Raw genomic sequence first — 57671 nt, 5'->3', positions numbered from 1 at the left:
GGCGAACGTGGCGACCTGCTCGTCGATCGACCCGGTCGGCGAGCACCAGTCGTACTTGAGGAAGTCGACCCCCCAGGCCGCGAACTGTCGGGCGTCCTGCGCCTCGTGGCCCAGGCTGCCGGTAGCGCCCGGGTACGAGCCGAAGTACTGGGCGCAGGTCTTGTCCAACGGCACCTGGTAGATGCCGAACTTCAGCCCCTGGCCGTGCAGGTAGTCGCCGAGGGCTTTCATCCCGCTCGGGAAGCGCGTCGGGTCGCCCTGCAGGTTGCCGGCGGAGTCGCGGTTGGGGTTGAACCAGCAGTCGTCGACGACGACGTACCGGTAGCCCAGGTCGCGCATCCCGCTGCTGACGATCGAGTCGGCCATCTGCCGGATCAGCGTCTCGCTGATGTTGCAGCCGAAGGAGTTCCAGGAGTTCCACCCCATCGGGGGTGTGCGGGCCACCCCGTTTTCCAGGGCCTGCGCCGCCGGGGCGTGCACGCCGGTCAGGACACCGGCCAGGAGCAACCCGGCCGCCAGGGCCCGCCCCCAACGACGGGCTCGCACGAATCGCTTCACCAGAGTCTCCCGTCAGTGACGCCGCCCGGGCGCGGCGCAGGGCAAAGTAGGCGGGACGCGGCTATGTGAACGCTCACATCCACCGGTTCCATGCTACGGAACCGGTTCGCCTCATTCAACTGCTTCGATCTCACCACTACCGTCGACCTGCCCTCACGCGGAAGTGGTGACCCGTCTCCCGACGGCCTCATCCCCCTCGACCGCACCTCTCGGCGGAGGGCGGGCAGCGGCATGGCGCCACGCCGCTGTCGGGGGGGGGTCCTCGGCCCGCGCACAGGAAGCCACGCTGCCCGGACCGCCACCGCGGGTCGCCCCGAGGGTGGGACACGCCGCCTGCGGGTTGGCGGAACATCACGACTTGACGAACGGCATGTTATCGCTCACAGTCGATGGCCAGAGACGACGACACCTGCGGCTTACCGGGCGAGCCTGCGTCGTCAACCTCGAATCCGCCGTGCGCCGGGGCATGCAGACGTCCTGTCAACGCCTGCGCCCCGCCACGCGCCGCGGTGCGCCCATTTTCGGGTAGACCGTTCGGCTCTTGGTTATCAGAAGGAGGATCATGTCTGCCTTAAGTAGATCTCCATCGACCGCGCTGCCGTCGCGGCGGCGAGGGTGGTTGCTACGGTTCGCCGCCGTCGGCGTGGCGGCGGTGATGGCCGGCGTTGCCGCGGCGGCGGTGGCGTCGACACCCGCCGCTGCGGCGACAGTGGACACGAACGCTTGGTACGTATTGGTCAACCGCAACAGCGGCAAGGCCCTGGACGTGTACAACCTGGCCACGAATGACGGTGCACGGATCACCCAGTGGGCCCGGAACAACGGCAACCAGCAGCAGTGGCAGTTCGTGGACTCCGGCGGCGGCTACTACCGGCTGAAGTCGCGGCTGTCCGGCAAGGTGCTGGACGTCTACAACTTCTCGACCGCCAACGGTGCCAGCGTCGTGCAGTGGACCGACGGCAACGGCACCAACCAGCAGTTCCGGCTGGCCGACTCCGACGGCGGCCACGTCCGCTTGATCAACCGGAACAGCAACAAGGTGGTGGAGGTGCAGGGCGCGTCAACCGCCGACGGCGGCAACATCGTGCAGTACGACGACTGGAACGGCGCCAACCAGCAGTGGCAACTCGTCCGCGTCGACGGCGGGGGCAACCCGACAACTCCGCCGCCCGGCACCTGCGCTCTGCCGTCGACGTACCGCTGGAACTCGACGGGCCAGCTGGCGAATCCGAAGTCGGGGTGGGTCTCGCTCAAGGACTTCACCCACGCCCCCTACAACGGCAGGCATCTCGTCTACGCGACGACGCACGACACGGGGACGTCGTGGGGCTCGATGAACTTCGGCCTCTTCTCGAACTGGTCTGAGATGGGCTCGGCCAGCCAGAACACGATGCCTTTCGCCGCTGTCGCGCCCAGCCTGTTCTACTTCGCTCCGAGGAACATCTGGGTCCTCGCCTACCAGTGGGGTGGGACCGCCTTCTCCTACCGGACGTCGACCGACCCCACTAATGTGAACTCGTGGTCGTCGCAGCAGACGCTTTTCACCGGCAGCATCTCCGGCTCCGGCACCGGGCCGATCGATCAGGCAATCATCGGTGACGACACGAACATGTACCTGTTCTTCGCCGGAGACAACGGCAAAATCTACCGGGCCAGCATGCCCATCGGGAACTTCCCGGGCAATTTCGGCTCGACCTACACGACCATCATGAGTGACACGACGAACAACCTGTTCGAGGCGGTTCAGGTATACAAGCTCCAGGGCCAGAACCGGTACCTCATGATCGTCGAGGCGATCGGCTCGCAGGGTCGCTACTTCCGCTCGTTCACGGCCACCAGCCTGGGCGGTACGTGGACACCGCAGGCCGCCGCCGAGAGCAACCCCTTCGCTGGGAAGGCCAACAGTGGCGCCACCTGGACCAACGACATCAGTCATGGCGAACTGATCCGCAGCAACGCTGATCAGACCATGACCGTCGATCCCTGCAACCTGCAGCTGCTCTACCAGGGGCGTTCCCCCAACTCCGGCGGCGACTACGGCCTCCTGCCCTACCGGCCGGGTCTACTGACCCTGCAACGTTGAGGGTGTGACACAGGTCCGGCACGAATGTTCCTGAGGGGCGGGCTCGGTGCAAGGCCGAGCCCGCCCCGGTCTCGTGCGGAAACACAGGGTGGTTGATGCCGCCTTGGCATCGGCTGGCACCGTCCTGCTGGCACCGGCCGCGGTGTCGTACGGGCGCTGGAGAGCCAGGTCATGAACACCGCGCGCTACACAGGCCGCACCGGACGTCGACGTCCGACCTCGGCCACAGGCGTATCTACGAGCAACGCTGACCCCGGTGGTGGGCTCGAAGGCCCGCACTCAGGATCTTCGCCACGTCGATCCGGGCGGGAACGGCGCCCGCCCCCGGAATGCGGGAGCAGGCGCCGCCGCCTGAGATCGCCATGGCACCGACCATCATCACGAGAACTGCGCGAAGAACCTCCAGATCTCACCCTTGGTCCAGGTCGTGATGCCGCTCTCGGCGTAGGTTCCGTCCACCGGCCCGGGCAGGTGACCGTTGTCGAACGCAGCCCACTGGACCGGGTAGCCGGCCCGGCATCCCGAGTAGGTGGTCGTGATGTGCGTGCGGCTGCCCGCCCCCGGCTCGGGCGGGCTCTGGGCTGCGCAACCGTTGTTCCGGACGAACGTGTCGCGCAGTGACCGCCCCTGGGAGATGTTGAGGACGTTGTCGGAGATGCCGTGCAGCCCGAAGTACGCGATGGGCTGCGTACCACCGCTGCACCCGCTGATCTGCCCCCCGGCGATCACCGCGACGGCCCGGAAGACGTCGGCCCGCGCGCAGGCGAGGGCATAGCTCATGCCGCCGCCCCAGCTGAAGCCGAGGGCGAACCGCTGCCTCGGGTTGACACAGAGGTCGCTCTCGACCCGCTTGATCATGTCGTCGACGAGGGTGACGTCCTCACCGCCGGCATTGCCCCAGCCGTTGCCGAGCCCTTGCGGTGCGACCAGGATCGCGCTGTTGTTCGACTGCTCCTGCTGCCCGTAGTAGGACCAGGCGGCCCCGCTGGTGCCGCCCGAGGAGATCTCCTGCATGGTGCCGCCCCGCCAGTGGAACGCGAAGATCAGCCGGTAGGGGTTGTTGTAGTTGTAGTTGGCGGGCACCCGCAGGATGAAGGAGCGGCTCTTGCCGTTGCTCTGAATCGTGTGCGTGCCGCTGGACAGCGTCGGCACCCTGCCGCACCCGGCGCCACCTGACGGCGGGTTGCCGCTGTCCGCGCGGACAAGCTGCCACTGCTGGTTGGCACCGTTCCAGTCGGAGTACTGCACGATGTTCCCGCCGTCGGCCGTCGAGGCGCCCTGCACCTCCACGGCCTTGCCGCTGTGCCGGCTGATCAACCGGACGTGGCCGCCGTCCGAGTCGGCCAGCCGGAACTGCTGGTTCGTCCCGTTGAGGTCGGACCACTGCACGATCGCACCGCCGTCGGCGGTCGACCAGTTGTGTACGTCGAGGACCTTGCCCGAGTGCCGGGACTTCAGCCGGTAGTAGCCGCCACCCGAGTCCACGAACTGCCACTGCTGCTGGTTACCGTTGTTCCGGGACCACTGGGTGATCCGGGCACCGTCATTGGTCGCGAGGTTGTACAGGTCCAACGCCTTGCCGCTGTTCCGGTTCACCAGGACGTACCAGGCGTTGGTGTCCACGGTCGCAGCCGCTGCGGGCGCCGCGTTCACAGCGACGAACGTGCCGGCCGCCATGACCACGGCCGCCGCCGCGGCCAGCCCTGACCGCCAGCGACGCCTGCGTGGAGAGGCGAGACGAGCCTCACCGATGGCCTTCATGGTCCACTCCTTCGATCGGGGTCACCCACGAGCAGAACGCACGCGCGTGCCCTGGCGTGTGTGCCGGCATCTGGTGGTGGCGTCGGCACATCGAGGTGTTTGTGCGGGTGGAGATGCGGCCACCGGCCCACGTCCCGGCCGCAGCCCGGACCGGCCGAGGAGCAGGACCGCGCCGACCGCGGCGGTGCATGGCCTGGCTCCCGACAGCCACGCGTCCCGCAATTCTGTGCCGACGGAACGGTCGGCCTAACCGATGCGGATCAGTTGCCACTGCTGGTTGTTGCCACCCCAGTCGGCGTACTGGACGATGTTCGCCCCGTCAGCGGTGGACGCACCCTGCACCTCCACGGCCTTGCCGCTGTTGCGGTTGATCACACGCACGTAACCCCCGGCTGATTCGGCGAGGCGGAACTGCTGGTTCGTGCCGTTGCCATCGCTCCACTGCACGATCGCCGCGGCGTCGGAGGTGGAGAAGTTGTAAACGTCCAGCACCTTGCCGGAGAGCCTGGACTTCAACCGGTAGTAGCCACCACCCGAGTCCACGAACTGCCACTGCTGCTGGTTACCGTTGTTCCGGGACCACTGGGTGATCCGGGCACCGTCATTGGTCGCGAGGTTGTACACGTCCAACGCCTTTCCACTGTTCCGATTCACCAGCAGGTACCAGGCACTGGTATCCACCGGGGAGCCCGGCGGAGGCGTGGAGGGCGGGTTGGCGCCGGCGTTGAGGGCGTTGAGAACGGAGGTGTACGCCGCCTTCTTGTTGCCTGACCGATCGAACAACAGGGCGTCGTCGGTGCCGCGCCAGGAGTCGCTGTCCCGCACACCCCAGACCGTGATGCCGTTGCAGCGCGAGACAGCCAGGCAGGCGCGGGTGACCGTGGCGTAGATGTTGGCCTGGTTGGAGCCCGTCATGACGTCGAGTTCGGTGATCTGCACGTCGACGCCGAGGTCGGCGAAGCGCTGCAGATTGGCCTGGTAGTCCCCCGGGACCGAGGTGCCCAGGTGGGACTGGAAACCGACACAGTCGATCGGTACGCCACGGGCCTTGAAGTCCCGCACCATGTTGTAGACACCGGTCGACTTCGCATTGACGCCGTCGGTGTTGTAGTCGTTGTAGCACAACTTCGCACCGGGATCGGCCGCCCTGGCTGCGCGGAATGCCGCCTCGATCCAGTCATTGCCCGTACGCTGCAGGTTCGAGTCACGCCGACCGCCGCTGCCGCCGTCGGCGAATGCCTCGTTGACCACGTCCCAGGAATGGATCTTCCCTCGGAAATGGGTGGCCACCTGGGTGACATGGTTGATCGCGGCGTTGCGCAAGGTGGTGCCGGACAGACCCTGCGCCCAGCCCGGTTGCTGCGCGTGCCACAGCAGGGCGTGACCGCGCACGCTCATGCCGTTGGCCTGGGCGTGACTGACGAGACGATCGCCGCCCGTGTAGCTGAACCGACCCTGTTGCGGCTCGGTGGCGTCCCACTTCATTTCGTTCTCGGCGACAACACTGTTGAATTCGCGGTTGAGGATGCCAACGTACTGACTGTCGGAGAGCTTGCCCGTCGCGACGGCCACGCCAAAGTAGCGGCCCTTCTCGGCGGCGGACGCTTTCAGGGTCGTGCCGGCACTGGCCGTCGAGGCCAGCGCCACCGTCATACCCGCGGTCAGTGCGACGGCGATAGTCGCCGCCGACAGCAGAGTTCTCTTGGTTCTCATGTCGTTCCTTCTCGTTGTCTTGCACCGGTGGTGGTGTGGTGGTGCCCTTTCGCTCAGGGAAGCCGGTCCGGGACGGCAGACCGGTTCGCTGACGGTCAGATGGGTGAGTGGCGGCGCCTCCAGGTGCGCTCCGCCGGTCATCGTCGGCCGGTCCGCGCTGGCTCGGGCGTTCCGACCGGCTGTCGCAGACAGCTGCTGATGGTCCTGAAGCGACATCCCTGTGCCCTGGGGGATGCCCTGGACGCGAGGTTCGGCCAGCTCGGCTCGCCCGGTGAGCCACAGATGCCGTCATCCTCGACATCGAGAGTGAGCGATAACATTTCGTTCGTCAAGACGTGATCGGGCATCCATGCCCGTGCCCTCCGGAACACCGTTCCATCCGAACGAATCTTGGCCGCGCCCCTCGCCGTCGCCACGGAACGGGCTGTCGGGGGCGTCGGCTCGGTGTCACGGGCGCATGGGACGATCACCCTGTTATCGCTCACATCAAGCAGACGAGAAAGACACCAGCGCGACCAGGGCCTGCGCGCCACCGCCCTGCCACACCCGATGCCATCGCCGTGAACCTGCTCGCCCTGCGCGACGCCACCTGCGTACGCCGGCCCGCCTACCTCCGTCGGCCCACCTACACCTGAAGCTGACGTTGGAGATTGTGCGCAACCCCCTCGGTTCCGTGCACGCCCGCGCGCGGAATGCGCTCCAGGAACTCCGGAAGAGTTTTCGATCCCGTACAGGCAGCGGGGCCGGGAACGTTCCGGTGGCCACCGGAGCTCTGCCGCCGACCGTGCGCGTTCGTGGTTGAAGCTTGCCCGAGGGGCAGTGAACGCAAGTACGGATACGAGCGCGAGGTCGGTCGGCTATGCGCTTGCGCCCGGGTGGCGATGGGGCAGGATGGCGTCGTGCCGCTGTTCGAGATCCAGCCCGAGGCGATCGTTGCCGTGCCCTCGACCACGTTCGCGGTGGAGCAGGTGCTGGAGCGGGCGGACCTGCAACGGTTGCTGCGTGCCCACATTGGTGTGATCGCCGACGAGGTGCTGGTGGTGTCGGAGGAGTTCGGGGCGTTCACTGAGGCGCGGCGTCGTATTGACCTACTGGGCGTGGATCGGCAGGGGCGCTTGGTGGTCATCGAGCTCAAGCGGACGATCGACGGTGGGCATCTGGAGTTGCAGGCGTTGCGGTACGCCGCGATGGTGTCGGCGATGACCTTCCCGGACTTGGTGGACCATTACGAGCATTACTTAGCCCGGGTAGAGCCGGATGCGGTGGACGAGGCACGTGGCCGGCTGGCCGACTGGCTGGACGACGGCGAGGACACCACGTTGAGTCGCGAGGTGCGCATCGTTCTGGTCGCGGCCGGGTTCGACCGGGAGATCACCACGACCGTGTTGTGGCTCAACGACATCTACGGACTGGATATCCGATGTGTGCGGCTCAGCCCGTACAGGGTCGGCGATCGTCTGCTGGTGGATGTGCAGCAGGTGATCCCGTTGCCGGAGGCCAACGAGCTGACCGTCCAACTGCGACGCCGGGAAACTCAGGCCCGCGCGACACGGTCGGACAATCGGGACTGGACCACGTACGTGATCACGACCCCACACGGTGCGAGCGAGCCGTTACGCAAGCGTTGGGCCGTGCTGGAGATGGTCACGGCCCTGCACCGCGCCGGCGTTCCGGGTGACGCACTCGCGCGGGTGCTGCCCCGTTCTCGGTTCCTCGACCTGGACGGCGTCCTGTCCGGCCAGGCACTCGCCGACGCGTTCATCGCTATATATCCGGGCGCAGACGGTCGCATCGGTCGGTGGTTCATCGAACGTCCCCTCCATGATGCGGACCGCACGTGGGTGCTGTCGAAGATGTGGGGAACAAAGACACAGCCCACCCTCGATCGCCTTGTCCGGCTGGCACCGGCGGGCGGCTTCGAGTACGAGGCGATCAACACGGCATAGGACATCCTGCACGGCCGGCGGTTGACCATGCAGCCGTCATCCGGCCGCACTGCGGTATGCGCGCCTCCAACCAGCGCCAAGCTGTCCTATGCCTCCGTGTCCAGACCCCCACGCCTCAGCCCCCGGTCATACCGATTACAGTGCGTGAAGACTTCACGGACGTGAGGTGAGAGTGCTTGCGCCGACCGTGAAGATCGTCCGGCCGTTCTCATCCTCGACGCTGAAGTGCAAACGGATTACTGCCAACCGGTTCCCGACCTGGTCCCGGGCCCATTCGAGCACATCACACGGGAATTCAAGCCCTACTGGAAACTCGACCCCAGGTGCCAGCCGATCGGCGTCATCGAAGACCGGGACCTTGTCGATAAGCGACACGACGGTGCCGTCTGCCTCGTTCAGGTGCACCTCCACCCAGCCTGGCCAGTCTTCATCGATCCACCGGACTGCTTCGACGTGGACATAGTGCATGGCAAAGATGGTCCTCCCCCGGAGCGACCGGCAGGACTCAACCTGCCGCGTGCTACACGCTATGCGCATCCGGATCTGCCGCCGATCGGGCGTCACGTTGAGTAACAGGCGACGCTCGAGGCACGACCTTACCGATGACAGTGCGGGTTAACCGCCAGTTGCGCATTCGTGCGAGTGTCGATGCAAAGGTGCCCCCGCTGCGAGGGGGTGGTTCCGCTATCGACGAGGACAGAACTGAAACCGCAGCGTCAAGACCGCCGATATCAGCCAGGCCGTCAGCGCTGGAGGCTGCGTGTTAACTGCCTTCGACGGCAGTCCACAAGCACCGCAAGCGTCAACAGCGCCAAGCATGCAACGAGGGCCACGATTCCTGTCATCGGGCCGAAGTCGTGACTGAAAGGCGTGTATAGAAAGATCGTTATCCACATAGCGGAGGAAAGGAGCAGCCTTGCCGCACCCGTCATCATCAGCCGCTTCTGGTGCTCGCCCCGCCGCTTGGCACGCCAAACGACGACCACCTGCCAGAGCGCGTAAACGCTCAAGACTGCATTCAATACTACGCAAACGACGAACAGAGAATCATCAGCCACGTCAGCTCCCACGCCGCCCGGGAAGTCCGCCCACGGGCGCCACGGTACGCGACGATCAAAACCCTAGCGGTCCCCGGCACCGCCGGACGACAGGCGGGTGCCTGCCAGGCGAGGACAGCGGCGAAGGTACGCGCGCCATCGTCTCCCTCGAGAAGGGCACAGAAGCCTTTGCGCTCTTTACCCAGCGGTGCACTGATCCGCCGCGATCCGCGCGAACGCCGATGCCGACGAGGTCTGCCTGCGGTGGCGTGAGCCCTACAGCCAAAGGTGGTCGCTTTCATGGTCAACTGCCGGTACGGAGCCAACCGCCATCGCGCGGCGGACTGCTGAAGGGGGCGGGCATAGGTGCGAAGACCTCGCTGCTTGCGTTTACTGACGGGGACCTGCCTCTCTGGCATTGCGCGGCGCGACGCCCTGCGACCCGGCCGAGGCTGAGCGAGCCTGAGGCGACGATCGCGAAGGAGGCCGTGGAGGCGGAGATGGCGACCTTGGAAGGCGTTGAAGCGGTCGGTGGCCGAGCGGATGGGCCGGAGTAGCCGGACTTGCCGTCATCGGATCGGTGCGATAGAAGGAACACCTGTCAGGCCCGGCTTCGGAGGCGGCGTGTTCGTCGATCAGGACCAGTTTTCGTTTTTAGAGGACCTCCGCCGCAACTGGCGCGAGATCCGCGGCGAGTGCCTCGCGCTGGCCGAGGATTCCTTCGAGCCGTGGGTGCAGCGTCACATGTACGGCGAAGGCTGGAGCGTGTACGGACTGATCGCGTTCGGCACCCGCATCGAAGCAGCCCTGTCCGCCTGCCCACGCACCGCCGACGCGCTGCAACACATACCCGGTCTGACCACCGCCGGATTCTCCCGCATGACCACAGGCACCAGGATCAAGCCCCACGAAGGCTGGGTGACCACCGTCTACCGCGCCCACCTGGGCCTGGTCGTACCCGAGGGCGACTGCGCACTGAGGGCGGGCGGCCAGACCCGCCGCTGGCACGAGGGCAGGACATTCGTGTTCGACGACACGGTCGAGCATGAAGCATGGATCCACACTGGCGAGACCCGCACCGTCCTGCTGTTCGATTTCCTGCGCCCGGGCCAATCCATGGACCAGCTCGACGACCTCCCGCCCGAGGTCGCGGCGCACCTACGACGCCGGACAAAGCCTCCCGAGTAGCAGTATGAAGGCCCACCAGCCGGCAAGCCGTTGAGCCGTATGTCCGGAAGCGTAAAGGCAGGGACGTCCAGGCTCCCCGCTCGAGATCCGCCAGGGGCTGTCTCGGCTAACTGCTCTGGCTCGCTTTCGGTGGTAGCAGAAAGCAGTTCCGGTGACGGCAGTACGACATCGCAGGTCGGGGGCTGCGAGCGTGTCCAGCCACTCGGCGAACTGCAGTTGCAGCTCCTTCCCCGAGGCTGGCCATCTCAGAGAAACGCCAGCATATGAGGGAAATCCCGGGGCGTCTCTGCCTACTACCGAATGTCACCACCGAAAGTTAGCCAGAGCCGAAATCAACGCAGTCCCCCATGAGACGGCGAAGCTCCTGCTACCGCCAACCACGCACGAGGTCGTTAGCCCCAGGGGCCCGCAAAGTCGTGGCGTGTGTCCGGCTTGGGTCTGTCGACATAGACGCGCCCGGGTGGGGAGATGCAGGGCGGGCATGGGCCTTTTCATGAGATCATCGAGGTTCTCGAGGCCTAGTGACCCATCTGAAGTGAGTCATGCCCGCGCTGCCATCACCTTCGTGAAGGGGCGAGGTTAACGTCGGCTACGGAACTGGCGAAACAGGTCCCTGTCCTCCCAATCAGGATCGAACGATTCGTATACGCCTTCCAGTATGCGCCCCCTCCTGGCATCGTCGCATTCATCCAACGCTTTCCGAGTGGCGCGTTTCACGGATTCCCAACGCAGGATATGCATCGAGAATTGCAAGATCTCGGCAGCGCCAAAGTTCCGCAACAAAAGAAGTTCCTCGAATTCCCTCTCGAACTTGTCATTCAGATTAGGATTGTCTAGCACAAGGGCAACGAGGCTACTTAACGCAGGCTCAATCTCAATATAATCGACTCCAGGAAACTGCCGCTCCAGCACTTTACCCACGTGGTCTGCAAGCGTTTTAAATGCGCCGACAGCACCATCACCACTTCTCCTTGCAGAGCCCCGTGATATCGATTCCATTATTCGCGAACGCTCCCTCTGCGGCACTCTGCGCCGCAGCGCCGCGCGGCCGGTAGCGCCCAGACTTATTGTCCACGCTGCGCACCCTGCCGCCGTGTACCTTGAACTCCCCGTCTGCGCGAACCAGTGCGCCTTGAGCTAGGTCGATGTGAACTTGCGTGCTTGTGAGTCGGCCTACAACGAGCTGCATCGGCGGTTACGACATAACCCATAGCGCCGCTCTGTGAGAGTATTTCGCTATTTTCGATGGTGCGCGCGGGCCTGACAACATCATCTGGGAACTTATTATCGAATAGAGCATCCCCGCAGTTATGTACGAGGACCGGCGTGTTGCCGGCTATCACATAGTACGTGTGAACGTTGGCGACCGTAAGGTCGCGCATCAATCTCGTAGGGCGGATGAGAACAGGCCATGAAGCGCCTCGGCTGGACGTCGAACGGGTTGCGATCCCTCGTAGGGCGGATGAGGACACACCCAGGGCGGGGGCGACTGGTCGCCGACCGGCGTCACATAGCGCTCCTCGGCATGCCGCTGCAGATGCATCATGAGCGTCGGTGACACCGGCTGCCACCGCACCGTGTGTCACCCTTTTCCCGCAACAGAATGAGGCACTGATCCGGATCCAGATCCACCGGGCACAGCGCCAGCGCACCACCCCGGCGGCACGCCGTCTCCGTGTGCAGCCGCAACAACAGGCTGTCCGACGCCGGATCGTCACCGGTGCTGGCCGCGACGGCGTTGATCTCCGCCAGCCTCGTGTCGGCCACCGCCCGCCTGGTACTCGGCAACCGCCGCGGCTTGGCCACCTTCAAAGCAGGATTGTCCGCCGCCGCGATGAACCCATCAGCGACCGCCCGCTTGTACAGACACCGCAACGCTGCAATCAGATGCTCCGCCGCACTACGCCCACCGCGCGTTCCGCCGGGCCACCACATGCGTCTTGACGTACTCCGCCAACCGCTCGATCTCCGACGGCGTCGGCTCGTCAAGCCGCTGCTGTCCCCAGTGCTCCAACACCCGCTTCCAGTACGCGCCATACGCCCGACGCGTACCTTCGCTCACCGCCGCCGGCACGACCGGCACGTACTCGGCGAACGTCGGCGCCGGCGGACGCGCCAACGCCGCCTCAACAAGATCAGCCGGTGAGATCCCCATCCGCGCCAGCAACAACCGGGCAGCATCCAACTCGGCCCGACCCGCCGCAGTCCCGCTCACGGCAGATCACCGCCGAGAACAGCAGCGTGGAGCTGGAAGATCATCGCGTCCAGGGCGGCGGGAGGATGCACCACGAGCAGCCGGTCAGCAGGGTTGGCCGCCAGCAGCACCCGATCACCGGCCGTCAGCCCACACCAGTGCCGCACCGTCGCCGGCAGAAGGAGATGGCCTTGGCCCGTAACGGTGAAGACACCCTGCCCGTCCTCGCGGACGACGATCAGTCCTGCGCCCTCGTGGATGTGCAGCCGAGTGCCAGATCTCCGGCCGAGAGCGCGGACGATGGTGCGGTCGGCGATCCGACCGCTGGCATCAAGGGCCGCCAGCCCGTAGACCATCGCGCCCACCCGCGGCGTCGAAAGAACCGGCAGCGGGAGAGGTGGTCGACGCAGTCGCTCGTCAGGTCGACGACCTTCCGGACCCCCGGTTCGACAACATGACCGGGGGGGGATCACGGGAGCCACAGCGGCATCACCACGACGACAGCCCCCACCCGAAGCGGGGGCCACCGAAGGCGTCGCTCAGATCAGATCGGCGTGGTCAAGCGCGCTTGACCACCAGTACGTGAAACACAGCAGGGATGCTGCAAAATTGTGTCCGAGGGGCAACACAAACCAAAACCCAACAGGGTCCGGCGCTGGCGACGGTGATCCCGTTGATCTAGCGAACGGGTCGCGACACGTCCGAGTCTCTGCCCCGGGCACCAGAAGGCCCGCCGATGTCTAGTGACGTCGGCGGGTCTCTCGTCCGCTGCGCCGGTGGCGATATCTGAACGCCACCGGCGCCGCATTGACCTTCGCTATGCGCCGCTGTTCAGCCTCTGCCAGGACCGGGCGATCACCGGTTCCGGCACCCATCGCCCGTCGACGTCGCTCTGGTCGATCACGTCCAGCATCTGAAGTATGCGGGCGGTCCGGTCCGGCTGGGAACCGGTGAGCGCGCACAGCTCGATCATCTCGTCGTAGGTGACCGGAGCGGCGTACTCGAGCAGCGCCTGGAACGCGGCTTCGGCACCGGTGTCGGTACTCAGCCCGGTCGACTCGACGAATTCGGTGGCTCCGCCGACGGTCGCCAAGTACGTGGCCACCTGCTCGCAGATCTTTCTGGTGCTGGTGTGTTCCCGGGCCTTCTCCGCGGCCAGGTCCAGCAGATACGGCCATCCGCCGGTTGACGTCATCAGCTGGGCCTGGCTGGTCGCGTCGGTGAACACCTTCATCCGCTCGTTGTCCGACAGCCATGTGCGTAGGCCGATATCGGTGGCCCGGCGCAGGGCGATCACATCATCGCTGCCGAGTCCGAGGTCCGGGCTGGTCAGCAAATCCAGAATGCCGGAGGCTTGAACGTCGACAAGGACGGCGACGGTGCGGGTCGTGCCGGAGGCCGGCTGGATCTGCATCGCGTTGACGATCGTGGAGGTGACCGTTTCCGGTTTGGCGGTGAGCAGTGGGCTCAGAACCACGTGGTGCCGGCCGCCGATGTCCCCGTCTCGCAGCGCCTTGCCGTACGCCTGTGGCCGGGTGGTGACCGTCAGGTCGAACCGGGCCCCGAAACTCTTGCGTGACTGCTCTAGCAGTTCCTGCACCCGATCGACGGCTGTGGCCCTGGCCCCGGCGATAACCCTGATGGTGCTGCCGGCGGTGCGGGTGACGAGTTTGGACAGCTGCTGATCGGTACAGGGGGAGATCCGGCCGTCGGCGAGGTGGCCACGAGCCTGTTCGGTGGACAGCTTCGTTGGCGTCTTACGCCACTGGGAACTGCACAACTCCTCCCAGATCTCGTCGGCGGTACCGAGCAGCCGCAGCACGTTCGTCGACCGCAGCCGCCAGCGGGTGCCGCCGACGGTGGCCGCAAGAACTCCGAGTTCACGCATCTCGTCGAGCAAAGACCGGAACTCGCCGGGCTCCTGCCGGGCGAAGCCCGCCGGCCACCACCGTTGGCATTCGTTGCGCAACTGCGAGGTCGTCATGGTGTGGTCGGCGCCGTTCTCCAAGGCGAAGTAGGCGACGACGAGGGCGATGAGTTTGTACCGGGAGTCCAGGTCCAGGGTGAGATGGACGGTCTGGCGGATCCGCTGCTTCAGCGACTCGGACCCGAGGACCTGATCCAGCAGGTTCTCGTCGATCAGGTAGACAGGGCCGCCGTCACGGCGGTTCAGAACCGAGCTGACCAGGGCTTTGCCGGCCATCTGCAACAGCTTGGGCTGGTAAGTGCAGTAGGCGAGGACCCGGTGGACCAGTTCGTCGGACGCGAAGCGGATACCGAGCGCCTCCATGGGCGTGAACAGCAACTGGTACGCCGGTTCGGGGCTGAGTGGGCCGATCGCTACCTGGTCACCGAGGTGAGCGTTGGCCAACGGCTGGTTCGGCAAGTTGGCGAACCGCTGTACCTGATGCAGGCCGGCGAAGACCGGTTTGAAACGCCGGCCGGGGTACTTGTCGCGCAGGTTACGCAGGTGCGTAACGTGCTCGAAGCCGCGTTCGGCGTCCGCGTCGAAGAATCCGTCACATTCGTCGATAAGCAGTAGCATCCGGCGGGCCGGATTCTGGTCCAGCCATGTGGTGATCGCGGCGATGACGTCCTTGACGGGGTCGCGGGTCCTCTTTGGCAACGCGATTCTGTTCTCGGTGAGCTTCTCGGCCAGTTTGTCCCACAGTGTGAGCGGGTTGACCTTAGTGCCGATGACGTTCGGCAGCGTCACGTAGATCGGCAGGTTCGTGGGCACCCGCCCGAACGCCCGGGCGGCCTCCTGCAACAGGGCCGTCTTGCCGAGCTGCCGGCCGCCGTAGAGCAGGTTCGGGCCGTTCGGGTCAGTGATGTCGGCACGTTCTGACCGCCGGCCGAAGAACATCTCCAGCGGCAGGGCCGCCTGCCCGTCCGGGGCGTACGGGTTCGTGGCCGCGAACGGCAACAGGGTCCGAGCGGTGGTGATGAACTGACCGCTGCCGTGTAGCGCCAGGTGCAGGATCGCGATGTCGTCAATCACGATCACGGGCTTCTCGCTGTGCTGGGCGCACATCCGGGCGAGATCTTCACGCTGGCCGGTGGTCATCGCGGCGAACAGCAGCACGATGACCGGCAGGTCGGTCCCGGGGTCCTGGTCGATCCAGCCGAACATGGCCCGTACATCGGGTTCCCCCCAGCACAACATGATTCGTTGCTGGCCGCCGGGCGGCGGGCTGTACTGCGGTACGCCCTGGGTCTCGCCGACACGGCGTACGTCGGTCAGATCCCACCAGGCACGGCGGGAACTGCCCTTGGGCTTCATATCCCGTACCGGCTGCATGCTGGCGAACTCGATACCGGCCAGCAGCAACGCCGCCGCCAGACTGCTGCGCTGCACCCGGTCGTGCCGGATGTCGCGCATGTCCAGCCACGTCTGCAACAGGTCGGCGGTGGTCCGCTGCGCGGGAGTCAGTTCGTGGACGTCCAGCGCCGGATGGGGTTTGCCGTAGCGGACCGCGTCGATCAAGTCCCGGGTGAGGCCGCCGGGGACCCGCTCGGTCAGCCGCAGGAAACGGGTCAGGTCCTCCGAGGGCTCCGCAGACGGCAGAGTCTCGCCGAGCACCGCGGCAAGCAGGTACTCCTCAGCGGTCGCCAGGTCGCCGGCGGCGATACGGTCCTGGATCTGGTTTAGGCGCTGACTGCGGTCCGCTCCGGGTGGTACTTCGCTGTCCGCGCGGCGCCGCAACGCCGCCTGAGCCTCGTGCCGATACATCGGCAACTGTTCCTGAACGTCGATCAGCCGGCGGCGGTAGTCGCTCAGGTTGACCTGCTCCGGCGCGGCGGCTAGTCGGGAGACGTCCCCGGCCGCCAGAACACTGGTGACGGCGGTGCCGGCGTTCTCGTCAAGCTGACCGAGACGGGTGGCGCGGGCCACGTCCTCAGCAACGCTGTGATGCAGGGCCTTCAGCTCTAACAGCGACTGTGCGGCAGCAGCCGTGAGCTGCTGGCTCATCTCCCGGGACTTCTCCGGCTCCGTGACCGCACTGATGAGCAACCCGGCGGTGGCGTACTGCTCCGCCCGAAGCCGCTGCGCGAACGCGTCGGACCAGCCGGTGGAAGCCGCGACGGCGATCTCCTCGATGGTGGCTGGCCGCTCAGGAATGCCCTCGGCAGTGAACGGTAGCTGCGGGCAGAGCAGCAACTCCTGATGGATGACGGCATCGGGATCCCGGTCGGAGCCGGCCAGTTTGCGCCCGTCGAGCAGGCCGACGCTACCGTGCAGGCTGGTCACGCACACCTGTGCCGCCTCAGCCTTCAGCAGCCAGGGCGTGCCCGCGGACGAGGCGATCAGGTTCTGTAGCTCATCCTCGGCGGCCGGCCACTGGGCAATCACGTCCACACGCAGACGAGCCAGTTCGGCCGGTACGGGGCCGTGTGCGGTGGCCTGGTTTACCCGGACCGCGTCAGCCCAGGCTCGCACGGCGGCTACGGACCGTCCGGCCATCTCCTTGAGCTTGCGGCGCTGGCGGCCCTGCAGAGGGCGAGTGCTACCGGAGCGCATCTCGGCATCCTCGCGGTCGAGCAGGTCATCGACGTACTGACGCTTGGCGAACAGGCGCAGGCTCTCGGTTACCGCGTCGATCTCGATACGCTGGTCGGTTGCCGCGAGGGTCAGGAGCCGGCCGATGGCCCCGTTCGGGGACCACCACAGGGTGGCGATCTGATCAGCGCGGTCGAAGGCAAGGTTTCGGGGCTTGTTGAGCTCGGTTTGGGCAGCCTCGACGGTCACTGCTATGTCGTTGTCCGCTCCGGCGATTGGGGCGAGCGCCGCCAGCAGCTCCGGGCTGTACAGTAGGCGCTTCTCCGTGGCGGTGCCGATCGTGTCAGCGATCGAGGACACCGCCGGCAGCTCGCGCAGGGATTCGGCCACCGACCGGGCGACCTGGCCGGCGCCCGCGTCGGCGGTGACGAGGCAGGCCCGGACGGCACCGGCCAGCAGCAGCATCTGCGCCGTGGTGTCGCTGGACGGCGCGGCGCCCTGCTCGGCTTCCAGAGCGACCCGTAAGGCGTCGGCGGTCGGGGAAGTCTCGCTCCGAACCGCGGTGGCCAGGGTGAGGACCCGCAAAGCATCAGCACGGCGCCGGTCCCCGCACGCGGTGGCGGCGTGATAGGTCAGGCTCAGCCGGCCCGCGCCGAGCAGCTCCCGGACCAGCTCACGGCCGGCGGCGGGGTCGGTAGAACTCGTGTCATCGGCTTGGCCCCGGCCAGCGTCGTCGCCGGCCGGGTCGTCCTCGGGAACATCGATGGTCACGTCCTCACGAACGGCCGAACCGTCGGTGGCCGTGGTTGGCTGGTCCTCGCCGAGCGGAGCAGGGTCGGTGAATGCCTCGTCGGCCGGCGGAGGCACCGTGACGACCGGCTGCGGAGCGGTAGCCGGCTCCGGTTCCTCGGTAGCGGTCGGCTGCGGTTCAGGAGAGGCGACCACCGCCGTTTCAGGACCGGTCGCGGCGGCCTGCGGCGCAGGCTCGGAGACCGGCGTATGGCTGACCTCCTCTTCGCTGGGTCCTGTAATCCGCAACTGCCCGGTAATGGCAGCGGTGCGCAGGGCGGCGAGGTCGGCGGGCAGATGCGATTCGAAGACGGTCAGGGCCGCGGACAGGGCCTGCATGTCTTTGGTCTCGGAGGCGATGATCAGGTCCAGCAAAGCGACCAGGCCAGCCGCCTGCCGCTGCTGGTCCGCGTCCCAGAGCGGGTTCTGCTGCAAATCGGCAGCGAGCTGTATCGCCGCAGTGATTCGGCCCTGTTCGCTGGTCGGTCCGGTGAGCCGGCTGATGTCGGCGAGCCGGTCGTGATGACCGCACTGACCGGCGGTCGCGGTTAGTGCGGTGAGCAGGTCCTCGACGGTTACGTCAGCGGGTATGTCCCGACCCAACTGGGTGAGCAGGTCACGAGCTGCGTCGGCCGCGTCGAGGAACTCGATGACCGGGTCCAGGTCGGTTCGACCCGGGATCTGACCACGGTGCAGCACGTCAGTAAGGGCCTCCGCAGCTTCCCGGGCCGCAGTGTGGCGGGTGGTCAGGTTCGTCGCGGCAGCCGCAACGTCACCAGCGGCCATGGAGGTGCCAGGTTCGGCAGGCATGATGTCAGATCCTTTTGCTATCGAGTCGTTGCCGAGACCGGGCGGTCGGAATGTTTCGATACCGGCTGACTCGGTGCTGCCGCCGTCGTCGATTTCATCGTCGCCATAAGGCGCGGCTCCGCCTTCATTGTCATCAGTCTCATAAGCATCGAAGATGGCCTGTTCTATCTCTCGGCAGGCATGCATGATGTCGTTTACGGCCTTCTGCGGCCAGCCAGGAAGACCGAGAGCGGCGTCCAGGCCGACCCGCAGAGCGATGGTCATGATCGGGGAGACCGGGCCGTGGCACACCAGCGCCAACCGCAGGATCGCGGTCTGTGCCGGGTCCTTGGTCAACGCTTGCCGTAGCGCCTCCTCCGCCTCCAGAAATCCGGCATCAGCATTGTGACGCCACAGCGTTCCGAGTCGTTCGGCTACCGAGACAGTGAGAAAAAGGGCTGCGTCGTAGCGCTTATGTGTCGGCCACGCCCGAAGTTTCGTCAGTCCCCAACCCGCCGAGACCGTGGTTGGCCGTTTGGCGGGCGGGACACCTAAGTCATTGAGGAAGTTTGTTCTACTTGGCTGAGGTAACTGCCACGCGAGAGCGGCGAACTGCTCGCTATTCAGACATTCCAAAGAGTCCGTTACCGGATCGCCGAGCTCTGCCAGGCTTGCCCGCAGTGCCGTCACCGCTTCAGAGTCGGACTCGGCCTGTAATGGGGTGAATGGGCTGCAGCAAAGGCAGGCTTGTGCATGCCTGCGCCGATGCCGGCGGGACGGGTAGGCCATCGTAAGGGATACTCACTTCCGGAGGGTCGCGCTCGGCCAAGGGTTGATGCGGATCAGTGCCGGGGCTGCTGAGGCACGGCGAGATGAAGCAGTGGGGCGGATTCACCGGAGCCACGCAGCTGCCCACGAACCCAGGTGTATCCACCTGGAAGTTGGGTGTCGGCGCCCGGGCCGTGCACCTTGAGGACCCAGGCGGCGTACTCCCGGCGGGCGGTGTCACTGGCCTGATGTCCGGGCTGCAGCCGTCGCTTGAACGCAGGCACCCAGTGTTCGCGGACCTGGCCGGCAAGGATCTCCGCCCGAGTCTGCGGTCGGTGGCCGTTACGGCGGGCGGTGCCGTCGGGCCACCAGACAAACGCCTCGAGCCTGCCGGGTTTACCGTCTTCCGTTGGTTCGCCGGGCTCCTTGGTCAGGGTGCCAGCGTCAACGAGACGGTCGCACGTGTACACGACCTGCCACATCAGCGGCGGCGCGACCAGATCGGGTCCGAACAGGGCGGCGAGCAGCTGCGGGCCGGTAAGCCGCCGGGCACCGAACGCTCCCTGCTCTCCATGCCGATGCAGCGCGGAGATGATCAGTGGCTGCAGTTGCGGTACGCCGCGCTGGCGTTCGGAAACCCCCGGCGGCAACGGTTCGGGAGACGGCGGCACGGCGGCCGCGTCCGCAGCGGGAGGTTCGGCACCGATCGACGCGGCGAGGATCGCGGTGTCTGCGTCCCAACGGTATTGGTCGCCATACGGCAACGGCTGATCTAGCAGCGTCGTGGTGACGCTGATCCGGGTCGCATTACGGGCCGCAGCGACGGTGATCTTGATTCCGGCGTAGAAGGTCCACGGCCAGCTGACACCGGTCAGGGTGGCGCCGCTTCGGTTGATCTGTTGAACCTGTTCGCTGTCATCAAGGGTGTCCCCGTCGTGGTGCAGCTGCATGATCAGCGATCCCGCGCCGAGCACGCCGGTGGCCGCAGGCGGAAGGGCCAGCTCTCCGGCTTCCCAGTGACTCTCGCGCAGCGCGACGGTGAACACGACCAGGCTGTCCGCGACGACGACGAGATCCGTCTCGCCCTCATCTGCGGTTCTGGTGTCAGCTGGGGTCGGTCCGGGCGGGATCTCGTCTATGATCGGCCCCGCCGGCCGGTGTTGCTTCTCGCCGGGATTGTCGTCGTCGACGGGTGCGTCTGGCTCCACGGGTTCGGGTTGGGGCACGGCAGACCCGTCGCTGTCGCCGAGTGGGTCCGGCCCGGCGGGTTCGATGGCGGGGGCCACTGTTTCGACGGTGTCAATGGCGGAGCTGTTACCAAGGCCGAGAGGGATCCTTGGGTCGGCGGCCACCACCAGCGCCGAGACAGGCTCCCGCTGGGTACGCCACACACCGCCGGCCTGCCAGGCATCGTCGACGCGCAGGTGCACCCGTTCGGGCAGCAGTCCGTCGACAGCGGTGCCAGCCAGGTCCGCGGCGACGAGGTTGGTGTGCACGACGATTTCAGCGGCGCCGGTTAGCCCGAGCGGGTCGGGGGTGCCGCCGGCGGGAATCCGGCTGGACAGCAGCGGCCAGACGGCGGTGTAGCGGGGGTCCAGCGCGTTGCGGCGGACCGTTGCGACGACATCGTCGATGTCTGCGGCGGGCAGGCCGGGCCAGCCTTCGTGGGACCGCCGCGTGAACCGGTCCCCGCAGACGGCGTATCCGTTCCATCGCCGTAACCCGGCTGTGCCGTCCAGCAACTGGCCGATGGTGTCGAACGCCTGGTACAGAGCCGCAGCGAGAACCTGCTCATCGCCGGGATCGGTGAGCAACTCGGCGAGCGGTCCGCCGAGCAACAGCGGGCGGGCCGGCCCGAGCAGGTACGCGGCGTACAGGGCGACATCGTCACGGCTATCGGTCCTGGCTAGGTACTGCACCGGGCCGGTCAGATGCCCGCGATTGTCGAGGACCTGGCGGCGTAGCCGACTTAGTTCGCTGTAGTCGGCGGCGTTCAGGGCACCGAACGCCTGCACATCCAAGATCACCCGTTCGATACCGGTTCGGGTGCCATCAGACTGCTCGACGCCGGCCGGGGCGCCGGACAGCTCGGCCGGCGTCCAGCCGTCGACGTCAACCTCCGGGTCGGCGCCGTACCGAGCGACGACCTCGGCCAGCAGCGACCGGCGGCCACCCCGGTCGAGGTGCACGAACGTGCCGACTGGCAGCACTCGCCGGGCTTGCGGTTGCACGGCGATCGGAACGAACAGGTCCGGAGTGAGCACCTCCGCCCGGTAGCCGTGGGTTTCGACGTCGAACCCGAAATGCAGGGCGTTGAACGCGGTGCAGGTGTGCAGAGGCGCGGTGCGGGTCTGCGCGACTGCGGTTAAGTACCCGACTATCCGATGGGTCAGGTCGCTCGGGATTGCGGCCGGGCCCAGCAGCAGCTCTGGGACGAACAACGGCTCGTCGTCGAATGGCCGCCACACGGGGGCCACGGTCACGGTCATCCGGTTGCCTCCGGTGTTTTCGCACCGGCTTTCACGCGGGCGCGGGCGGCGTCACGTACGGCGTAGCGGCGCAACCGCCACACCCGGCCGTCACCGACGATCTCTCCGTTGGTGGTGAGAACGGTGACGGCTTCCTGCACTTGGGTGATCTTGATGCCGGGGTCGACACCGCGCAGGCGGTGATACAGCAGTTTCGGCCACAGCGGTCGCCGTCGCCCGTCCGCAGCCTGGTACGTCTCGTCGCCATGCAGGACCCGGTGGATCATTCCGGCGGTCAGGCCGCGGTAGTTGTCCCACAGCAGCGACCGGACGTAACGCTGGATGGCGGCCTGGTACGGGGCAGAGTCCCGCCGGGTCTCGGGTTTCGGCCGGGGTGTGTCCAGCGCGGTGAGCAGCGGCGGCAGCGGGGACCGATCACTGCTGGTCGACCAGCAGCTAGAGCACCGGCACGCCGTGGTGGAGCAGACCCCGTCGGGTAGCGTCACCTTCCCTGTCAAGGAGAAGTAGCTCCCAAACCCCATGTTCGCGCACCCGTCGGCGTCGTACCAGGCCCGTAGTTCCCGCAGGTCGTCGGTCAGCCGGGCCCGGTGCCCGATCATCTTCTGCAGGTAGTCGCCCGGCAGGGTGGCGTTCCCACGCGGGCCGACCGCTATAAGGGTTCGGTTGTTGCCCGCCTGGGACAGATCAATGACACCGAGGTCGTGCAGGGTCGCCAGGACCGCCCAGGTCTGTGCCGGGTCGTCGGCGATCATCCGGTAGCCGCGTACCTGCCTGGTGAGGGTCTTGTGCAGTTCAGTCAGTCGGTGCCGGCCCGGCGCGGTGGTGGCGAGCGTGGCGACCGCACCGGCGGCGGCGGTGAGAGTGTGGTCGTCGCAGCGGGCCGGGTCGTCCAGAGGTGTGATCGTCACCGTCGCTGGGAAGTCTCCATGATCGTCAACCGTTCCTGTTTCGGCGAGCACGGCCAACGCTCGCACGACCGTCGACCGGTACTGCGACACGGTGCCCGAGCGGCGGGCATCGTTGCGGGACAGCCTCCCGGCGGCGAGGTCGGCGGTCATGCACGTGTCGGTGATCCGGTCAGGGTCCAGGACCCCACCGTTGCGGGCCGCCGCCAAGACGGCCTGCCCGATCGTGCGCAACGTCTCCGGTGGCAGGCCTTGGGCAGCCATCCACATCACGGTCCGGAACCCTCGACCGGAGCCGAGTGCCAGTCCCGCCGACGGTGTGGTCACCTCGCCGGGTGGCCGGCCGGCCTGATCCCGGCCAGCTCGACCGAGCTGCTGATACAGGGCGGCCAGGTCCGTCGGCGGGGACACCACGAACACGCATCGGATGTCGCCGCGGTTGACGCCGAGACCGAACGCGCTGGTCGCCACGATCAGTAGCGGTGCGTATCCATCCTCGCCCTTGGCTGGCGCCTCCCGGAACTCGGCGAGCACGCCGGTCTTCTCCGCCTCCGACAGTCGGCCGTGGAATCGCCGCACGCGCTGGGCGCCGTCACCGACGAACTCGCGCAGGTGGGCGTAGACCGCGTCGACCTGCTTGACAGTCAGGCAATAGAAGATTGCGTGGTCGTCGCAGGCGGCGGCGACCTGCTCGGTCAGCCCGGCGATGGCGTTCGGGCCGGCGGCTCTCATCGTCCGCCGGTAGATCGCCAGTTCCGGGCGCAGCGGGTCCGCAGCGACCGTCACCAGCGGTTCACCGGCCGTCGTGGTGGCGGGCAGCCCGAACAGCCCGGTCCGCAGCCCTTCGCGGACAGCCCGGTTCGCAGTGGCGGTCACCGCAGTAACCCGCACCCCGTACCTGGACCGTAGTTCTGCCAGCAGCCGGCCGGCGCGGCGGAAGCTGGGCCGGAAGTCGTCGCCCCACTGCACGAATGTGTGTGCCTCGTCAACGGCGACCCGCCGCAGGATCCCAGCTGCGGCCGCGGCGCGCAGGAGATCCTGGAAGCGGCGGTTGGCGAGCCGTTCCGGGGACACGTACACCAGCTTGATACCGTGTTCGAACGTGCCGGTGAGCTGCTCGGCGACCTCGGTCTTGCCGCGGCGGCTGTTCGACTCGGCCATCGGTCCCACCAGCGCCCGGACCGCCCCGCCGACGGTCGCGTTGAGTTCCAGGGCCTGGTCGGCCATCAACGCGATCAACGGTGACACGACCACGGTCACCCCCGGCAGCGCCAATGCCGGCAATTGGAACGTGTACGACTTCCCGAACCCGGTCGGCAGCAGCGCCAACACATCCGTGCCGTCGGCGACCGCAGCGATCACCCGCTCCTGCTGCGGTTTCAACGCCAGCGGCGTGTCTGAGAACCGCAGATGGCCCGCGATCGCCGCGCACCGGTCGATCAGCAACCGTGCCAGGGTGCCGTCGGCGCGGGCTGCGTACTCCTGCTCGGGGGTCAGCTGCGCCTGCCGGATCTTGCGGGTCGCCGGCAGCAGGGTCTGTTCGGCCAGCGCCTGCGGTGTGCACAGCTGCTCGACTCGGCCGGCGTCGACTAGCCCGGTCTCACCGAAAAACCGCCAGATCCGCTCCCACCCGTCGGCCATCGTGGTCAGGTTCCCGCCCGCCGGTTCGCCGGTGTCATCGTCGGCAACCAGCAGGCCCGGCTCCAGGGATTCCAGGAACACCCGTCGGGACGCGCGCCGCAACGCGGTGCGGCCGGCGAGTTTGCGGTCGCTGATCACGACTACACCTCGGTGATCGCGCGAGCGGATTAGTCGGCCGACTGCCTGCCGCAGGTCCATCGCCGCCAGCGGCAGGTAGTACGACTCGGTCGCGACTTGGTCGGGGTCCGCCGCCCCGCCCAGTTCGGCACGGCGGGCGACCGCCGCCCGGCGGGCAGCCACGACCGGGTCCGCGAACGGCGCGAACGGCAGCTTGTTGATCCATACCATCGACAGCCGGTCGGCGGGGAAATCGACGCCCTGCCACATGCCCCGCGTCGCGACGCAGAACCCGCCGGTGTCGGTGAACGCCCGCGCGGCGCGGGCGTTACCCAACAGCGGCGCCGACGCGACCGGCACCCCGAGCACCTGCTGCTGCAACCGTTCGGTGATCGCAGCCGCAGCCTTCGTCGCCGTGGTCAGCACCAGCGCCCCACCAGTGAACCCCACCTGCTCGGAGTCGGGGCAGATCGCCTCACGGGCGTACCCGGCGAGCTGGTGGGCGACCGTGCGGATCGCACCGTCGGTCTGCTCCGCCCAGCTCGGGAAGTCGGTGAAACAGACCAGGCGGGCCTGGGTGGCCAGGTCGAACGGGCCCGGCAAGGTGTGCGCGTCGACGGTTGCTCCGAGGCCAAGCCGTCCACGGATATATTCCCACCGGCCGGACACCTGGAGCGTCGCGGACACGTAGAAGATCCGGGCGAACCGCTGCCGGACGTCCAGCCACTGCGGCTCGCGAGCCAGGTCGATCGGAGCGGACGCCAGCGAGAATCCGTATCGGCGGGCGGACACGCTGACACCGGCCAGGTCATGCTCGACGGCGTACACCACCCGGTTACCCAGGTCCGGGCCCGTCAGCGGGAACAACCCGTCCGGGCCGAGGTCGTCGCCGTCGGCACCGAGATCCTCCTCGTCCGCACCGACCGGCCCGGTCACCTCGCCCTCGTCGTCGCTGTCGTCCCCCGGGTCACCGGTGCCGGGCGTGCTGCTGCCATCCACGTCGGGGGGATCGGGTGCGTTGTCGAGGACGGCGCTGGCATCACCGATGATCCGGCCAGCCGCGTCAGCGAGCTGCGCGACGCGAGTGGCCAACGAACCGGCCCGTTCCTGCTCCCACCACGACTCCGCCTGCATGCGCGGCGTCTGCAGATATGCGGCCAACTGCCGGTGAACCTGGGCGGCAACGACCGCAATCGCGTCGAGCCGCGACAGCAGCTGCCGTGCCGACCGGTCCCCTCCGAGGCCCCCGAACGGGCTGGCCAGCGTCGCCGGCCGGCTCCCCGGCTCGCCGCCAGCGGTGTCGAACACCGCCTGAGCCGACCGCGGTAGGACTTCCGTGTCGAGGTGCCCCTCAAGGTCCGCAATTGTCGTTTGCAGACCGGGCGGGATGTCCGCGTGCTGGGCGGCCCATCGCCGCAGTTCACCGGTCAGATTCTCCAGCAGTCGATACTCCACGACGGCGCTGGCCGCGCCGGTGATCGCCTGCTCAAGCGCGTGCGCCTCGTCAACTATCAGTAGCGTGTCGTCACCGAACACGTCCGGGCGGCTCACCAGCAGCGCATGGTTCGCGATCACCAACCGGTGCCCGGCCAGCGCTTCGGCAACCGAGTCTGTCATCGCCGCCAGCGGCGAGCCGGACCGGCGGCCGTAGTCGTCGGTGTCCTGACTGATGCTGCGCAGCCAGGACCCCACGACCGGCCCGTACCCGGCGGCAAGGTACTCGGCCAGAAAGATCGGCAGGTCGACCGGGTCGGCGCTCCGGGCCAGCCATCCCTGCGGTGCAGTGACCGCAGTGACCAGCCTGCGGGTCACATAGATCAACAGTTCCCGGAACCCCGGCACGGCCGCGAACCGGGCCCGGACAGACCGGCCAAGGCCCACACCCGCCTGCGCGGCATCGGCCGCGTCGGCGAGCGAGGCGACCAGTGCCCGCAGCGACAACCGATTCGCCGCCCCCTTGACCAGGTCCGCCGACTGCTCCAGACCCGGAATCCCGGCGGCGAGCCGGTCGATGTCGGCGCCCAGCTGGGTCTGCAATGCCTTGGTGTACGTCGCGATCACCGCCCGGCGCCGCGGGTCACCGTCGAGCCACTGCAACGCGGCCGCCAGCACCGCAAAGCTCTTACCAGTGCCGGTCGGCGCCTCACACAACGCATCCCGGCCGGCCCGGATCTGCGCGTTCAGCAGCGCCGTCATCTGCTGCTGCGCCACCCGGCGTTCCACCTGCCGGGTCGAGGCCGCCTGCGCCAGCGCGTGTGGGTCGACGTCACCGTCCGGACCCCGGACCGCAGCCGGCAGGCGCAGCACCGGCCGGGACCGGCCACGCCGGACCGGCTCATACCCGCCCGGGGTGCCGAGGCTGTCGAGGGCGTCGGCGAGGATCTGCGCGACCGTCAGATCGTCGAAAGCCGTCCGGGAGGTTGGTACCGGCAACAGCGACGCCACCAGATCCCAGACCGGGCTGCCGGCGCCGACCGTGCACACCAACTCCCGCATCTCAGCGTCCCACCCCGCGACGGTGGCGGCGGCGTGCCGCAGCAGTCGGCCGGTCAGTTCCGCGTCGTCGGTGGCGTCATGCCACACCAGCCCGCACCGGTCGACACCGACTGTGTCGGCCAACTCAGCAAGCCGGTGCGAACCCGCGTGCGGCCACACCGCGTAGGCCACGTAGAGCGCGTCGACGCGTCGCGGGCCGTGCAACGGCTGCTGCCCGGCCCGGACCGCCGCATCGTCGAGCACCGGGAAGTCGGCACTGACACCGTTGTAGGCCACCAGCACGTCCGCGTCGGCAATGAAGCGGCGCAGCCTATCCAGAACCTCAGCAGGATCGGCCGCGTGGTGAGAATACTGCTCACGAACCGCCGGCGACCGTAGCTGCTGCTCCCACTCCGGGGCCGGAAGCCTGACCCAAGAAACGAACGACGGCTCCTCAGCGCACCAACGCGAGTCGGCCGACAGACGGACCGCCCCGATCTGGAAGATTCGCCGATCACCCTGCGGCCGGTCAGCGCTGGCCCGGACCACCGCCTCCACGTCCACGATCACCGCCCGCAACGGTCCCGGCCGCCGCTCACCTTTCGGTGCCGGCTGGCTTGGCCCGGTCGAATCTTCAACCACCGAGAGAATCCCCTGCTCGTCGCGGATCAGACCGGCGGTGATCGCCTTGACCACGACAGCCCGCACGCGGGCATCGGGAGTTCCCGGCCACCGCTGTTTGACCACTGCCACGAGAGTGTCGCCATCACACGGACCGGCCTCCTTCAGCAGCCGTTGAATCTGCACCTCGCGGGAACCTGCGGTGCTCGTAACACCACCCCCTTCGTCACCGTCTTTGTCGCTCGCGCCGAGAGTGCCGGTTATTGCGGCGGCAGAGTCTGAAACTCTCTCGTCGTGTCGTCCCGAAGTCCGACCTCGTTCAGGCGATTGACACAGTGAACGAGGAGTGCATTGCCGCGCTGAAGGAGGGGGCGGCAAGACCACTGTGTACCTCAGCATAGGCGATCCGGGACTGTCGCCTGAGGCCCAGGTTCGCCGCATGCGGGCAATCGCCGGCGCGCTGTAGGCATACGTCGCGATCTGCGAGATCCTGCATGGCCGCAGCCCAGATCCAGCACCTCTCCTGAAGGATATCGATGCATGGGCTCGGCCGTCGACGCACTCGGGGAAGACCTCTACCCGGCTCCCGTGGCCGCGCGGCAGGGAACACTACAGGGGGCAGCTACGGAAGGATGAATCGCAGTCGCCGAACTGGTCGCCGCCCCCTTACCGACCTGTGACCGCTTGCCAACCGTTCCTAACGACCTCGTGCACGGTTGCGAGTCCTCGGGCATCGATGATCGTTGTGCTGGTCATGGCTGGTGCGATGATCATGAGGAATCGTCGGATGACGGGTCTGTCCCGGCAGGTGATCGAGTGCCTGGTCGCCGAGCTGGCGCCACGATGGCAGGCCCGTCACCGCGACCGCCTCACCGCACGGGCCCGTTATCGTGCCATCGGCGGCGGGGCAAGGCACCGGTTCGGGTTCACCGACCGGCTCCTCGCGACACTGGTGCACCTGCGGCACGGGTTGACCCACGACGTGGTCGCCGCCTGGTTCGGGGTGCACCGCTCGACGATCACCCGCAGCATCAACGAAGTCCGACCACTGCTGGCTGAGCGCGGCTGCCGCGTTAACGGTGGGATCCGGCTACGCACCCTCGCAGACGTGGTCGCACACCTCGGCCACCACCCCCGGGCACTCATGGACGCGACCGAAGTGCGAGTACGCAGACCGATCGCGGGCCGGCCCGGACGAAGTGCTCGTGGACGTGGACGACATCGCGCTCGGGCACATGCCTGTGATGCGCTGGAATCCACCAGAGAAGTGGATCACCTCGCAAGAGATCGCCCACGAGCCGCTTGTGACCGACGATGTCTTCAACGCGGCTCGCGACCTTCTCTGCTCCCGATCCTGCAAGCCAGCGGCGCACAAGCCACACCGCACGAGACACCCCTACGTCTTCAAGAGCATCCTCTATCATTCCACGTGCAACCGCCGAATGCAGGGTCAGCACTCCCACGGCGTCGCCTACTACAGATGCCGATACCCTCCCGAGTACGCGCTTGCCAACCGCGTCGACCATCCAAAGAACGCCATCTTGCGCGAAGATCTCGTCACCGGACACATCGATCGTTGGCTCGCCTCGGCTTTCGATCCGTCAAATCGCGATCAGACCATCAGACTGCTCGCTCAACAACTCGCCACACCCGAAGAAGCGGCATTCCCCAAGCAGCAGCCAGCACGCGACCCTGGTGCCGAGTTCGACAAGAAGATCGCCAGCTACAAGAAAGCCCTCGACGAAGGGGCCAGCCCAGCCGTCGTGACCGCATGGATCGCCGAGGCCGAACAGCAGCGGGACCAAGCGCTCGCAGCGCACCCACCAACGGCTAGAACTCAGGCCGTCGAGGCGATGACCGTTGATGACATCGCCTCGCTGGTTGCCGAGTTGGGCTACATCGCCGGAGCCCTCACCGAGGCTGAGCCTGAGCACAAGCTCGACCTGTACAGGCTCCTCCGGCTCAAGCCGACGTACAACGACGAAACACAAACGGTGCGCGCCATAGTGGATCTTGGCGCACACCGTTGGGATTTGGTTCGTGTCCGAGGGGGGACTTGAACCCCCACGCCCTTTACGGGCACTAGCACCTCAAGCTAGCGCGTCTGCCATTCCGCCACCCGGACCTGCTCGTTCAGCCTACCCTGTCGGCCTGGGCGGCTTGGCCGCCCGTTGGCCGCCCCGGAGGGCCGCACGGGGCATTACTGTACACGGCGGCGGTGGATCATGCACATCGCCTTCCCGCCGGCCCGTTTGCCCAGTTCAGAGGGCTGAAGGCCCCGACTGGGGCAGGCCGATTCGATCATGGCCGGCAGGGCGGGTGGCGTCGGGCCACCCTCTCCGGGCAGCATGACTGACGTGTCGCAGCCCTCACCCCTAGCCGCCCTCCAGCATCGGGCGCTGGCCCAGCGCGCCGCCGGCGACATCGCCGGCGCGCGTCGGCTGCTGGCCGACGCGCTCGGACCGATCCGGGTCAGCTCCGGCGAGGACCATCCGGAGGTGCTGCGCATTGCGCACCTCCTGGCCCGCCTGCATCGTGAGGCCGACGACCCGGCCGCCGCACGGCGCGTACTGGAGGAATGCCTCGCGGCCGGCGAGCGCCGGTGGCATCCCGCCGACCCGCTGATGCTCGCGCTCTCCCTCGACCTCGCCTCGGTCTCCGAGGAACTGGGCAACCGGCACGAGGCCCGTCGTCACTACTCCCGCATCGCCAGTGCGGGGCCCGCCGTGCTCGGCGCGGACCACCCGGCGGTACGCGAGGCGCGGCACTACCTCGGCGCCGCCGCGCCCGGGGCGGCGGCCCTCGCTCCCCAGCACCACCCGACCGCCGCCCAGCACCACCCGACCGCCCTTCAGCCCAGCCCGACGGTCCCTCAGTACGGCCCACCGGCTCCCCAGCACGGCCCACCCGCCGCCCAGCTTGGTCCGCCGAAGCTCGACGGTCCGACCATTGCCCTCGCACCGGTGCCGATGCTCCCGCCGCAGAGGCAGGCGCAGGCCGCCGCGCCCCGGCTGGGTGCCGCACCGCCCCCGCCCCCGGTGTCCGCCCCGCCACGGCAGTCGCCAGCTCCACCGCCGGTCCCGGCAACGCAGCATCACCTTCCGGCCTCGCCCCAGATTCCGGCCCCGCCCCAGCAGCTCCCGCCGCGAATCCCACCCCCGCCCCGGGCTCCGGCCCCACCGACCGAGCCACCGCCGACCCAGGCCCGAACCCAGGCACCGGCACCGGCACCGGCACCGCATCGTCCCGAGTCGCCCCATGCACCGGGGACGCAGGGGCACGTGCCCACGCCCCGGCTCCCCGCTCCCCCACCCACCACGCCGGTTGGCGTGCCGACCCAGCAGGCTGGCCCCTCGTGGGCTCCGGCCCAGATCGCCGCACCGCCGGCATCCGGGGCCCCGGCCCCCCCACCGCCGGTCCCCAGCGCCCAGCCCGGGCCGCCGCATCAGGCCCTCCCTGCGATGCCGGCCGCGCCGGCTCCGCGTACCGGACCGGTCACCCCACCCCAGCCGCCGGCACCGCCCGGACCGGCCTCCCCGGGGGTGCCGCAGCCCGCGTCGAGCGACACCCAGCCCACGTCCGCCCCACCGGCACCCGCACCGGCCATGCCGCAGGCCGCGCCCGTACCCCGCCCGCCCGCCGGCCCGGCAGCGGAGCTGGCAGCGCCGCCCGTCCCGGCGCCGGGTTGGGACAAGCCGACCATTCAGGTACGGCAAATCGACGCGCTGCTGCGGGAGGAGGCTGCCCGAACGGCCGGTACGCGGGCCGAACCGGCCGGCGGCGGCCCGGCGGCTGCGGTGAGCGGTGCCCCGTCAGGGGCCGGTGCCCCGGTCAGCGCACCGCCCGCGAGCGGCCCCTCGGCTGTCCCGGTCAGCGCGCCTCCGACGGCCGCACGACCGGCCAGCGGCACACCGGTCAGCGCACCACCCCTGGGCGGCGCACCGGGCGGCATGCCGCCCGTGGCCGGACCACCGGTGGGCGTCACACCGTTCACGACTCCGCCCGTGAGCGGCCCGCCCGTGAGCGGCCCGCCCGTGAGCGGCCCGCCCGTGAGCGGAGCACCGATCAGCGGTACGCCATACAGCGCACCGCCCGTGGGCGGTACGTCCTTCAGCGCGCCGCCGTACGGCGCACCGCCCTTCAGCGCACCGCCGGTCAGCGGTCCACCGGTCAGCGCCATGCCCTTCAGCGCGCCGCCGTACAGCGCACCGCCGGTCAGCGGTCCACCGGTCAGCGCCATGCCCTTCAGCGCGCCACCGGTCAGCGGGGCACCTGTGCCGCCCTGGGGCATGACGGCGCCGCCGTGGAGCAGCGTCGCGCCGCCGCAGCCGCTGGCTTCGGCCGTCGACCCCGACGCGGCCCCGGACCCGCGAGACGGGGTCGACCGTCCCGCCGAGGAGCCGGACGCGCCGTACGTCGGCTGGGAGGAGACCGGCCCTGCGCCGGCACCGCCGCCGCGGTCACCCGGTCCGGAGCCGTCGGTGCCGCGGCTCGACGCGTCCCCCGCCGTGCCGTTCCCCGCCCCACCGCCCCCGCCCGCGGTCCCACCGCTCCCGCTCCCGGTCCCACCGTCTCCGCCTCGGGACCACCGCTCCGACGCGACCGAGCCGGGACCGGCCGCGCTCGACTGGGCGGAGCAGCAGCCGGCCGGGCACAGGCCGGCCGAACACGGTCAGGGGCAGGGGCAACAGCAGGAGGGGCAGGCCTGGCCCGAGCGGGACGGCTGGCGGGCCGCCGACGACTACCCCTCGCCGCCGGATGCCTGGCAGACGACGTACCAGGAGAAGGAGCGGACCGGGCGCGGCCGGACGGTGGTCCTGGTCGCGGTGGTGGCGCTGGTGGCCCTGGCGATCGTGGTGGGCGTCGCGGTGCTGGTGTTCGGTGGCGATGAGGCCCCTCCCCCGGGCGCGACAGCGGCATCGGCGTCGGCGGGTCCGAAGGTGAGCGGCCCTCCGCCGGGTGGCCTGAAGCTGCGCGACGACAGCAGCACGATCAGCCTCACCTGGACGGATCCCTCCTCCGGTGCGGTGCCGTTCATGGTGGCCGGCGGGCGAACCGGGCAGAAGCTGGGCGTGCTGGCCACCGTGGACCCGGGACAGACCAGCTACACGGTCAACGGCCTCAACTCACGGGTGGACTACTGCTTCACGGTGCTGGCGGTCTACTCCACCGACGCCTTCGCCACGTCCGGGCAGGTCTGCACCGCGCGGGGTCCGGCTCCGACACCGAGCTGACCGGTCGTCCACCCCGCACACGCTGGGTGTCCACAGCCGGACCGTGCGGGTTTCCCCTGTCTCAGGGTGGCCATATGATGGCACCCGGCTCAGGGGAGGGTCGCCGGTCTCCGGCGCGCCGACCGGCATGACGACACGGGGAGGCAGCCGCTTGTGGCCACCATCGACGACGCCGTGAGCACCGGGCCGGGGATCCCCGCTCGCCGTTCCCGCTGGCGCAATGGCCTGGTCACCGTCGGCACGATCGACGACGCCGTGAGCACCGGGCCGGGGATCCCCGCTCGCCGTTCCCGCTGGCGCGGTGGCCTGGTCACCGTCGGCACGGTGGGCGCGCTGCTGGCCGCGATGGGACTCACCGTCCTCGGGCTGGGCGCCGCCGACAACGCGGTGGCCAACTACGACGCCAGCAGCTGGCTGTGGAGCGCGGCGCGCAGCGAGATGGCCCGGGTCAACGGCATCACCGCGCGGGTGGACACCCGGGTGGAGATCCCCGACGCCCGCCGGCATCCGATGCAGGTCATCCAGACCGACCGGCTGCTGGTCCTGCGTGACCTGAACACGGGACAGGTCAGCTCGCTGGACCTGGCCACCCTCCAGATCACCGCCACCACCCGGACCACCCCCGGCCTGGGCGTCAACGTCGCGCTGCACGAGGACGCCGCGTTCGTGGTGGACGCCGTGCAGGGCATCGTCCGGCAGCTCGACCCGCGCTCGCTGGCCCCGATCGGTGAGCCGGTGCGCTATCCCCCGGGCATCACCGGCGGTGCGTTCGACGGGGAGGGCCGGCTCTGGATCGCCGTCCCGGCGGAGGGCACCGTCTCGGCCGTCACGGCGGCGGAGCTGCCGTCCGAGCCGGGCTCGGCCGCGCCGGCCGACACCGGCGTCAGCCCGAAGAAGATCGAGACGTACGAGGTCGCCGAGCCCAGCCACGAGCTGGTCGTCTCCACGCTCGACGACGGGGTGGCGGTGCTCGACCGCACGTCGGGCGAGCTGGTGCGGGTGCAGCGCGGCGAGGTCAGCCGCACACCGCCGCTGACGATCGCCGGGCCGGGTGCCCTGCCGGCGCGGACCAGCGGGCCGAAGGTGCCGGTGACCGTCCCCGGTGACCGGACGGTGCACCTGGTCGGCGCAGGCGGCGAGGAGCGCGCGTTCACCGTGCCGGGCCGGGGCGACGGGCTCAGCCCGGCCGTGGCCTGGGCCGACCGCTACTACTGCGCCGACGAGACCACCGGCACCGTGTACTCCTTCGACGCCAACGGTCAGCTCGTCGACACGATCGGCGGCAAGGGCTCGACGGGCCCGCTGGAGCTGGAGGTGCGGGAGAACCGCCTGTTCATCAACGCGCCGGACTCGTCGACCGCCCGGGTGGTCGACGACAAGCACCAGGTGCGCGAGGTCAACAAGTACGCCAACGACGTGCTCGGCGGCGACCCGCCGCCGGTGCCCCCGCCACCGCCCCCGCCGAAGAAGCCGAAGGTGGGCAAGCCGAGCGCGCCGCGCAGCGTCACCGCGTCGGCCGGCAACGCGCAGGCCCGGGTGAGCTGGCGGCCGGCCGCCGCGAACGGCGCGGAGATCATCCGGTACGTGGTGGAGGGCGCCGGCCAGCGCCGGGAGGTGGGGGCCAACCAGCGGTCGGTGGAGATCACCGGCCTGACCAACGGCGAGACGTACCGGTTCTCGGTGCACGCGGTGAACGCCAAGGGCGACGGCCCGGCCCGGGCCAGCAACCCGGTCACCCCGACCGCGGCCGTGCCGGACCCGCCGGCCAGCGTCACGGCCGAGGCCCGGCCGGACGGCACGGTGCTGGTCAGATGGCCGGCCGCCAACGGCCAGGGCAACACCATCGCGAAGTACGCGGTGACGGCGGCCTCGGCCGGCGCGAACGCCCCGGCGGGCGAGTCGGCGAAGACGGAGCTGGTGGTGCCGGCCGGCGAGCTGGAGTACGGCACGCAGTACGCGTTCACCGTCGTCGCGGTCAACGACCGGGGCGCCGGGTCGACGGCGTCCCCGGTGAGCAACAGCGTGGTGCCGTTCGCGGCGCCCGGCCAGCCGGTTGACCTGCGGGCGTCGACGGTCGCGGACCAGCCGGGCACCGTCGCGGTGCAGTGGTCCCCGGCGCCGGCCAACGGCCGGCCGGTGACGAAGTACCTGGTGGACGTGGGCGGCCGGGCCAGCGAGGTGACCGACACCCGGGCCACCGTGAACGGCCTGGGCGACGGGCAGAACGTCACCGTGAAGGTGAAGGCCGTCAACGAGGCCGGCCCGGGCCCGGAGGCCACCGCGACCGCGCGTACGGTCGCCCAGCCCCGGATCACCGTCACCGGCTCGTCGGCGACGGCCACGGCGGTCACGGTCACCTTCACCGTGGACGCCGGGGGCGGGAAGGCGAACTGCACGGTCAGCGTCCCGGGCGAGGCGCCGGTGCAGGCGAGGAACTGTGCCAGCGCGACCGTGCCCGGCCTGACGCCGGGCACGAGGTACACGGCCACGGTGACGGCGACCAACGCCGCCGGCAAGGGCACCGCGACCCGCGCCCAGGACACCGACCCGCTGTACGGGATCGCCACCTGCAACAACGGTCCCGACGGCGACCAGCGGACGTACTGCGACAGGGAGGTCGACGGCCGCAACGGCAACGAGGTCTTCCGGGTGACCCGGCAGGACAACGACCAGCAGGCCGGCTGGGCCAAGCCGGGCCGACGGCTGAAGGCGTACTGCCGGAAGCAGGGCGAGAACGTCGACTCCTGGATCTACAACAACCAGAAGCAGAGCACCTGGTGGGTGCAGGTCGAGTTCGACGGGAAGAACTACATCCCGTGGGCCTGGCTCAACCTCGAGGGCGGGGACAACATCAACGTCCTGCCCACCTGCTGACCGCGCCACCAGGCAAGGAGCACCGCCGTGAACACCAACGAACCGCTCACCCAGCCGGAGGTGCAGGGCTTCGCCGCCCTCGCCGCCCGGCTGGCGGAGAACGTCAACTCGGTGGTGCTGGGCAAGCCGCAGGTGGTCCGGCTCGCGCTGACGGCCTTGTTCGCGCAGGGGCACGTGCTGCTGGAGGACGTGCCGGGGGTCGGCAAGACCACCCTGGCCCGGGCGATCGCCGCCACCGTCAAGGGGCGGTGGCGGCGCATCCAGTTCACCCCGGACCTGCTGCCCTCGGACGTGTCCGGGGTGACCATCTTCAACCAGGCCACCCGGGGCTTCGAGTTCCACCCGGGGCCGGTGTTCGCCAACATCGTCATCGCCGACGAGATCAACCGGGCGTCGCCGAAGACCCAGTCGGCGCTGCTGGAGGTCATGGAGGAGCGCACGGTCACCGTGGACGGGGTCCGGCATCCGGTGCCGCAGCCGTTCCTGGTGGTGGCGACGCAGAACCCGGTGGAGATGGACGGCACGTACCGGCTGCCGGAGGCGCAGCTCGACCGGTTCCTGGTGAAGCTCTCCGTCGGCTACCCCGACGAGGCGGTCGAGGTGGAGGTGCTGCGCGGGGCGACGGTCCGCTCCCCTGAGGCGCTGTCGGCGATCGCCGACACCGAGACTGTCGGGGAGATGGTGCAGATGGCCCGGCGGGTGCACATCGCCGAGCCGCTGTACGCGTACGCGGTCCGGCTGGCCGCCGCGACCCGCAGCCACCCGCAGGTTCGGGTGGGGGTGAGCCCCCGGGGGGTGATCGCGCTGACCCGGGCGGCGTGCGCGTACGCGCTGATCGACGGGCGGGGCTGGATCATGCCGGAGGACCTCAAGGCGCTGGCCGAGCCGGTGTTCGCGCACCGGCTGCTGCTCAGCTCGGACGCGCAGGTGCGCGGCGTGACCCCCGCCGAGGTGCTGCGTCAGGCGGTCGCCTCGGTGCCGGTGCCGCTGCCGTCTGGGCAGGTCGCCCCGGCCCGGGTTCAGGGCTGAGGCGGGCCGTACGGACGTGGGGATCACCGCCCGGGGCGCCGGGCTGCTCGTGGCCGCCGTGGCACTGCTGGTCGCCGGGTTCCGGTTCGCGTACCCGGAGTTGACGCTGCTCGGCGCGGCGGCGGCGGTCGCGGTGGGGTACGCCCTGCTGGTGGCGCTGTGGCGGCCCCGCCTGGAGGTGACCCGGCACGCGGACCCGGACCGGGTGTCCCGGGGCGAGCCGGCCCGGATGGTGCTGACGGTGCGCAACGTGGGGCGGCTGCGGGCGGCGAACCTGCTGGCCGAGGACCGCTGCGGCGAGCGGACGGTGCCGGTGCCGGTGCTGCGGCTGCGCCCCGGCCGGGACACCACGATCAGCTACGACGTGCCGACGGACCGGCGGGGCGTGGTGCCGGTCGGGCCGCTGCGGGTGACCCGGCGCGACCCGCTGGGGCTGGTGGCGCTGGCCCGCCCGTACTCGGGCACGGTGCCGGTGTGGGTGCACCCCCGCATCCACCCGCTGGCGGCGGTGCCGAGGGGCGCCGGTCGCAGCCTCGACGGCCGGGTGGACGGGGTGCCGCACGGGTCGATCACGTTCGACTCGTTGCGGGAGTACGTGGTCGGCGACGAACTGCGCCGGGTGCACTGGCGCACCAGCGCCCGGGTGGGTGAGCTGATGGTGCGGGAGAACGTGGACACCAGCCTGCCCCGGATCGTGGTGCTGCTGGACGACCGGGCCGCCGCCCACCCCGACCCGGAGTCGTTCGAGGCGGCCTGCGAGGCGGCGGCGTCGGTGGTCGCGGCGGCGCTGCGCGCTGACCTGCCGGTGGTGCTGCTGCTGGTGGCCCCGGAGCGGCCCACCGGCGACGGGCAGCCGGCGTCGGCCGGGGACCGGTGGGTCTCCCGGGTGGCGGGCCGGCTGCGGGCCCGTCCCGCCGCGCCGTCGGCCCCCACGGTGGCGAGCCGGGCGGCCGAGGCGGCGACCCCGCCGCTGGACCGGCTGGCCGCGGTCCGGCTGGGCCCGGGGGACGCCGGTGCGGCGCTGCGCGCGACGACGGCCCGGCTGCGTCAGCAGCGCCTCGGCGACACGCTGGTCTTCCTCACCGGGCCGGGCGGCCGGGGCGACCTGGGGCACCTCGGCGCGCTGCGCGGGGCGTACCCGTCGGTGGTGGTGGGGGTGTTCGGGGCGGCGGGGCCGACGCCGGCCGGCGCGACCGGGATGGTGGTCGTCGACGCGGCCGACGGGGCCGCGTTCGCGGCCGAGTGGGACGGGGTCCGCCGGTGGTGAGGGCGCTTCGGGCGGTGCCGCTGCCGCTCGCGCTGATCGTGATGGTCGCGCTGACCGGGGTGGTGCTGGGCCGGGTGTATGCCGGGGGCCTGCTGCCCCGGCTGGTGATCGGTGCGGCGGTGGGCTCGGTGCTGGTCAGCCTGGCCGCCCGGCGGCTGCCGTCCTGGCTGGTCGCCCCGCTGTCGGTGGCCGCCATGGCGGGGTTCACGGCGTGGTCGCTGAAGCTGTCCGCCGACGCGGCCGGGCTGCCGGGATCGCTGACCGAGGTGGCGGCGGACGCGGCGCGCAACGGCATCCCCCGGCTGTTGACCGCGATGATCCCGGTCGAGCCGACCCCGGACACGGTGCTGGTACCGCTGGTCGCGGCGTGGCTGGCCGGGCTGGCCGGCGCGGAGGTGGCGCTGCGGGCCGGCCGGGTGCTGCTGGGCTGTCTCCCACCGGCGCTGCTCTACGCCGGCGCGCTGTACGTGGTCGGGCCGAACGCCGACCCGGCGATCTGGCCGACGGTGGCGTTCGCGGCGGTCGCCGCGGTCGGGCTGGCCGTGCCGTCCAAGGGGCCGGGTCCGTCGGGCCCGGACCCGACGGACGGCCTGGCCCCGAGGGTGCGGGCGGCGGTGCGGGTACGCCTCGCCGCCACCACCGCCGCCGGGCTGGTCGTGGTGGTGGGACTGGCCGCCCTGCTCGGTCCGGTGGTGGCGGGCCGGGTCGACGACCGGCCGGTGGACCCACGCCGGTACGTGGAGCCGCCGCAGGTGGAGTCCCTGGACGAGAACCCGCTGATCCGCATCTCGGGCTGGGCGTTGAACCCGCAGCAGAAGCTGCTGGACGTGACGACGCGCCGCCCCGGCGCCCCGGCCCCGGTGCCCACCCCCGCCGGGTCGCCCGGCCCGGCGAGCGGCACCCGGCCGAGCGGGGGCGCCTCGCCGGGCGGGAGCGCCGCACCGGGCAGCGGTGACGGGCCGGGCAGCGGTGACGGGGGCCGGTCGGTGCGGATCCGGCTCGCGGTGCTCAGCGACTACGACGGGGTGACCTGGCGGGTCGGGGCGACGTACCGCAACGCCGGGCGGATCCTGCCGGCGGCCGAGCCCGCCCCCGGGGCCACGGTGGAGACGGTTCGGCAGGAGATCACCGTGGCGGACCTGAGCGGGCGGTTGCTGCCCGCGGTGGCCACCCCGCGCGAGGTCAGCGGTGCCCGGGTGGCGTACGACCCGCAGACCGGGACGCTGATCCGGCCGGAGGGGCTGACGCCGGGGCTGCGGTACACGGTCACCTCGGCGGCGGAGCGGCCGGACGACAACCTCCTCGGCATGGCGGACGTGCCGGCCGGGGACGAGGTGGCCCGGGTGGTGCGGGTGGCCGACGGGGTGCCGGACCCGGTGCGCCGGCTCGCCGCCCAGCTCGCCGAGGACAACGGTGCCCCGTACGCGCGGGCGGCGGCGATCGAGCAGTTCCTCGCCGAGCACTACCGGATGGTGGCGGACGCGCCGAGCGGGCACGCGTACCCGAATTTGGGCTTCTTCCTCTTCGGACCGCGCAACGCGGGCGGCCAGCGGGGCACTTCCGAACAGTTCGCGGCGGCGTTCGCCCTGCTGGGCCGGTTGACCGGGCTGCCGACCCGGGTGGTGGTGGGCTTCCGTGCCACCGGCGACGGGCCGGTCCGGGCCGGCGACGCGTACGCCTGGCCGGAGGTGCTCTTCTCCGGCCTCGGCTGGGTGCCGTTCGACCCGCTGCCCCGTCCGGACGACGAGCCGCGCCCGGTGGAGGAGGACTTCCGCCCGACGCCGGAGGACCCGCCGCCGTCGGAGGTGCCGGAGCCGACGCCGGAGCCGACGGCCACCCCGCCGGCGCAGGCCGCGCCGGGCGGGCCGGTCGACTCCGGCGGGCTGTCGACGCCGGTGCTGGTCGGCGGAGGGACGGCCGGTCTGCTGCTCGTCGTCGGGGCGGTGCTGGCGGTGCTGGTCGCGTTGCGCCGGGCGCGGTCCCGGGCCCGGCTGTCCACGGGCGACCCCGGCCGGCGGATAGCCGGCGCCTGGCGGGAGCTGACCGACGCGCTGCGGCTGGCCGGCCGGCCGGTGGGCGGGGAACTCTCCGCCACGGAGGTCGCCGAGCGGGCCCGCGCCGCCCTGGCCGAGGACCGCGCGGGCCGTCCCCGGTCCGATGCCGAGACCGGGCCGGGCCGGGCCGGCGCCGGACCGACGCCCGACCCGACGCCCTCCGTGGACGAGCTGGCCGTCCTGCTCAACCAGGTCGCCTTCGCCCCGGGCAGCGCCGGCGAGGCGCACGCCGACCGGGCGGTGGCCGTAGCAACGGACTTCACCACGGCGCTACGCGCAGCCCGCCCCCTCTGGCGCCGCCTGCTCTGGTCAGCCCACCCCGGCCCCCTCCGCTGGCCCCGCTGACCCACCCCCACGCGGGGGGTGGGGTGGGGTCAGGGGCGTAGGCGGCGGATCAGTTTGCGGAGGCCGGCCTGCCAGCCGTCGGGGTCCTGGGCGCGGCGGAGGGCGTAGGCGGCTACCTCCTGGTGGGGCAGGATGAGGAACCGTTCCTCGGCGAGGCCGGCGATCACCGCGTCGGCGACCCGGTCGGGGTGGAGCACCGCGCCGGAGGCGGCGATCACCCGCGCCCCGAGGTGACCGGCGGCCAGCCCCTCGGCGAGCATCGGCGTGTCCACCCCCTGCGGGCACAGCGCGCTGACCCGGATGCCCTGGTCCCGATACGTGATCGCGAGCCACTCGGCCAGCCCGACCGCCGCGTGCTTCGTCGCGGTGTACGGGGCGTCGCCGACAGCGGTGAGCACCCCGGCCGCCGAGCAGGTGTGCAGCAGGTACCCCTGGCCCCGGGCCAGCATGCCGGGCAGCACGGCCCGCGTCGAGTGCACGTGGGCGAGCACGTTGACCCGCCAGGCCCGGTCCCAGTCGGCGTCGGTGGCGTCCAGCCCCGCCTCGGTGGCCACCCCGGCGTTGGCGCAGAACAGGTCGATCCGGCCGTACCGTCGCTCGGTGTCGGCCACCAGGGCGCGGACCTGCTCCTCGGCGGTGACGTCGAGCTGCACGGCGTGGGCGACCGAGCCGACGTCTTCGGCGACGGCGCGGGCCCCGGCGGCGTCCAGGTCGGCCACCACGACGGCCGCCGCGCCCTCGGCGGCGAACCGGTGGGCGAGCGCCGCGCCGATGCCGCCGGCCCCGCCGGTGATCACCACCACCCGGTCGGTGAGGTTCATGTCAGCTCCCTCCGTCGCCCCGGCGGGGCGGTCAGGCCGGCCCGAGCCGGGCGATCAGGTCGACCAGCGCGGCCGGGTCTCCGGTCGGCTCCGGGGTGGGCAGCAGGGCCAGCACCGGTACGTCCACCCCGGCGTCGGCGTAGCGGCGCACCTGGTCGCGGCAGTGCTCGGGTGAGCCGTGCAGCACCAGCGCGTCGACCACCTCGTCGGGCACGGCGGCGCTCGCGCCGCGCCGGTCCCCCGCCGCCCAGGCCCGCCACATCGGCCCGAGCGTCTCCGCCCGGCCCAGCCAGCGGTGGAACTCCGCGTACGCGGGCACGGTGAGGTAGCTGGTGATCAGCCGGCGGCCGAGGGCGCGGGCGTGCGTGGCGTCCTCGGTGGGGCAGACGAAGATCCGGGCCACCACCTCGAACCCGTCCCGCCGCTCCCCCAGCGCGCCGAGGGCGGTCGGCACGTCGGCGGCGGCGAGCCAGTTGAGGATCACCCCGTCGGCCTCGGCGCCGGCCAGTCGCAGCATTCCCGGGCGCAGGGCGGCCAGCAGCAGCGGCGGCGGCACGGCCGGCGGCCGTTCCAGGGTGAACCGGCGCACCGCGAAGGTGTCGTACGCGCCGTCGACGGTCTGCCCGGCCAGGGTGGCCCGCAGGAAGCGCAGCACGTCCCGGGTGCGCTTGAACGGCTCGTCGAAGGGCACGGCGTTCCAGTCCCGCACCAGCACCGGCGAGGACGCGCCGAGGCCCAGGGCGAACCGGCCGGGGGCGGCCTCGGCGAGCGCTGCGGCGTGCATCGCGAGCAGGCCCGGCCCCCGGGTGAAGACCGGGGCGATGGCGGTGCCGAGCCGCAGTTCGGGCTGCCACGCGGCGGCGAGCGCCAGCGGGGTGAACGCGTCGGCCCCGGCCACCTCGGACGACCAGAGGTCGGTGAAGCCCGCCCGGTGCAGGGCCGCGTAGCCGGCGGCGTGGTCGGCCAGCGGGATGCCGCTCAGCGGCACGGTCATACCCCATCGGTTCGTCACCGGCCGATCCTCCCGCCGGCCGGGCTGCCCGGCAAGGTTCCGCCGGGCCGGATCGGCCCGATCGTCCTGGCGCACCCGCGCCGCACCGCCTCCGACCACGCCTGACCGCAGCCTGACAGCCGCACAGCTCCGTCCTGGAAGTCAGCCGCCAGAAGCGAGCCAGCGCAGCCCGGCGGGGCCCGGGGCACCGAGGGTCTCGCCCTCGACCAGTTCGCAGGGGAGCAGCCGTTGGTGGTCGCTGATCCGGCCGTGCAGGATGTCGTCGAGTACCTCGATGGCCTGCCAGCCCATGTCCTCGCGGGGGATGCGGAAGCCGGTGAGGTCGAGGTCGGTCTCGGCCTGTTCGGTGGGATCGCCGAGCGCCAACAGGGACAGGTCACCGGGCACGGACAGGCCCCGGGCCCGCGCCGCCTCGGCCATCGCCGCCGCCTCGACCAGTTCCTCGCAGAAGACGGCGGTGACCCGGGCCGAGCACAGTACGTCGAGCAGTTCCGCCCGGGTCCGTCCGCCGACCGGTTCGTGTCGACCGTCGACTCCGGTCTCCCGGACCGCGGCGGTGAAGCCGGCCAGTCGGTCGACGGCGGACTCCGGGCCGGCACCGGCGCCGACGTACGCCATCACCCGATGCCCGAGGTCGACGGCGCGGTGGACGAGGGCGGCGGTGGCCTGGGCGTAGTCCGCACCGACGTGGGGCACCGGACCGCCCTTGCCGGAGGGTAGATAGGCGTCGTCGCGTCGACCGACAGACACGAAGGGCATGTCCTCGGCGACCATCCGGGCCAGCTCGTCGGGGGGAATCTCCCGACCGAGCAGAACGCACCCGTCGGCGAGCCGGATGCGGTTGTTGTCGTGGAAGATCCGCCGGCTGCCGCCACTGACGGGGGCGCTGGTGAACAGCAACAGGTCGCACCCGATGCTCTCCGCGCACGCCTCGATGCCGGACAGGAACGGGTGGTAGAAGTTCCCGCTGGTGCTCGGGAACACCGACTCGTAGGTGAACACGCCCAGGATCTGGTTGTGCTGCTGGAGCAGCCGCCGGGCGAGCGGGTCGGCGACGTATCCTGTCTCGCGAATGACGCGCAGCACTCGTTCCCGGGTCTCCGGGGCGATCCGCCAGGCGGCCTCACAACGGTTGTTGAGCACAAGGGACACCGTCGTCTGGCTCACCCCGGCCATCCGGGCGATCTCATTCTGCGTCAGCCTGCCCCGCCCTGCGGACACGGACACCGGCCACCTTCCGAGGTAGTAGGTATTGCCGACCGTTGTTGCGGAGGATGCTGCCCGGCCCGCGGAACCAGTGTCAAGGGTGGACAGAGGCAGTAATACGAATTACGGGCTCCGGCGGTCTTGACCCGGGGTTCCCATTGATCCAACACTCAGCGCACCCCCCGGCAACGCAAGGAGCCGAAATGCCTGATCACGCCTTGTCCCGACGTGGCCTTCTCCGGGCAGCAGGCCTCGCCGGTCTGACCGGCGCCGGCCTCACCGCCCTCGGCCCCCCGGCTCACGCCCGGCCGAAGACCCCACGGCTCGGCGGTATCGCCCTTGTCCCCCTCGACGACCGGCCCTACACCTGGTACGCCCCGCAACAGATCGCCACCGGCGCCGGCTACGACACCCTGTTGCCGCCACGGAAGACCCTGGGTCGGCACTTCACCCCCGGCGACGGTCGCGCCGTCGGCCGGTGGCTCACCTCGTCCACCTCGTCGGCGGACGCGCTGGTCGTCGCCCTACCGATGCTCGCCTACGGTGGGCTGCTCAACTCCCGCAACAGCTCCGTACCAGAGGCCGAGGTATTCGCCCGGCTGGCGGCGGTACGGACCGTCCGACGGCACCGCCCGCACCGGCGGCTCTACGCCTTCGACACCATCATGCGGCTCACCCCCGAGGGGCCGTGGCGCAACGAGCTGCGGGTCTGGGCGACGGTGAAGGACGAGGTCGACAACCTCGCAATGGTGGAGAAGCGTCCTCAGCTCGACGCGCTGGAGTCCCAGATCCCGGCCGACGTGCGAAGCGACTATCTGTCCACCCGGGCCCGGAATCACCGGGTCAACCTGACGATGATCGAATGGGCTGCCGAGGGGATCTTCGACTTCCTCGTGGTGGGCCAGGACGACGCCACCGGCAACGGCCTGCACCGACCGGAGTCCCTGGCACTCGCCGCCCGCATCGCCGAACTGGGCGTCGGTGACCGGGTGGTGATCTACCCGGGTGCCGACGTGGTGGCCGCCCTGCTCATCGCCAAGATCGCCATCAGCGACGCCGGCGTGCGTCCGAAGGTGAGCATCGAGTACTCCCGGGTGCCGGGTGAGGCCTGGACCGCGCCCTTCCAGAACATCCCGTACGCCCAGCTCGTCCGGGGCTACGTCGACATCCTCGGCGGGACGGTCGTGGACCAGCCGGAGCAGTCCGACCTGGTCCTGATGGCCAACACAGGTGGCAGTTCCGCGTCGGTGGCGCCGTTCGCCGACCGTCTGGTGGCCCACGTCCGGGCCGGCCGCCCCGTGGCCCTCGGCGACGACGCGATCGCCGGACACTCCGACCGGCGACTGCTGTCCCTGCTCAACGGCCGAATCCGGTACATCGAGCTGGCCGGCTACTCCGGCTGGAACGTCGGGATCAGCCTTGCCCAGGCGATGTCCCGCTGGGCGCTGCGGCAACGATCGATACGTGGTGACCTGCCGCCCGGCGCGCGGGCCACCGCCGGTGAGCCGGTGCTGGCCGCACGGCGGGCGCTCCTGCACGACGCGGCCCGAGCCAGCATCGAACTGTCCGTCTCGGAGCTGGTGCAGACCGACTCGTACCGCAACAACGTCCGCACCGCCACCACCGCCTACGCGTCCTCGCTGGGCGAGCCGGATCCGCAGATCATCAAGACCTACTTCTCCGAGATCAACGCGTACGCGGTCGACAACACCACCCCGTACGCGGAGAAGCTGTTCGCCGACGAGTTCGCCGGGGCCACGCTCTCCCTCGGCAGCGATGGACGATCGCCGGTGACGGCCCGCGTGGACCGACTCGACGCCTGGCACATCTACCTACCCTGGGACCGTACCGGCGAGATAGCCGCCGAGCCCCGGATCGTCCTGACCTCGAATCGGGGGCACCGGTGAGGGCGCGGGCAGCGGCTCTGGTGGCCACGCTCATCGTCGGCGTCGCGGTGCCGATCCCGGCCGCTCCGGCCGTCGCCGCCACCCCCGTCCCGCTCGTCGACAGCTACTTCGACTGGGTCCTGGCGTCGTACGACGGGGTACGCAACGGGTTGCGCCGGGACATCGAACACATCTACGGCAACCAGTTCACGGTAGCCGGCCGGCCATGCTCCCCGGCGAGTCCGTGCACCGTCGGCGGACCGCGGCAGAGCACCGCTGCCTGCACCAGCCTCCAGTTCATCTCGGTCTACCTCGACCAGCGGGCCGAGTACGAGCAGCGGTCGTTGTCGAGCGTGGAGACCGGAATCATCGACGAGTTCGCCGACGCGGTGCTCGCCCACCGGCTGACCAAGAACCCGAACGCCCCGAAGATCTTCGACGATGCGGTGGCCAGTACCACGGACGGCCAGATCCGCTACTTCACCTCGTTCGGCAACGCGGCGTGCGGAGAGGCCCTGCTGGCCGCCCACCAGGCGACCGGCACCGCCGGATACCTCGACGCGGCCACCGGCATCGGCGAGTTCCTGCTCCGCATGCAGGACCCGCGCGCCTACTACCTGTCCTACGGCATCCATCCGTTCGTCGACGCACTCGACCAGCCCACCACCCCGCCGGGCGGCTACGTGGACCAGATCTCCAGTTGGAGCAACCTCTACTCGACGATCTCGATCTGGAATCTCACGGCGATCGCGTTCATGCAGCGGTTGGAGACAGCCGTGGCACCGCCGGACAACAGGTACGGCCTGTCGGCCGCCACTGCCCGGCAGTTCCTCAGCACGGGCCTCCAAGCCGGTGCGGACTGGTACACCTTCGACTTCGACTCCCCCGCCACCAGCCAGAACCGGGTGGTCGCGCAGAGCGCGTACAGCGCGGACTGCCGTGACAACCGGTGGCACCGCAAGGGATCCTGCACCTACACCAACGGCCAGATCGCCGGCGGAACCCTGGGCACCGACATGATCGAGTACGGACTGGCCGGACTCTACGACCACGAACGCCAGCTCAACGGCGCCAGTTCCGCAGCCGCCGCCGTAGCGACCCTCTACACCACCTACACCAGCCTCCCTGGCTGGCACACCGCCTCGGCCAGCGACCCGCTCGACTGTGTCGACGACACCGCGTCCGGAGCCGTGGACCCGTACTACCCACCGGACAACCAGGGGGCGACGCCGTCGGGTGACGCGTGGGACTACGACTCGCACCTGTCCTTCGGTGGCTTCTTCCGCCTCACCTCGCCCAACGTGAACGCCGAGGCGAAGTACTACGACATCGTCGGCTTCGGCGTCCTCGCCGAGCTGCGCAAGGAGCTGGTACCGGCCAAGTTCACTGCGGGTTACCAACGGTTGCAGCAGGCGGACCGGCAGGACGCGCTCTACGCCCTGCTCGACCGCTCACTGGTCGCGATGTTCCTACCCACCCGGGACACCAACGACCTCGACGGTGACACCGACACCACCGAATACCTGTGCAAGGGCACCCGGGGCACCCTCCCGATCGCCCACAACGGGCTCGGCATCCTCAAGGCGGTCGGCTACGCCGGCACCCGGTGACCCTCCCCCGACCGGCGACCTTCATCCCCCCGCACCGAACGAGAGAGAACCGATGCGTCGCACCAGACGGCTCATACCTCGCACCCTCGGCATCATCACCACAACCGCGGTCACCCTCACCCTCGCGGTCGCCCTCCCGGGCACGCCGGCCGCAGCCGCCCGACCGCCGGCCAATTTGGGTCAGCTCGCCGTCGTCCCGCTGGACGACCGGCCGTTCACCGCGTACACGCCGGTCGCGGTCGCCGAGGCCGGCGGGCACCAGGCACTGACACCACCGAAGAACCTGCTCGGCGAGTACTTCACCTATGGTCAGGCCGACGCGGTCGGCGCCTGGTGGCGGAAGGCCGCCGCCGGCGCGGACGGCTCGGTCGTCGCGGCCCCGATGCTCGCCTACGGCGGACTCGTCGCCTCCCGGTCCTGCGACACCAGCCTGGCCGACGCGCGGCGGCGGCTCACCGTGCTGGACGAGGTGAAGCGGAAGAACCCCGACAAGCCCCTCTACGCGTTCGACGTGATCATGCGCCTCACCATCGAGCCGACCAGCAGCTATCCCGGCATGTACTCCGGGCCGATCCGGCGCTGGGCGATCTTGATGGACCAGGTGGAGAACCTCGGGCAGGAGGAGCACCGGGCCGAGTACGAGCAGGTCGCCAAGGAGATCCCCGAGGAGATCAAGACGGACTTCCGCTGCGCCCGGGCTCGGGACCACCAGATCAACCGGGACATGATCGAACGGGTCGCGAACGGCACCGTCGACTATCTGATCCTCGGCCAGGACGACGCCACCGAGTACGGCCCGCACCGCCTGGAGAAGGCGGGCCTGGCCGCGCTCGCGGCGAAACTCGGGGTCCAGGACCGGGTCAAGATCTACCCGGGCGCGGACATCCTCGGCGCGCTGCTGGTGGCCAAGCACATCACCAAACGGCTCGGCGAGTCCCCGACGGTCGACGTCGAGTGGTCCCGTACCCCCGGCGACCAGTGGGTCGCGCCCTATCAGGACGTCCCCTACGCCACCCTGGTCGACGAATACGTGCGTACCCTCGGTGCCCGCCCCTCGGACCGGCCCGACGCCGACATCCTGTTGATGGCGAACACGGCCGGGGGCGGCGATCTGGAACCCTTCGCCGACCGGATCCACGACGCGGTGGCTCGGGGCCGACTCGTCGCAGTCGGCGACGACGCGGTGGCCGGGAAGGTGGACAGCGAGCTACGTTCGCTGCTCGCCCCCCGGATTCGGTTCGGGGAACTGGCCGGTTGGTCCGGCTGGAACATCGGTCTGTCGATCTCCCAGTCGGTGGTCCGCGCGGCGCTGTTGCAGGCGAGCCGGACCGGACGCCTGCCGGGATTCCCGGGCAAGTCGAAGGGGGTTCCCTTCCAGAACGCACGCCAGGCCATCCTGCTGGGCGCCGCCACCGCACACGTCGAGTTGACGTTGCAGGAGCTGGCCCACACCGATGTCTACCGGAACCAGGTGCTCAGCCAGGTCCAGGCGTACGCCCAGAACAACGGCGACGATCCGCAGCACATGACGAAGGTGTTCGAGGGCGCCAACCAGATCGCGGTGGAGCGGACCAGGCTGCTGGCCGATCAACTCTTCGCCGACGAGTTCGCCGGCACCCCGATCCGAGCCGGCAACAACGGCTCGTACGAGGTGAGCGCCGTCGTGCACCGGCTGAAGTCCTGGGAGATGACGCTTGCCTGGTCGCGCTACCAGGAGCTGGAGGCCTTCCCCACTCTCGTCCTGAGCACCGCCCTCACCGACCGCAGTGCGCTGCTCACCGTCTCGGCCCTGCCCGTGCGAACCACGGTTCGGCCGGACTCGGACGTGGACACCCGGATCACCGCGGTGCTCCGTAACGACGTCGGCATACCGGTGACGGCAAAGCTCGGCGCCGTCGTCCCGCAGGGGTGGGCCAGCCCGGCCCCGGTCGAGGTACGGCTCGCCCCGTTCGCGGTGGTGGAGGTTCCGTTGACCGTGGGGGTCCGACAGCTCGCGGCCGAGCAGAGCGCCACCGTCACGGTCGACGCGCCGCACGGCGTGCTGCCGGGCTCGTTCCGCCCGTTCACCGCGAGCGCCACCACGACCGTCAGCGCGGTGTGGCGCAACGTGGCGCTGGCGTCCGAAGGCGCCACGGCCACCGCGTCGGGCTGGTGGCAGAAGTACGTGCCCGCGCACGTGATCGACGGCAACCGGGCCAGCACCGGTAGTCGCTGGATCACCGATCCGGCCGGCAGCCACTGGCTGCAGGTGGGGTTCGCCGACCCGGAGCTGATCGACACCGTGCAGCTCCACCAGTACGGCGGGTACGAGCTGACCGCGTACCGGATCTCGGGCCTCGTCGACGGTGTCTGGCAGGTGCTCAGCGAGATCACCGGAAACACGACCCAGCTCACCACGCACACGTTCACGCCGGTCCGCGCAACCGCGGTCCGCCTCGACGTGCTCGGCAGCCGGGACAGCCGGGCGCGGCTCTACGAGATCGAGGTGACCTGCCGGGCCGCCTCCTGCGGCTGACCGTCTGCCCCACCGGGCCCGCGGACCGGCGTCAACACCACCCCGCTCGACCCAGGTCCGGTTACCGGATGGCTCTGCACCCGGTAACCGGACCGGCGGGCGGTCCGCGGGTCCGCCGCGCTCCGGGTGCGGGTAGGTCGGCGGCTGTCCCCCGCCGGCCTGCCCGTCCATCTCGGCGGCTTGCTTCGGGAGCCGGGCGCCACTGCCCGGGCGGGTCGGCTGTCACCAGGTCTCGTCGGGGGCGGCCCGTTTCGCGCCGGCCCCGGCGGGTAGGCGCGCCCCAGACGAGGAGAGGAGCACCCAGAGATGGCCGGCATCATGCTGCGCAGCACCGCGTTCAACGATCATGACCAGTTGCCCGGACGCTTCGCCCGTGGCGACGCGAACGTCTCGCCGCCGTTGCAATGGGCCGACGTGCCCGACTCGGCGCAGGAGCTGGTGCTGCTCGTCGAGGACCCTGATGCCGGCCGGGAGCCGTTCGTGCACTGGCTGGTCACGGGGATCACGCCGGAAAGCGGCGGGGTGGCCGAGGGCGCGGTGCCCGACGGGGGGCGGGAGTGGCCGAACGGGTTCGGCGCGACCGGCTGGGGTGGCCCGCGCCCGCCGCAGGGCGAGGAGGCACACCGCTACTTCTTCCGCCTGTACGCGCTGGACCGGCCGCTGGAGCTGCCCGCCGAGCCCTCCGCCGGTGAGGTGCACCGGGCGTTGGCCGGCCGGGAGCTGGCCAGCGGCACCATGGTCGGCACCTACCGCCGCTGACCGCGCACCGGCTGTGCGGGCCGGCGGCCGGGTGCCCGGGCGTCGGGCCCGGGTCAGCCCTTGATCCGGGGGACGAGCCGGTGCACGACTGCGAGCAACAGCGCCGCGACGATGGCCATGGTGCCGGCGATGCCCGCGGCGCTGCCCGCGTAGCCGACGAAGAGCGACCGGCGGCCCATCTGGTCGGGGTCCAGCCGGGGCAGGTCGACCAGCCAGGACAGGGCCAGCGCCGAGCTGACCACGGCCAGTGCGCCGGCCAGGCCGAGCACGATGGCGGCGACGCGGTGGGCGTCGGCCGGCTCCACCTGGGCCTGTTCCCGCTGGGTGACCAGCAGCATCAGCCCGGCCAGTGCCGCCCAGGCCCCGACCACCAGGAACGCCGCCATGGCGTCGCTCGGGCGGTGCCAGCCCGCGGAGAGGGTGGCCACCCCGGCGACGGCCGCGTACCCGACGCCGACGAACGCGCCGAGCACCCGCACGGTGCGCGGGAGGACCAGGATCAGCGCCAGGGCCACCGAGGCGGCCACGGCGGTGTGCCCGCTGGGCAGGCTGTTGCCGGCTACGGCCCGTTCGGGGTCGATGCCGTACTCGGGACGGACCAGGAAGTGCTTGAGCAGTTGGGTGGACACGTTCGCCCCGGCGATCAGCAGGGTGGCCGTGATGGCCAGTGCGACCCGACGCCGGATCAGCGCGATGAAGCCGATCACCGCGGTCGCCACCAGCAGCGACACGGCCGACATGGTGTTGAGGATGCGGTCCACCGGTGCGGCGATGGTGTCCTGGCCGATCCGGTTGCCGGTCAGCGCCACCGTGTCGACCCACTGGCCGAGCTCGGTGTGCAGGGCGGCGCGCCACACCACGACGAACGCGGCTGTCTGGGCCATGGCCAGTACGACCAACCAGACCGCCGTCCAACCTCTCGCCGTCGCACGCACCCGCACACCGTAGCGGCACGCCCGGGAGCGTCTCCCGGTGGCCCGCCGACACTCTGGCGCTAGTTTGGGGCGGACCGACAGGAGGTTGCCGGTGACCGTCACACCCGAGCCCCGAGGGCCGTCCACCCGCGAGCCGCGCCCCGCCGACCGGCCGGAGTCGCTCGCGGACCTGCTCGGCGGCCGGCGGGGCGCGGTCGACGCCACGCTGCCGCCGGTGGCGTTCGCGGTCGGCTGGCTGTCCACCGGTCACTCACTGGTCGGCGGGGTGGCCGCCGCGGTGCTGGCCGGGACGGCGGTGGCGGGCTGGCGGCTGCGCCGGGGGGACCGGCCCCGCTCGGTGCTGGTCGGCCTGCTCGCGGTGTGCGTGGCCGCGCTGATCGCGTTGCGCACCGGGCGGGCCGCCGACTTCTTCCTCATCCAACTGCTGTCCAACGCGGCCAGCACGCTGGCCTGGGTCGTCAGCATCGTGGTCCGCTGGCCGCTGCTGGGCGCCGTGGTGGGGGTGATGCTGCGCCAGCGGGGGCGGTGGCGGCGCGACCCGGCGCTGCTGCGGGCGTACTCGCGGGGGAGCTGGGTGTGGGCGGCCACGTACGTGCTGCGGCTGGCGGTCTTCGTGCCGCTCTACCTCGGCGGTCAGGTGGTGGCGCTGGTGGCGGCGCGGGTCGCGCTGACCTGGCCGCTGGTGGCGGCGGCGCTGGCGGTGAGCTGGCTGGTGATCCGCCGGTCGCTGCCGGCGGGGCACCCGGGGCTGCGGCACCCGGTCACCGTGCCCGGCCCCGCTGCGAGCAAGGCGGAGGCGGGCGACGCCCGGAATGCGGGTGGGGCCGACGGGTGAGGCCGGGCCCGGACACGTAAAGGGAGAGGCCGCCACGGGGGGAGCGGCCTCTCCGGTGACGTACGTTACTCCGTCGGCGACCGTCGCGTGATCCCTCGACGGCCGATTTTCCCGGCGCTTTTCGCGGCAACTTCGGTTTCGGGCGGTGGGACGGGCCGGCCGGTCCGCTGCGTCGACCGGACGGACGGCCCGTCCCGGCCTGACCGTGGAAGTCAGGCCGTCCGCCGGCCGGGGCTCACAGTTCCCCCTGGCCCGGCCGGACTCCGGGTGGGCGGGCCGCGCCGCCCACCCGGAGGACCTGGGTCACCCGTTCGGGAACAGGTTCCCGTAGTCGGCGTACGCCATGGCGACGTCGGCCTGGGCCCAGAACCGGTGGTAGTTGAACGTCGGCTCCGCGCCGCCGTTCAGGTACGCCTGCACCTTCGGCCAGTCGGGGTCGTTCTTGTAGAAGGACCGGATGTCGAGGAAGCTCTTGCCTGCGGCGATGGCGTCGCCGTTGGGCATCTTCCCGGTCCAGCCCGGCGGGACGTAGAGGCCCTGGCCGTCGGCGGCGTTGTAGACGTCGTCGAAGCGCTTGTAGTCGCCGCGCTTCTCCGGCATCGAGACGCCCTTGGCGTCGCTGGCCGCGTACAGCGCGTCGAGCAGGCCCTTGGCGGTGGTCTTGGCCGCCGCGTTGCCGGACTTCGCGGCGTACGCGATCAGGGTCCGGGCGTAGGCGGCGGCGACGCCGACGTCCTGGCCCTTGACGGTGACCTCGACGTGCAGGTTGGTGTTGGGCTGCGGGCTGGCCGGGTTCCAGTTGGTGGGCTGGCCGGTCCACTTCATGTCCGACGGGATCGACCAGTTGGCGCCCACCGTGGTGTTGGCGATCGCCCACGGCACCCACTTGTCCAGCAGGGCCTTGGCCTTGGCGTTGCCGGTCTCCAGGTACAGCTCGGCGATCCGCTGCATCGACCACGCCTGCATGCCGAACCACTGGTTCGACGGCGGGTCGTTGTAGACCGGGTCGACGTCGTAGAACATGCCGTAGAAGGTGGCGGTGCCGGCCGGCGGGGTGCCGTAGTTGCCGTCCCAGCTGTTGGTGGCGCCGCCGGCGATGCCGCCCTCGGCGGACTGGAGCCAGGTGTAGAACTCCAGCTGCCGGTCGAGGCTCTTCTGCCAGTCCGCGACGGCGGTCGGGGACTGCGGCTTGAGCTCGGCCACGTTGGTCAGCGCCCAGGCCGCGAACGGGTTCTGGTAGCCGAAGTGGTTGTGGCTGGAGCCGATCCGCCACGACCAGTTCTGGTTGGCCTCGTACGCGCCGCCCCAGGCGTAGTACCAGGACATCAGGTAGTGCGCCGAGTCCTTGCCGGTGCCGGCCGGGCAGGCGCTGGCGCCGACGCAGTTGCCGATCTTCTTGAAGTACTTGTCGAACATCGCGTACCGCAGGTAGTCGCCCATCTTGGCGGCCTTGGCCACGGTGGCGGCGACGTCGGCCTGCTTGTTCTGCGCCTTGGCCCAGGTCAGGGCCCAGTACGCGGCCTGCACGGCGCGGGCGTCCGCGTCGGGGGCGTTGGTGTACTTCCACTGCTTGGCGGGGGCGTTGGCCTCCTTGACGAACAGGTCGAGGTAGCCGTACTGGCCGCCGTGCTTGAACGTGTCGCAGGACGGCTGCGGCACGGTCTCCCACACCGACTCCTGGGTGCCCCGCTGGAAGGTGTTGATGTACGCCGGCTTGGCGGTGCCGTCGCCGCAGCGGCCGAAGCCGTAGGTGTTGTCGACGTCCAACAGCCAGTGCATGCCGTAGATGTCACCGGTGCCGTAGGTGCTCTGCAGCTCCGAGCGCAGCGGGTCCGCACCGACCGGGACGTTCGGCTGGAGCTGCGACGGGTACTGGTTGGGCAGCGGCCACTCCGCGGCGTACTGCGGGGTGCCCGCGGCGCCGGCGGTCGCCTGGTCGGCGTGCGACGGGATGATGTACTTCTCCATCACCGTCCAGGAGTTGTTGAACGGGGCCCAGTTCTGGGTGACCCGGCCGTACTGGGCCTCCAGCCACAGCCAGAAGCTGAACGCCTCGGACGTGGTCTCGTGGCCGTGGTCGGGCGCCTCGACGATCAGCGTCTCGATCGAGTGGTAGGGCACGCCCTCGGCGCTGAAGTAGCCCGAGTTCTTGATCTTGCCGTACTGGTCGAGGAAGCGCTTGATGTAGGCGTTGTCCCCGCCGGGGGTGTCGTTGTCGATCTCCGTGGCGGTGACGGCCAGGGGGGCGACGCCGCTGCCGGAGGCGGTGATGGTGGCCGTGCCGCCGACGGTGTCGGCGTCCTCCGCCGCGGCCACGGTGACGGTTGCGCCGGTGTTCCAGTTGGCGGGCGTCAGGGTGACCGAGGCCGGCGTGACGGTGATGTCGGCGTCGCCGGTGCGGGCGAGCGTCACCTGCACGTTGGCCGTCGGCGCCGCGCTGAGCTTGAGGTTGAACGTGGCGGTTCCGCCCTCGCTCACGCTGACCGCGGACGGGGTGGCCACCAACCTCGGGCCGGAGGCCGCGGTGACGGTGAACGCCTTCTCGTCGACGGCGATGCCGTTGGCGTTGTCGTAGGCCTTGGCCTGGACGGTGTAGCTGCCGGCCGGCAGGTCCTCCAGGGTGTAGCCGTACGGGGCGGTGGTGTCGGTGTTGACCAGCAGGCCGTTGCGGTAGAACTCGACCTTGCTGATCGTCCCGTCCGGGTCGCTGGCGGTGGCGGTCAGCGGCACGTCCGCCGGGGCCTCGAACGGGCCGGCCGGCACGCCGAGGGACACCGTCGGCGGCTTGTTGGCGGGGGTGCCGTTGCAGGTGACGCCGTTGAGGGTGAACGCGGTGGGCTTCGGGTTGCTGCCGGTGTAGCTGCCGTTGAAGCCGATGGTCGTCGACGCCCCGCTGCCGAGGCTGCCGTTGTACGACTCGTTGGTCGCGGTCACCTCGCTGCCGGTCTGGCTGTACTTCGCCGACCAGCCCTGGGTCACCTTCTGGCTGCTGTTGGGGAACGTCCACTTGAGCGTCCAGCCGTTGATGGCGTCGCCCAGGTTCTTGATGGTGACGTTGGCGGTGAAGCCGCTGCCCCAGTCGTTGGTGGCGTAGACCACGTCGCAGGCCGGGGCGGCCTGGGCGGCGCCGGCCGGCAGGGCGACCCCGCCGACGGCCAACGTGGCGGCGGCGAGCATCGCCGTCCGGCGACGTCTTGCCATGAGTCTCATGTGCGCGGTGTCTCCTCGGACCAGGCCGGGGCGCGGGGCCCCGGCGGGAGCACCTCCACGTGCGGGTCGCACGGGGGGACGGAGGTGCCCGGGATGGTGGTCGATCCGGCCCGGCCGGGTTCGGGACGGGGCGTCGGCGCCGGCAGACAGCGGCCGTCCGTCCTGTCGGGTGCCGTCCGGTGACCGGATGCCCTCGGCGACCCACGCTCACGCGAGCTGGCTCCTCGTCGCGGTAGGTCGACAGTCTGGCATGGAAGCGCTCCCACGACAAGGAGCCGGCGAGGAGAAGCAGGCAGATGTTTCGATCTCGTTTTGGGTCTTTCACAAACCCGTGACGGGCGTTACAGTCGCTGCATCCCCCGATGGGAGCGCTTCCATCGATGGAGATACACAGAAGATGTTGACCGGGGTCGTCGTGCCCGCGACGTTCCCGGGACACTGCCCGAAGGCTGACGGCGGGCCAGCCCGGACGCCGCCGCCAGCCACCCACCGGCAATGGAGGGAGGTGGAACCAGAGCCACTCGCGTGGCCCGGCTCCCGCGCGACACGCACGGCAGGACGCCAATTCCACTCGTGCGTGTTTGCATCAAAGGTGGGGACGGGGGTTGCCCTCCCCCGTCCCCACACTAAACCCCCCGCCACGATGGGAAAAGAGGCCGACGGGTCAGGCGTGCCACGCCGCCCGGCCGGCCTCGCTCGCTTTCGGTCCACACCCGCGCGCCCCGACCGCCGCCCGTTGGCACCCCGCCTGCGCGTCCGCGCCACCGGCCGCGCGTCAAACCATCCCGCACAGCGGAGCCGACCCCGGCGCTGTGGGGTCGGCCGCCCCCGCCTGCCCTATGCTGGGAGCGCTCCCGGCCGGTCGCGGCGGGCACCCACCACAAGGAGAAGGCCCCATGTCGATGCTCAGCCGCCCCGTACTCTCCGCCACCGCCGGGACCACCGGCGCCGGCCCGCGCGACGGCGGCCTCGCCTCCGCCGACGCCGCGACCGCCGGCAGCCCGGCCGCCGGCTGCGGAACCGGGTCGGACCCCGACACCGACCCGACCGACCGGCCCCGGGACGCGCTGCGCTTCCCGACCGGTTTCGGCTGGGGCGCGGCCACCTCGGCGTACCAGATCGAGGGGGCCGCCAAGGAGGACGGCCGGGGCGAGTCCGTCTGGGACACCTTCAGCCGCACCCCCGGCCGCACCCGCAACGGCGACACCGGCGACGTGGCCGCCGACCACTACCACCGCTACGCCGACGACCTCGACCTGATGCGCGACCTGGGGCTGCGCAGCTACCGGTTCTCCATCTCCTGGCCGCGCATCCAGGCCGACGGCGCCGGCGCGGTCAACCAGCGCGGCCTCGACTTCTACCGCCGGCTGGTCGACGGGCTGCACGAGCGGGGCATCTCGCCGATGGCCACCCTGTTCCACTGGGACCTGCCGCAGGCGTTGCAGGACGCCGGCGGCTGGGAGAACCGGGACACCGCGTACCGGTTCGCCGAGTACGCCGAGGCGATCTTCCGGGGCCTCGGCGACCAGGTGCCGGTCTGGCTGACCGTCAACGAGCCGAAGACCGTGGTGCAGAACGGCTACCTGACCGGGCACCACGCCCCCGGCTTCCAGGACCCGCAGGCGGCGTACCTGGTCGCCCACCACCTCCAGCTCGCCCACGGGCTGGCCGTGCGGGCGCTGCGCGCCACCGGCAGCGCCGGCCGGATCGGCCCCGCGCTCAACCTGCACCCCTGCTACGCCGCCGACGACAGCCCCGAGGCCGCCCGCGCCGCGCGCCTCTACGACGGGTACGAGAACCGCCTCTACCTCGACTCGATCCTCAAGGGCAGCTACCCGGCCGACGTGCTCGACGACCTCGGCGCCGACAGCCGGCTGGCCCGGGGCGTCGCCGACGGCGACCTGGAGATCATCTCCTCGCCGATCGACCTGCTCGCCGTGCAGTACTACACCCCGTACTACCTCACCGGCGACGGCGCGACGGTCACGCGCTGGCCCACCTCACAGGCGGACTGGCAGCAGATCTACCCGGACGGCATGTACGACATCCTGACCCGGGTCACCCGCGACTACGGACCCGTCCCGCTGACCGTCACCGAGAACGGCCTGCCGCAGGCGGACACCCTCTCCGCCGACGGCACGGTCGACGACGCCGGGCGGATCAGCTTCCTGCGCGACCACATCGCCGCCGCGCACCGGGCCGTCTCCGACGGGGTGCCGCTGGAGAGCTACCACGTCTGGTCGCTGCTCGACAACTTCGAGTGGGCCGAGGGGTACGACCAGCGCTGGGGCCTGGTCTACGTGGACTACCCCACCCAGCGCCGGGTACCCAAGCGCAGCGCGCACTGGTACCGCGAGGTGATCCGGGCCAACGGCCTGTAGCCCGACGGCGTTCCGGCCGGGCGGGCGTGGCACGGCCGCGCCCGCCCCGGTTCGTCCGGTGGTCCGTCGTCCCGGCCCCGCCCGGGGGGGCCCGGACGACGGGGTGAGCGGGGCCGCGCCGGC

33 protein-coding genes, 1 tRNA gene and 3 pseudogenes (1 of these 37 running past the window's edge) are annotated in these 57671 nt (G+C 70.4%); 17 read left to right on the top strand and 20 right to left on the bottom strand.

Annotation, left to right across the window (positions count from 1 at the left end; genetic code table 11):
* Positions 1 to 426, bottom strand: partial view of a glycoside hydrolase family 27 protein gene (locus tag ABT023_RS12750; RefSeq protein WP_350884847.1) — the 5' end (the start) only. Its footprint begins 1086 nt before the window's first position; only the first 426 of its 1512 coding nucleotides appear in the window; it begins with the start codon at positions 424 to 426; its stop codon lies beyond the left edge, outside the window.
* 694 nt (positions 427 to 1120) lie between these two features.
* On the opposite strand from ABT023_RS12750, the gene ABT023_RS12745 reads away from it, so the two are divergent.
* Positions 1121 to 2641, top strand: a complete 1521-nt coding sequence (locus tag ABT023_RS12745) for a non-reducing end alpha-L-arabinofuranosidase family hydrolase (protein WP_350884706.1) — start codon at positions 1121 to 1123, stop codon at positions 2639 to 2641.
* A gap of 378 nt (positions 2642 to 3019) precedes the next feature.
* Here the strand turns inward: ABT023_RS12745 and ABT023_RS12740 are convergent, their stop codons facing one another.
* Both ABT023_RS12740 and ABT023_RS12735 read right to left on the bottom strand, forming a co-directional pair.
* A complete protein-coding gene (locus ABT023_RS12740; RefSeq protein ID WP_350884704.1) occupies positions 3020 to 4402 on the bottom strand; it encodes an RICIN domain-containing protein in 1383 nt (460 codons plus the stop codon).
* 246 nt (positions 4403 to 4648) lie between these two features.
* Positions 4649 to 6115 carry an endo-1,4-beta-xylanase gene (locus ABT023_RS12735; protein WP_350884702.1) on the bottom strand — a complete coding sequence of 489 codons (1467 nt, stop codon included), beginning with the start codon at positions 6113 to 6115 and terminating at the stop codon, positions 4649 to 4651.
* Positions 6116 to 7014: 899 nt separating this feature from the next.
* On the opposite strand from ABT023_RS12735, the gene ABT023_RS12730 reads away from it, so the two are divergent.
* Positions 7015 to 8061, top strand: coding sequence for a hypothetical protein (locus tag ABT023_RS12730; RefSeq protein WP_350884700.1), 1047 nt, complete (start codon positions 7015 to 7017; stop codon positions 8059 to 8061).
* 153 nt (positions 8062 to 8214) lie between these two features.
* On the opposite strand, the gene ABT023_RS12725 is transcribed toward ABT023_RS12730, so the two are convergent.
* Both ABT023_RS12725 and ABT023_RS12720 read right to left on the bottom strand, forming a co-directional pair.
* Positions 8215 to 8529: a hypothetical protein gene (locus tag ABT023_RS12725; protein WP_350884698.1), complete on the bottom strand. Its 315-nt coding sequence runs from the start codon at positions 8527 to 8529 to the stop codon at positions 8215 to 8217.
* A gap of 275 nt (positions 8530 to 8804) precedes the next feature.
* Positions 8805 to 9119 carry a hypothetical protein gene (locus ABT023_RS12720; protein WP_350884696.1) on the bottom strand — a complete coding sequence of 105 codons (315 nt, stop codon included), beginning with the start codon at positions 9117 to 9119 and terminating at the stop codon, positions 8805 to 8807.
* A 603-nt stretch (positions 9120 to 9722) separates the two neighbouring features.
* Between ABT023_RS12720 and ABT023_RS12715 the strand changes: the two genes are divergently transcribed.
* The gene (locus ABT023_RS12715) at positions 9723 to 10286 is read left to right on the top strand and encodes an aspartyl/asparaginyl beta-hydroxylase domain-containing protein (protein ID WP_350884694.1); all 564 of its coding nucleotides are present in this window, start codon (positions 9723 to 9725) and stop codon (positions 10284 to 10286) included.
* Between the two features lie 579 nt (positions 10287 to 10865).
* Here the strand turns inward: ABT023_RS12715 and ABT023_RS12710 are convergent.
* The 8 genes and pseudogenes from ABT023_RS12710 to ABT023_RS12675 all read right to left on the bottom strand — a co-directional run bounded on the left by ABT023_RS12710 (position 10866) and on the right by ABT023_RS12675 (position 27959).
* Entirely contained in the window at positions 10866 to 11207 is a 342-nt protein-coding gene (locus ABT023_RS12710; protein ID WP_350884692.1) for a hypothetical protein, read from the bottom strand.
* A 380-nt stretch (positions 11208 to 11587) separates the two neighbouring features.
* A pseudogene (locus ABT023_RS29105) lies at positions 11588 to 11662 on the bottom strand (hypothetical protein); the annotation flags it as partial.
* Positions 11663 to 11828: 166 nt separating this feature from the next.
* Positions 11829 to 12053: a site-specific integrase gene (locus tag ABT023_RS12700; protein WP_350884688.1), complete on the bottom strand. Its 225-nt coding sequence runs from the start codon at positions 12051 to 12053 to the stop codon at positions 11829 to 11831.
* Positions 12054 to 12186: 133 nt separating this feature from the next.
* Positions 12187 to 12501 carry an integrase gene (locus ABT023_RS12695; protein ID WP_350884686.1) on the bottom strand — a complete coding sequence of 105 codons (315 nt, stop codon included), beginning with the start codon at positions 12499 to 12501 and terminating at the stop codon, positions 12187 to 12189.
* On the bottom strand, positions 12498 to 12836 hold the full coding sequence (locus ABT023_RS12690; RefSeq protein ID WP_350884684.1) for an AbrB/MazE/SpoVT family DNA-binding domain-containing protein: 339 nt from the start codon (positions 12834 to 12836) through the stop codon (positions 12498 to 12500). Before ABT023_RS12690 ends, ABT023_RS12695 begins: the two co-directional genes overlap by 4 nt.
* 461 nt (positions 12837 to 13297) lie before the next feature.
* Complete coding sequence (locus tag ABT023_RS12685) at positions 13298 to 19249, bottom strand: hypothetical protein (RefSeq protein ID WP_350884682.1); 5952 nt, start codon at positions 19247 to 19249, stop codon at positions 13298 to 13300.
* A 152-nt stretch (positions 19250 to 19401) separates the two neighbouring features.
* Positions 19402 to 21816: a hypothetical protein gene (locus ABT023_RS12680; protein ID WP_350884680.1), complete on the bottom strand. Its 2415-nt coding sequence runs from the start codon at positions 21814 to 21816 to the stop codon at positions 19402 to 19404.
* On the bottom strand, positions 21813 to 27959 hold the full coding sequence (locus ABT023_RS12675) for a DEAD/DEAH box helicase (protein WP_350884678.1): 6147 nt from the start codon (positions 27957 to 27959) through the stop codon (positions 21813 to 21815). The genes ABT023_RS12680 and ABT023_RS12675 overlap by 4 nt, the downstream gene beginning before the upstream one ends.
* Positions 27960 to 28311: 352 nt before the next feature.
* On the opposite strand from ABT023_RS12675, the pseudogene ABT023_RS12670 reads away from it, so the two are divergent.
* Together ABT023_RS12670 and ABT023_RS12665 are read left to right on the top strand one after the other, a co-directional pair.
* Positions 28312 to 28632, top strand: a pseudogene (locus ABT023_RS12670) (helix-turn-helix domain-containing protein); the annotation flags it as partial.
* 148 nt (positions 28633 to 28780) lie between these two features.
* Positions 28781 to 29635, top strand: a complete 855-nt coding sequence (locus tag ABT023_RS12665) for a hypothetical protein (protein WP_350884862.1) — start codon at positions 28781 to 28783, stop codon at positions 29633 to 29635.
* Here the strand turns inward: ABT023_RS12665 and ABT023_RS12660 are convergent.
* A tRNA-Leu gene (locus ABT023_RS12660) sits at positions 29617 to 29700 on the bottom strand. The genes ABT023_RS12665 and ABT023_RS12660 overlap by 19 nt on opposite strands.
* A 178-nt stretch (positions 29701 to 29878) precedes the next feature.
* On the opposite strand from ABT023_RS12660, the pseudogene ABT023_RS29100 reads away from it, so the two are divergent.
* Positions 29879 to 30106: pseudogene (locus tag ABT023_RS29100) on the top strand (hypothetical protein); the annotation flags it as partial.
* Between the two features lie 1172 nt (positions 30107 to 31278).
* On the opposite strand, the gene ABT023_RS12650 reads toward ABT023_RS29100, so the two are convergent.
* A complete protein-coding gene (locus ABT023_RS12650) occupies positions 31279 to 31815 on the bottom strand; it encodes a hypothetical protein (RefSeq protein ID WP_350884859.1) in 537 nt (178 codons plus the stop codon).
* 49 nt (positions 31816 to 31864) lie between these two features.
* On the opposite strand from ABT023_RS12650, the gene ABT023_RS12645 reads away from it, so the two are divergent.
* The 5 genes from ABT023_RS12645 to ABT023_RS12625 all read left to right on the top strand — a co-directional run bounded on the left by ABT023_RS12645 (position 31865) and on the right by ABT023_RS12625 (position 40378).
* On the top strand, positions 31865 to 32809 hold the full coding sequence (locus ABT023_RS12645) for a fibronectin type III domain-containing protein (RefSeq protein WP_350884844.1): 945 nt from the start codon (positions 31865 to 31867) through the stop codon (positions 32807 to 32809).
* A 225-nt stretch (positions 32810 to 33034) separates the two neighbouring features.
* Complete coding sequence (locus ABT023_RS12640) at positions 33035 to 35683, top strand: fibronectin type III domain-containing protein (RefSeq protein ID WP_502890662.1); 2649 nt, start codon at positions 33035 to 33037, stop codon at positions 35681 to 35683.
* Between the two features lie 27 nt (positions 35684 to 35710).
* Positions 35711 to 36712, top strand: coding sequence for an AAA family ATPase (locus ABT023_RS12635; RefSeq protein WP_350884676.1), 1002 nt, complete (start codon positions 35711 to 35713; stop codon positions 36710 to 36712).
* Between the two features lie 16 nt (positions 36713 to 36728).
* Entirely contained in the window at positions 36729 to 37979 is a 1251-nt protein-coding gene (locus ABT023_RS12630) for a DUF58 domain-containing protein (RefSeq protein ID WP_350884674.1), read from the top strand.
* 41 nt (positions 37980 to 38020) lie between these two features.
* The gene (locus tag ABT023_RS12625) at positions 38021 to 40378 is read left to right on the top strand and encodes a transglutaminase TgpA family protein (protein WP_350884839.1); all 2358 of its coding nucleotides are present in this window, start codon (positions 38021 to 38023) and stop codon (positions 40376 to 40378) included.
* Between the two features lie 29 nt (positions 40379 to 40407).
* On the opposite strand, the gene ABT023_RS12620 is transcribed toward ABT023_RS12625, so the two are convergent.
* From ABT023_RS12620 to ABT023_RS12610, 3 genes are all read right to left on the bottom strand, one after another.
* Positions 40408 to 41199: an SDR family oxidoreductase gene (locus ABT023_RS12620; RefSeq protein ID WP_350884672.1), complete on the bottom strand. Its 792-nt coding sequence runs from the start codon at positions 41197 to 41199 to the stop codon at positions 40408 to 40410.
* A gap of 31 nt (positions 41200 to 41230) precedes the next feature.
* Entirely contained in the window at positions 41231 to 42193 is a 963-nt protein-coding gene (locus ABT023_RS12615) for an LLM class F420-dependent oxidoreductase (protein WP_350884836.1), read from the bottom strand.
* Positions 42194 to 42352: 159 nt separating this feature from the next.
* The gene (locus ABT023_RS12610; protein ID WP_350884670.1) at positions 42353 to 43438 is read right to left on the bottom strand and encodes a LacI family DNA-binding transcriptional regulator; all 1086 of its coding nucleotides are present in this window, start codon (positions 43436 to 43438) and stop codon (positions 42353 to 42355) included.
* A gap of 182 nt (positions 43439 to 43620) precedes the next feature.
* Between ABT023_RS12610 and ABT023_RS12605 the strand changes: the two genes are divergently transcribed.
* From ABT023_RS12605 to ABT023_RS12590, 4 genes are all read left to right on the top strand, one after another.
* Positions 43621 to 45324, top strand: coding sequence for a DUF4127 family protein (locus tag ABT023_RS12605; RefSeq protein WP_350884668.1), 1704 nt, complete (start codon positions 43621 to 43623; stop codon positions 45322 to 45324).
* A 20-nt stretch (positions 45325 to 45344) separates the two neighbouring features.
* The gene (locus tag ABT023_RS12600) at positions 45345 to 46913 is read left to right on the top strand and encodes a hypothetical protein (protein ID WP_350884666.1); all 1569 of its coding nucleotides are present in this window, start codon (positions 45345 to 45347) and stop codon (positions 46911 to 46913) included.
* A gap of 52 nt (positions 46914 to 46965) precedes the next feature.
* Entirely contained in the window at positions 46966 to 49428 is a 2463-nt protein-coding gene (locus tag ABT023_RS12595) for a DUF4127 family protein (RefSeq protein WP_350884664.1), read from the top strand.
* A gap of 306 nt (positions 49429 to 49734) precedes the next feature.
* The gene (locus ABT023_RS12590; protein WP_350884662.1) at positions 49735 to 50187 is read left to right on the top strand and encodes a YbhB/YbcL family Raf kinase inhibitor-like protein; all 453 of its coding nucleotides are present in this window, start codon (positions 49735 to 49737) and stop codon (positions 50185 to 50187) included.
* A gap of 53 nt (positions 50188 to 50240) precedes the next feature.
* Here ABT023_RS12590 and ABT023_RS12585 read toward each other — a convergent pair whose 3' ends face one another.
* Positions 50241 to 51128, bottom strand: a complete 888-nt coding sequence (locus tag ABT023_RS12585) for a phosphatase PAP2 family protein (protein WP_350884660.1) — start codon at positions 51126 to 51128, stop codon at positions 50241 to 50243.
* A gap of 85 nt (positions 51129 to 51213) precedes the next feature.
* Between ABT023_RS12585 and ABT023_RS12580 the strand changes: the two genes are divergently transcribed.
* Positions 51214 to 51957 (top strand): DUF3159 domain-containing protein, encoded by a 744-nt coding sequence (locus ABT023_RS12580; protein ID WP_350884658.1) that lies wholly within the window; start codon positions 51214 to 51216, stop codon positions 51955 to 51957.
* A gap of 303 nt (positions 51958 to 52260) precedes the next feature.
* Here the strand turns inward: ABT023_RS12580 and ABT023_RS12575 are convergent, their stop codons facing one another.
* A complete protein-coding gene (locus ABT023_RS12575) occupies positions 52261 to 55158 on the bottom strand; it encodes a glycoside hydrolase family 48 protein (protein WP_350884834.1) in 2898 nt (965 codons plus the stop codon).
* A gap of 905 nt (positions 55159 to 56063) precedes the next feature.
* Here ABT023_RS12575 and ABT023_RS12570 point away from each other — a divergent pair.
* Positions 56064 to 57548, top strand: a complete 1485-nt coding sequence (locus tag ABT023_RS12570) for a GH1 family beta-glucosidase (protein ID WP_350884656.1) — start codon at positions 56064 to 56066, stop codon at positions 57546 to 57548.
* The last annotated feature ends 123 nt before the right edge of the window (positions 57549 to 57671 follow it).

Source organism: Micromonospora sp. NPDC002296, assembly GCF_040296145.1.
Lineage (GTDB): Bacteria > Actinomycetota > Actinomycetes > Mycobacteriales > Micromonosporaceae > Micromonospora.
The sequence above is the reverse complement of the archived record's forward strand: the minus strand, read 5'-3'. Positions and strand labels throughout refer to the sequence as shown.

Excerpts from the sequence above, each read along its gene's own strand:
- ABT023_RS12680 (WP_350884680.1), bottom strand. The coding sequence starts at position 21,816 with ATGACCGTGACCGTGGCCCCCGTGTGGCGGCCATTCGACGACGAGCCG.
- ABT023_RS12740 (WP_350884704.1), bottom strand. The coding sequence starts at position 4,402 with ATGAAGGCCATCGGTGAGGCTCGTCTCGCCTCTCCACGCAGGCGTCGC.
- ABT023_RS12570 (WP_350884656.1), top strand. The coding sequence starts at position 56,064 with ATGTCGATGCTCAGCCGCCCCGTACTCTCCGCCACCGCCGGGACCACC.
- ABT023_RS12620 (WP_350884672.1), bottom strand. The coding sequence starts at position 41,199 with ATGAACCTCACCGACCGGGTGGTGGTGATCACCGGCGGGGCCGGCGGC.
- ABT023_RS12725 (WP_350884698.1), bottom strand. The coding sequence starts at position 8,529 with ATGCACTATGTCCACGTCGAAGCAGTCCGGTGGATCGATGAAGACTGG.
- ABT023_RS12590 (WP_350884662.1), top strand. The coding sequence starts at position 49,735 with ATGGCCGGCATCATGCTGCGCAGCACCGCGTTCAACGATCATGACCAG.
- ABT023_RS12690 (WP_350884684.1), bottom strand. The coding sequence starts at position 12,836 with ATGGTCTACGGGCTGGCGGCCCTTGATGCCAGCGGTCGGATCGCCGAC.
- ABT023_RS12735 (WP_350884702.1), bottom strand. The coding sequence starts at position 6,115 with ATGAGAACCAAGAGAACTCTGCTGTCGGCGGCGACTATCGCCGTCGCA.
- ABT023_RS12645 (WP_350884844.1), top strand. The coding sequence starts at position 31,865 with ATGACGGCGCCGCCGTGGAGCAGCGTCGCGCCGCCGCAGCCGCTGGCT.
- ABT023_RS12625 (WP_350884839.1), top strand. The coding sequence starts at position 38,021 with ATGGTCGCGCTGACCGGGGTGGTGCTGGGCCGGGTGTATGCCGGGGGC.
- ABT023_RS12650 (WP_350884859.1), bottom strand. The coding sequence starts at position 31,815 with ATGGCGCTGACCGGTGGACCGCTGACCGGCGGTGCGCTGTACGGCGGC.
- ABT023_RS12595 (WP_350884664.1), top strand. The coding sequence starts at position 46,966 with ATGCGTCGCACCAGACGGCTCATACCTCGCACCCTCGGCATCATCACC.
- ABT023_RS12615 (WP_350884836.1), bottom strand. The coding sequence starts at position 42,193 with ATGACCGTGCCGCTGAGCGGCATCCCGCTGGCCGACCACGCCGCCGGC.
- ABT023_RS12575 (WP_350884834.1), bottom strand. The coding sequence starts at position 55,158 with ATGGCAAGACGTCGCCGGACGGCGATGCTCGCCGCCGCCACGTTGGCC.
- ABT023_RS12745 (WP_350884706.1), top strand. The coding sequence starts at position 1,121 with ATGTCTGCCTTAAGTAGATCTCCATCGACCGCGCTGCCGTCGCGGCGG.
- ABT023_RS12605 (WP_350884668.1), top strand. The coding sequence starts at position 43,621 with ATGCCTGATCACGCCTTGTCCCGACGTGGCCTTCTCCGGGCAGCAGGC.